At 67.6% G+C, this 56032-nt stretch carries 54 protein-coding genes and 4 tRNA genes (2 of these 58 running past the window's edge); 34 read left to right on the top strand and 24 right to left on the bottom strand.

Annotated elements, in window-relative coordinates:
* Positions 1 to 44, top strand: partial view of an inositol monophosphatase family protein gene (locus ACFXNW_RS10075; protein ID WP_379417261.1) — the final stretch only. Its footprint begins 889 nt before the window's first position; only the last 44 of its 933 coding nucleotides appear in the window; its start codon lies beyond the left edge, outside the window; it ends in the stop codon at positions 42 to 44.
* 11 nt (positions 45 to 55) lie between these two features.
* Here the strand turns inward: ACFXNW_RS10075 and cei are convergent, their stop codons facing one another.
* Complete coding sequence (gene cei / locus ACFXNW_RS10070) at positions 56 to 733, bottom strand: envelope integrity protein Cei (protein ID WP_379417260.1); 678 nt, start codon at positions 731 to 733, stop codon at positions 56 to 58.
* Between cei and ACFXNW_RS10065 the strand changes: the two genes are divergently transcribed.
* Together ACFXNW_RS10065 and ACFXNW_RS10060 are read left to right on the top strand one after the other, a co-directional pair.
* On the top strand, positions 717 to 995 hold the full coding sequence (locus tag ACFXNW_RS10065; protein ID WP_379417259.1) for a hypothetical protein: 279 nt from the start codon (positions 717 to 719) through the stop codon (positions 993 to 995). The genes cei and ACFXNW_RS10065 overlap by 17 nt on opposite strands.
* A 111-nt stretch (positions 996 to 1106) precedes the next feature.
* A complete protein-coding gene (locus tag ACFXNW_RS10060) occupies positions 1107 to 1409 on the top strand; it encodes a DUF4193 domain-containing protein (protein ID WP_067475623.1) in 303 nt (100 codons plus the stop codon).
* A gap of 87 nt (positions 1410 to 1496) precedes the next feature.
* Here the strand turns inward: ACFXNW_RS10060 and ACFXNW_RS10055 are convergent, their stop codons facing one another.
* Positions 1497 to 2012: a DUF3093 domain-containing protein gene (locus ACFXNW_RS10055; RefSeq protein WP_379417258.1), complete on the bottom strand. Its 516-nt coding sequence runs from the start codon at positions 2010 to 2012 to the stop codon at positions 1497 to 1499.
* Between the two features lie 74 nt (positions 2013 to 2086).
* Here ACFXNW_RS10055 and dut point away from each other — a divergent pair, with 74 nt between their 5' ends.
* Both dut and ACFXNW_RS10045 read left to right on the top strand, forming a co-directional pair.
* A complete protein-coding gene (dut, locus tag ACFXNW_RS10050) occupies positions 2087 to 2587 on the top strand; it encodes a dUTP diphosphatase (protein ID WP_379417257.1) in 501 nt (166 codons plus the stop codon).
* Between the two features lie 4 nt (positions 2588 to 2591).
* Positions 2592 to 3584: a DUF3710 domain-containing protein gene (locus ACFXNW_RS10045; protein WP_379417256.1), complete on the top strand. Its 993-nt coding sequence runs from the start codon at positions 2592 to 2594 to the stop codon at positions 3582 to 3584.
* A 44-nt stretch (positions 3585 to 3628) separates the two neighbouring features.
* On the opposite strand, the gene ACFXNW_RS10040 is transcribed toward ACFXNW_RS10045, so the two are convergent.
* Positions 3629 to 4324 (bottom strand): alpha/beta fold hydrolase, encoded by a 696-nt coding sequence (locus ACFXNW_RS10040; RefSeq protein WP_379417255.1) that lies wholly within the window; start codon positions 4322 to 4324, stop codon positions 3629 to 3631.
* A 123-nt stretch (positions 4325 to 4447) separates the two neighbouring features.
* Between ACFXNW_RS10040 and ACFXNW_RS10035 the strand changes: the two genes are divergently transcribed.
* From ACFXNW_RS10035 to ACFXNW_RS10025, 3 genes are all read left to right on the top strand, one after another.
* Positions 4448 to 4852 carry an OB-fold nucleic acid binding domain-containing protein gene (locus ACFXNW_RS10035; protein WP_163823135.1) on the top strand — a complete coding sequence of 135 codons (405 nt, stop codon included), beginning with the start codon at positions 4448 to 4450 and terminating at the stop codon, positions 4850 to 4852.
* 3 nt (positions 4853 to 4855) lie between these two features.
* Positions 4856 to 5587 carry a DUF3159 domain-containing protein gene (locus ACFXNW_RS10030; RefSeq protein WP_379417254.1) on the top strand — a complete coding sequence of 244 codons (732 nt, stop codon included), beginning with the start codon at positions 4856 to 4858 and terminating at the stop codon, positions 5585 to 5587.
* A 98-nt stretch (positions 5588 to 5685) separates the two neighbouring features.
* A complete protein-coding gene (locus ACFXNW_RS10025) occupies positions 5686 to 6321 on the top strand; it encodes a sigma-70 family RNA polymerase sigma factor (protein ID WP_379417253.1) in 636 nt (211 codons plus the stop codon).
* Between the two features lie 9 nt (positions 6322 to 6330).
* On the opposite strand, the gene ACFXNW_RS10020 is transcribed toward ACFXNW_RS10025, so the two are convergent.
* Positions 6331 to 7002 carry a potassium channel family protein gene (locus tag ACFXNW_RS10020; RefSeq protein ID WP_379417252.1) on the bottom strand — a complete coding sequence of 224 codons (672 nt, stop codon included), beginning with the start codon at positions 7000 to 7002 and terminating at the stop codon, positions 6331 to 6333.
* Between the two features lie 3 nt (positions 7003 to 7005).
* Positions 7006 to 7671: a potassium channel family protein gene (locus ACFXNW_RS10015; protein ID WP_379417251.1), complete on the bottom strand. Its 666-nt coding sequence runs from the start codon at positions 7669 to 7671 to the stop codon at positions 7006 to 7008.
* A 193-nt stretch (positions 7672 to 7864) separates the two neighbouring features.
* On the opposite strand from ACFXNW_RS10015, the gene ACFXNW_RS10010 reads away from it, so the two are divergent.
* Both ACFXNW_RS10010 and ACFXNW_RS10005 read left to right on the top strand, forming a co-directional pair.
* The gene (locus ACFXNW_RS10010) at positions 7865 to 9853 is read left to right on the top strand and encodes an APC family permease (RefSeq protein ID WP_379417250.1); all 1989 of its coding nucleotides are present in this window, start codon (positions 7865 to 7867) and stop codon (positions 9851 to 9853) included.
* A 28-nt stretch (positions 9854 to 9881) separates the two neighbouring features.
* On the top strand, positions 9882 to 11276 hold the full coding sequence (locus ACFXNW_RS10005; protein WP_379417372.1) for a class I SAM-dependent RNA methyltransferase: 1395 nt from the start codon (positions 9882 to 9884) through the stop codon (positions 11274 to 11276).
* 36 nt (positions 11277 to 11312) lie between these two features.
* Here ACFXNW_RS10005 and ACFXNW_RS10000 read toward each other — a convergent pair whose 3' ends face one another.
* Together ACFXNW_RS10000 and glsA are read right to left on the bottom strand one after the other, a co-directional pair.
* A complete protein-coding gene (locus ACFXNW_RS10000; protein WP_379417249.1) occupies positions 11313 to 11990 on the bottom strand; it encodes an SIMPL domain-containing protein in 678 nt (225 codons plus the stop codon).
* Between the two features lie 60 nt (positions 11991 to 12050).
* The gene (gene glsA / locus ACFXNW_RS09995) at positions 12051 to 13916 is read right to left on the bottom strand and encodes a glutaminase A (protein ID WP_379417248.1); all 1866 of its coding nucleotides are present in this window, start codon (positions 13914 to 13916) and stop codon (positions 12051 to 12053) included.
* 152 nt (positions 13917 to 14068) lie between these two features.
* On the opposite strand from glsA, the gene dxs reads away from it, so the two are divergent.
* Entirely contained in the window at positions 14069 to 15958 is a 1890-nt protein-coding gene (gene dxs / locus ACFXNW_RS09990) for a 1-deoxy-D-xylulose-5-phosphate synthase (protein ID WP_379417371.1), read from the top strand.
* A 14-nt stretch (positions 15959 to 15972) separates the two neighbouring features.
* On the opposite strand, the gene ACFXNW_RS09985 is transcribed toward dxs, so the two are convergent.
* Entirely contained in the window at positions 15973 to 19323 is a 3351-nt protein-coding gene (locus tag ACFXNW_RS09985; RefSeq protein ID WP_379417247.1) for a hypothetical protein, read from the bottom strand.
* 227 nt (positions 19324 to 19550) lie between these two features.
* Between ACFXNW_RS09985 and ACFXNW_RS09980 the strand changes: the two genes are divergently transcribed.
* From ACFXNW_RS09980 to ACFXNW_RS09965, 4 genes are all read left to right on the top strand, one after another.
* Complete coding sequence (locus tag ACFXNW_RS09980) at positions 19551 to 20192, top strand: hypothetical protein (protein ID WP_379417246.1); 642 nt, start codon at positions 19551 to 19553, stop codon at positions 20190 to 20192.
* Positions 20182 to 20838: a hypothetical protein gene (locus ACFXNW_RS09975; RefSeq protein WP_379417245.1), complete on the top strand. Its 657-nt coding sequence runs from the start codon at positions 20182 to 20184 to the stop codon at positions 20836 to 20838. The genes ACFXNW_RS09980 and ACFXNW_RS09975 overlap by 11 nt, the downstream gene beginning before the upstream one ends.
* Before the next feature lie 106 nt (positions 20839 to 20944).
* Positions 20945 to 21436 (top strand): phospholipase A2, encoded by a 492-nt coding sequence (locus ACFXNW_RS09970; protein ID WP_379417244.1) that lies wholly within the window; start codon positions 20945 to 20947, stop codon positions 21434 to 21436.
* Between the two features lie 184 nt (positions 21437 to 21620).
* The gene (locus tag ACFXNW_RS09965; protein ID WP_379417243.1) at positions 21621 to 21878 is read left to right on the top strand and encodes a hypothetical protein; all 258 of its coding nucleotides are present in this window, start codon (positions 21621 to 21623) and stop codon (positions 21876 to 21878) included.
* 85 nt (positions 21879 to 21963) lie between these two features.
* Here the strand turns inward: ACFXNW_RS09965 and ACFXNW_RS09960 are convergent, their stop codons facing one another.
* The 3 genes from ACFXNW_RS09960 to ACFXNW_RS09950 are packed head-to-tail and all read right to left on the bottom strand — an operon-like array spanning position 21964 to position 24112.
* A complete protein-coding gene (locus ACFXNW_RS09960; protein WP_379417242.1) occupies positions 21964 to 22173 on the bottom strand; it encodes a hypothetical protein in 210 nt (69 codons plus the stop codon).
* An 18-nt stretch (positions 22174 to 22191) separates the two neighbouring features.
* Complete coding sequence (locus ACFXNW_RS09955; RefSeq protein ID WP_379417241.1) at positions 22192 to 23538, bottom strand: HRDC domain-containing protein; 1347 nt, start codon at positions 23536 to 23538, stop codon at positions 22192 to 22194.
* A gap of 22 nt (positions 23539 to 23560) precedes the next feature.
* A complete protein-coding gene (locus ACFXNW_RS09950; protein WP_379417370.1) occupies positions 23561 to 24112 on the bottom strand; it encodes a DUF3000 domain-containing protein in 552 nt (183 codons plus the stop codon).
* Positions 24113 to 24273: 161 nt separating this feature from the next.
* Here ACFXNW_RS09950 and hemE point away from each other — a divergent pair, with 161 nt between their 5' ends.
* From hemE to ACFXNW_RS09935, 3 genes are all read left to right on the top strand, one after another.
* A complete protein-coding gene (gene hemE, locus ACFXNW_RS09945) occupies positions 24274 to 25338 on the top strand; it encodes a uroporphyrinogen decarboxylase (RefSeq protein WP_379417240.1) in 1065 nt (354 codons plus the stop codon).
* Positions 25339 to 25554: 216 nt separating this feature from the next.
* Positions 25555 to 26028 (top strand): RrF2 family transcriptional regulator, encoded by a 474-nt coding sequence (locus ACFXNW_RS09940; protein ID WP_379417239.1) that lies wholly within the window; start codon positions 25555 to 25557, stop codon positions 26026 to 26028.
* Complete coding sequence (locus ACFXNW_RS09935) at positions 26025 to 27266, top strand: globin domain-containing protein (RefSeq protein WP_379417238.1); 1242 nt, start codon at positions 26025 to 26027, stop codon at positions 27264 to 27266. Before ACFXNW_RS09940 ends, ACFXNW_RS09935 begins: the two co-directional genes overlap by 4 nt.
* A 74-nt stretch (positions 27267 to 27340) precedes the next feature.
* Here ACFXNW_RS09935 and ACFXNW_RS09930 read toward each other — a convergent pair whose 3' ends face one another.
* Entirely contained in the window at positions 27341 to 27547 is a 207-nt protein-coding gene (locus tag ACFXNW_RS09930) for a DUF397 domain-containing protein (RefSeq protein ID WP_379417237.1), read from the bottom strand.
* Positions 27537 to 28418 (bottom strand): helix-turn-helix domain-containing protein, encoded by an 882-nt coding sequence (locus ACFXNW_RS09925; protein WP_379417236.1) that lies wholly within the window; start codon positions 28416 to 28418, stop codon positions 27537 to 27539. The genes ACFXNW_RS09930 and ACFXNW_RS09925 overlap by 11 nt, the downstream gene beginning before the upstream one ends.
* A gap of 378 nt (positions 28419 to 28796) precedes the next feature.
* Here ACFXNW_RS09925 and ACFXNW_RS09920 point away from each other — a divergent pair, with 378 nt between their 5' ends.
* Positions 28797 to 28997, top strand: coding sequence for a hypothetical protein (locus ACFXNW_RS09920; protein WP_379417235.1), 201 nt, complete (start codon positions 28797 to 28799; stop codon positions 28995 to 28997).
* Positions 28998 to 29574: 577 nt separating this feature from the next.
* Positions 29575 to 30918 (top strand): protoporphyrinogen oxidase, encoded by a 1344-nt coding sequence (locus ACFXNW_RS09915; RefSeq protein ID WP_379417234.1) that lies wholly within the window; start codon positions 29575 to 29577, stop codon positions 30916 to 30918.
* Between the two features lie 165 nt (positions 30919 to 31083).
* Here the strand turns inward: ACFXNW_RS09915 and ACFXNW_RS09910 are convergent, their stop codons facing one another.
* Together ACFXNW_RS09910 and ACFXNW_RS09905 are read right to left on the bottom strand one after the other, a co-directional pair.
* Positions 31084 to 31659, bottom strand: a complete 576-nt coding sequence (locus ACFXNW_RS09910; RefSeq protein ID WP_379417233.1) for a TetR/AcrR family transcriptional regulator — start codon at positions 31657 to 31659, stop codon at positions 31084 to 31086.
* A 93-nt stretch (positions 31660 to 31752) separates the two neighbouring features.
* Positions 31753 to 32880, bottom strand: a complete 1128-nt coding sequence (locus ACFXNW_RS09905; protein ID WP_379417232.1) for an agmatine/peptidylarginine deiminase — start codon at positions 32878 to 32880, stop codon at positions 31753 to 31755.
* A gap of 259 nt (positions 32881 to 33139) precedes the next feature.
* Between ACFXNW_RS09905 and hemQ the strand changes: the two genes are divergently transcribed.
* Positions 33140 to 33835 (top strand): hydrogen peroxide-dependent heme synthase, encoded by a 696-nt coding sequence (hemQ, locus tag ACFXNW_RS09900; protein ID WP_379417231.1) that lies wholly within the window; start codon positions 33140 to 33142, stop codon positions 33833 to 33835.
* An 83-nt stretch (positions 33836 to 33918) separates the two neighbouring features.
* Here the strand turns inward: hemQ and msrB are convergent, their stop codons facing one another.
* The 4 genes from msrB to ACFXNW_RS09880 form a co-directional block, all read right to left on the bottom strand.
* The gene (gene msrB, locus ACFXNW_RS09895) at positions 33919 to 34365 is read right to left on the bottom strand and encodes a peptide-methionine (R)-S-oxide reductase MsrB (RefSeq protein ID WP_379417230.1); all 447 of its coding nucleotides are present in this window, start codon (positions 34363 to 34365) and stop codon (positions 33919 to 33921) included.
* Positions 34365 to 35723: a glycosyltransferase family 87 protein gene (locus ACFXNW_RS09890; protein ID WP_379417229.1), complete on the bottom strand. Its 1359-nt coding sequence runs from the start codon at positions 35721 to 35723 to the stop codon at positions 34365 to 34367. The genes msrB and ACFXNW_RS09890 overlap by 1 nt, the downstream gene beginning before the upstream one ends.
* Positions 35724 to 35843: 120 nt before the next feature.
* A complete protein-coding gene (locus ACFXNW_RS09885; protein WP_379417228.1) occupies positions 35844 to 37397 on the bottom strand; it encodes an alpha/beta hydrolase in 1554 nt (517 codons plus the stop codon).
* 44 nt (positions 37398 to 37441) lie between these two features.
* Positions 37442 to 38221 carry a pyrimidine reductase family protein gene (locus ACFXNW_RS09880; RefSeq protein WP_379417369.1) on the bottom strand — a complete coding sequence of 260 codons (780 nt, stop codon included), beginning with the start codon at positions 38219 to 38221 and terminating at the stop codon, positions 37442 to 37444.
* A gap of 35 nt (positions 38222 to 38256) precedes the next feature.
* Between ACFXNW_RS09880 and zapE the strand changes: the two genes are divergently transcribed.
* Together zapE and ACFXNW_RS09870 are read left to right on the top strand one after the other, a co-directional pair.
* Positions 38257 to 39273, top strand: a complete 1017-nt coding sequence (zapE, locus tag ACFXNW_RS09875) for a cell division protein ZapE (RefSeq protein ID WP_379417227.1) — start codon at positions 38257 to 38259, stop codon at positions 39271 to 39273.
* A gap of 121 nt (positions 39274 to 39394) precedes the next feature.
* Positions 39395 to 40222 (top strand): tyrosine-protein phosphatase, encoded by an 828-nt coding sequence (locus tag ACFXNW_RS09870; RefSeq protein WP_379417226.1) that lies wholly within the window; start codon positions 39395 to 39397, stop codon positions 40220 to 40222.
* 9 nt (positions 40223 to 40231) lie between these two features.
* On the opposite strand, the gene ACFXNW_RS09865 is transcribed toward ACFXNW_RS09870, so the two are convergent.
* Positions 40232 to 40771 carry a GNAT family N-acetyltransferase gene (locus tag ACFXNW_RS09865; protein WP_379417225.1) on the bottom strand — a complete coding sequence of 180 codons (540 nt, stop codon included), beginning with the start codon at positions 40769 to 40771 and terminating at the stop codon, positions 40232 to 40234.
* A gap of 135 nt (positions 40772 to 40906) precedes the next feature.
* On the opposite strand from ACFXNW_RS09865, the gene ACFXNW_RS09860 reads away from it, so the two are divergent.
* The 5 genes from ACFXNW_RS09860 to ACFXNW_RS09840 all read left to right on the top strand — a co-directional run bounded on the left by ACFXNW_RS09860 (position 40907) and on the right by ACFXNW_RS09840 (position 46827).
* Positions 40907 to 41833, top strand: coding sequence for a LysR family transcriptional regulator (locus ACFXNW_RS09860; protein ID WP_379417224.1), 927 nt, complete (start codon positions 40907 to 40909; stop codon positions 41831 to 41833).
* A gap of 211 nt (positions 41834 to 42044) precedes the next feature.
* Positions 42045 to 42740: a type 1 glutamine amidotransferase domain-containing protein gene (locus tag ACFXNW_RS09855; protein ID WP_379417223.1), complete on the top strand. Its 696-nt coding sequence runs from the start codon at positions 42045 to 42047 to the stop codon at positions 42738 to 42740.
* Between the two features lie 384 nt (positions 42741 to 43124).
* Positions 43125 to 44654 carry a flavin-containing monooxygenase gene (locus tag ACFXNW_RS09850; RefSeq protein ID WP_379417222.1) on the top strand — a complete coding sequence of 510 codons (1530 nt, stop codon included), beginning with the start codon at positions 43125 to 43127 and terminating at the stop codon, positions 44652 to 44654.
* 136 nt (positions 44655 to 44790) lie between these two features.
* A complete protein-coding gene (locus ACFXNW_RS09845) occupies positions 44791 to 45765 on the top strand; it encodes a LysR family transcriptional regulator (RefSeq protein ID WP_379417221.1) in 975 nt (324 codons plus the stop codon).
* 105 nt (positions 45766 to 45870) lie between these two features.
* Positions 45871 to 46827, top strand: a complete 957-nt coding sequence (locus ACFXNW_RS09840; RefSeq protein WP_379417220.1) for a DUF4239 domain-containing protein — start codon at positions 45871 to 45873, stop codon at positions 46825 to 46827.
* On the opposite strand, the gene ACFXNW_RS09835 is transcribed toward ACFXNW_RS09840, so the two are convergent.
* The 4 genes from ACFXNW_RS09835 to ACFXNW_RS09820 all read right to left on the bottom strand — a co-directional run bounded on the left by ACFXNW_RS09835 (position 46799) and on the right by ACFXNW_RS09820 (position 48442).
* On the bottom strand, positions 46799 to 48043 hold the full coding sequence (locus tag ACFXNW_RS09835) for a sigma factor-like helix-turn-helix DNA-binding protein (RefSeq protein WP_379417219.1): 1245 nt from the start codon (positions 48041 to 48043) through the stop codon (positions 46799 to 46801). The two genes, ACFXNW_RS09840 and ACFXNW_RS09835, sit on opposite strands and share 29 nt — an antisense overlap.
* Positions 48044 to 48176: 133 nt before the next feature.
* A tRNA-Val gene (locus tag ACFXNW_RS09830) sits at positions 48177 to 48251 on the bottom strand.
* 1 nt (position 48252) lies between these two features.
* A tRNA-Cys gene (locus tag ACFXNW_RS09825) sits at positions 48253 to 48323 on the bottom strand.
* 46 nt (positions 48324 to 48369) lie between these two features.
* A tRNA-Gly gene (locus ACFXNW_RS09820) sits at positions 48370 to 48442 on the bottom strand.
* A 531-nt stretch (positions 48443 to 48973) separates the two neighbouring features.
* On the opposite strand from ACFXNW_RS09820, the gene ACFXNW_RS09815 reads away from it, so the two are divergent.
* The 6 genes from ACFXNW_RS09815 to ACFXNW_RS09790 all read left to right on the top strand — a co-directional run.
* Positions 48974 to 49045 (top strand) — tRNA-Val (locus ACFXNW_RS09815).
* An 841-nt stretch (positions 49046 to 49886) separates the two neighbouring features.
* On the top strand, positions 49887 to 52154 hold the full coding sequence (locus tag ACFXNW_RS09810) for a SulP family inorganic anion transporter (RefSeq protein ID WP_379417218.1): 2268 nt from the start codon (positions 49887 to 49889) through the stop codon (positions 52152 to 52154).
* Between the two features lie 253 nt (positions 52155 to 52407).
* A complete protein-coding gene (locus ACFXNW_RS09805) occupies positions 52408 to 52839 on the top strand; it encodes a TIGR02611 family protein (RefSeq protein WP_379417217.1) in 432 nt (143 codons plus the stop codon).
* Positions 52836 to 53516 (top strand): (2Fe-2S)-binding protein, encoded by a 681-nt coding sequence (locus ACFXNW_RS09800; protein ID WP_379417216.1) that lies wholly within the window; start codon positions 52836 to 52838, stop codon positions 53514 to 53516. Before ACFXNW_RS09805 ends, ACFXNW_RS09800 begins: the two co-directional genes overlap by 4 nt.
* Before the next feature lie 241 nt (positions 53517 to 53757).
* Complete coding sequence (gene thrS / locus ACFXNW_RS09795) at positions 53758 to 55827, top strand: threonine--tRNA ligase (RefSeq protein WP_379417215.1); 2070 nt, start codon at positions 53758 to 53760, stop codon at positions 55825 to 55827.
* Positions 55824 to 56032 carry the start of an HIT family protein gene (locus tag ACFXNW_RS09790; RefSeq protein WP_379417214.1) on the top strand. 373 nt of this gene lie beyond the right edge of the window, so 209 of the gene's 582 nt are visible here — the first part of the coding sequence; it begins with the start codon at positions 55824 to 55826; its stop codon lies beyond the right edge, outside the window. The genes thrS and ACFXNW_RS09790 overlap by 4 nt, the downstream gene beginning before the upstream one ends.

Raw genomic sequence — 56032 nt, 5'->3', positions numbered from 1 at the left:
TGCTGGACGAGCTCGGGGTGAGCGCACCCATCCCCGAGCCCTGAGGCGGGCCCGTTCAGCAGCGGGCGTGCCTGGCCGCGTCGAGGAGGTCGATATCGAGCGCCGGGGTCGCGCCGGAGGCCGGGTTCTTCAGCGAACGCAGCACCTCCTCGGCGTCGTTGGACGGCTGGATATCGCGGAACAGTGAGCCGAGCACCAGGTCGACGGTGTCGTCGGCACGCTTGTCTTCGATCAGTTCGGCACACGGGACGGCCAGCTGTACCGCCGCGGCGGCCCGGCGGCCGTCCACTCCGAAGCGGATCTGGCCCATGCATTCCAGGTCGCCATTGACGTATATCGAATCGTTGCCATAAGGCTCGCCCGAGACGCTTCCGAAACCAAGGTCCCCGAGCTGGGCCGCGGCATGAGCGGCCTGTCCGCGCTGGTTGTTGGCGTTGAGTACGCGCACCTTGGTATCGGCCAGCGCGGCCGGTTCCACGTCTTCGAGCCGACTCGGGCCCACGCGCTGGCCCAGCGGGGGCTGCGGTTCGGCATCCGGACCGGTGGCCGGGCTCGGCGAGTTGCACGCCATCGCCGTGTAGTCGGTGTCCTCGGTGGTCAGCGCCTTGATCCACACAATCGTGCAGATCAGGGCCAGTACCGCGACCAGGACGAGCCAGGGCTGCAGGCGCCGTCGGATGAAGGGTCGACCCCGTGAATCCGATGCGCTGCCTTCGGTGATCAGTGAAACCACCAGCACACTCTACGAAAATGTCCGGCCGAACCTTGCAGCCGCCGTGCGGTTGGTCTCGATCCGTGGCATCGATGGTGTCGATTCCCTGACGGTTTCGACTCGGCTGTGTTTTGATTGCGACTTTTCTCTGATCGTCCGCTATTGTCTGGCGGCCCAGATCGAAACACCGGCCCGAAAATCGGTGGTTGGTCGCGGGAACAAGCAGGGCATGTTCAGCGTTGTCCGACTGCTATCCGGTGTAGGTCTTCAGGATCTGCCCTGATAGGGGACCGGTACACGTGTGATGTGTGCCACCGGCGGGGCGGTGTGGACAGCCGAAAGGAATGTCCGCGCCGATCCGGGATATACGGAGTAAGGACGAGGGGAAGACGACATGGCAACCGACTATGACGCACCGAGGCGCACCGAATCCGACGAGGTGTCGGAGGATTCGCTGGAGGAGCTGAAGGCTCGTCGCAACGAGGCTCAGTCCGCCGTCGTGGATATCGACGAATCCGATACCGCGGAGTCGTTCGAGCTTCCCGGCGCGGACTTGTCCGAGGAAGTGCTGACGGTCCGGGTGATTCCGAAACAGGCCGACGAGTTCACCTGTTCGAGCTGTTTCCTGGTTCATCACCGCAGCCGACTGGCCAGCGAAAAGGGCGGCCAGATGATCTGCATGGACTGCGCGGCCTGAGCGCGCGCCCGATATCGCTACGGCCCCGCGAACCGGGATCTCGCATCCCCTCGCCGGGTCGGCGGACCGCGCCGTCGGGCGAGGACCTCAGTCCGCGCTCGGCAGCCCCAGCGCGGCCAGGACCCGTTCGGGCCGACGCGTACTGATCAACCAGTACGGAGTCGGGTCGTCCGGGTCGTCCAGCACCAACAACACCATCGACCCGATCCACGGGCGATGCTGCACATAGGCGGCGGGGTCGAGCTGACGACCCAGCGCCGCGCTCTTCGCGCTCGCGGGCACCTCGGCCGCGCGGGCGATGAATTCCACCGGCAGATGCGCACGATCCACGCGCAGCTCCGGTGATCCGTTCGCATCGGTGGCCACCGCCACCCGATGCCTGCTCATCCACAACAGCACCCACACCGGCACCGGGAACAGCAGCACGTAGGGCAGCCATGCTCGCACTCCCGGCGCACCCATATGGATCTCGGCGGCCAGCAGACCGGCAATGGCGAAAGCCACCGGCCACCACCACAGCGGCACCCACAGGCGCTCTCGGTAGACGGGCGAACCCGGCCGGGTCGTGCGCTGGGTATCGGCTGGTACGGGCTGGTCGGACACAACTCAAGAGTAAGCCAGCGGCTCGCCGGTCCTACGCACAGGTACAGCCGGGAAAACGCGTAGGCTCGTGCTACGTGAGCGCACTTTCACCGATACCTCTGCTGCGGCTCGATCCCGGCATCCCCGTGCCCACGCGTGCCCATCCCGGCGACGCGGGCGTGGACCTGTGCACCACCGAGGACGTCATCCTGGAACCAGGGGAGCGGGTGCTGGTCGGCACCGGAATCGCGGTCGCCCTCCCGGTGGGCACCGTCGGCCTCATCCATCCTCGGTCGGGGCTGGCCGCCAAGACCGGACTGTCGGTGGTGAATACCCCCGGCACGGTCGATGCGGGGTATCGCGGCGAGATCAAGGTGTGCCTGATCAACCACGATCCGCGCACCCGCATCGAGCTGCGTCGCGGCGACCGGATCGCCCAGCTGCTGGTGCAACGCGTGGAACTGGTGGATTTCGCCGAGGTCGACCAGCTCGATGACACCACACGCGGTGCCGGCGGCTACGGCTCCAGCGGTGGTCACGCGAGCCTGAGCGCATCCGCCGACGCGGCGCCGTCGGCGACCGGCAAGGAGGACTGACGCGATGTTCGGAAAGAAGAAAACCACCCGCCGGGACAGACCCACAGACGACGACCGCTACGACGAATCCGGCGAGTACACCGACTTCGACGGTGACGAATACGACACCGACGAATACCCCGAGTATTCCGATGATTTCGCGGCGGCGATCGCGGACGACGAGGACCACGCCGACGAGGGCTACGACGAGGACTACGCCGACGAGGACTACGACGACGATTCCGACTATCGCCGCGCCGAACACGCGGCGCCCGATGACGACGGCGAAGCGCGCACCGGCCCCTACGACTTCGAGGAAGTCTCCGAGCTGCTCGAGGCCGTGGTCGAACAGCGGCTCGACCTCGGCTCGGTGATCTTGCCGGTGCCGCCGGGTGGTCAGCTCCAGGTGGAGATGACCCCGGAAGGCACCCCGCAGGCGGTGCATCTGGCCACCGAGCACGGCCGGATCACCGTCGCCGCCTACGCGGCGCCGAAGTCGCCCGGCCAGTGGCGCACCGTCGCCTCGGATCTGGCCGATTCGCTGCGCAAAGACGGAGCGAAGGTCGCCATCGAGACCGGCCCGTGGGGCCGGGAGCTGTTCGCCGTGACCGAGGGCGCGGATCTACGCTTCATCGGTGTGGACGGCTACCGCTGGATGGTCCGGCTGGTCGCCGCGGGCCCGTCGGGTGCCGCGGACGCCGACAGTCCGCTGGTGACCGCGGCCCGGACGATCCTCGGTGAGACGGTGATCCGCCGCGGCACCGATCCGCTGCCGGTGCGCGAACCCCTTCCGGTGGTGCTGCCGCAGGAACTGGCCGATCAGCTGGCCGCCGCGCATCAGCAGCAGGTGCAGGCCCAGCAGCAGGCGGTCGCGGCCCAGCAGCAGGCGATGGCCGCGCAGCAGGGCACGCCGGGTGTGGTGCCGGGCATCGCGCCGGGCGCGGGCAGGCCGGTCGTGCCCGACCAGCCGCGGCGCGGGGCCGACGGGTCGGCGATGCAGCAGCTCGGCCGCAACTGAGCACGAACACTGGTGGCGAGGCTCGGCGGGTATGACCGCCGGGCTCAGCCGAAGGCGGCCAGTCCGAGCCGTCCCAGGATGGCCGGATCGGCGCCCAGTTCGTCGAGGGTGAGTTCTTCCAGCACGGACTCGGGCAGCAGCCGGGACCACTCCTCGGCGACCGGCCAGGGGTGCACCGGATCGTCGAGCGCGCCGACCACCACCACCGGAGTGGACAGCCGCTCGAGGCGTAGCGGCTCGGGCCATTTGTAGGCCGCCGCCTCCTCCAGCGCCTCGGGCAGATACGGCCATTGGGAGCGCCACGACCGGTCCAAGGCATCACCGAGCCATGCGGGGCTGCCCGCTCGCATGCGGGCCACGACCTCCTCCAGGCCGTCGGCACGCAATGCCGCGGCGGTGCTCGCCGCGCTGGCGGCCGCCGGGCAGCCACCGCTGTCCGGCCCGGTCCATGCGGGTAGTGCGGCCACAACGCCTGCCGCGGCATCCGGTCGCGCGCTCGCCCATTCGATGGCGACGGCCGCGCCGAGCGAGATGCCCGCCACCAATACCGGACCGCGCCGCGCCGCCGCGTCGAGGGCGGCGAGATAGCTCTCGACCACCGCACGCGGGTCGGGTTCGACGGCGATCAGCTCGAGTCCGCGCTCGGCACACGCCGGGCCGAACGCGCGGTGCGCGAAGTGGGCATCGGACCCGGTACCGGGGAGCCCGACAACGACGGCGGGCGTGGGTGAGTCGAACATCGGACCGAGCGTAGCGGTGTGCTGAATGCCCATCTACAGTGGCGGTGTACGGCCGCAGACGGTCGGACGAACAACGAGATGGTCGTGTGACCCACGTCCATCAGCTCTACAGGAGACCGAGCAATGTCTTCCTTCGGAGGAAGAAGGGCGGCTTCGAACCCCGCCTCGGGATATTTTCGCAGGCTCGGGCGCAGACTGACCGAGGACATCGATCAGCTCGACGCCGAGGAGCTGGCCGAAACGGCCGACGCCTCGGGAGCCTGCCGGGCATCGGAGTGTCGCCGCGGCGACGAAGCGACGATGCTGGGGCGCCTCCGTAGTGTCGAGGCGTGCCCACAGTCCGCCGGCGCGAGCGTGCAGGCGGAGTTCTACGACGGCACCGACGCCATCACCCTGGTATGGATCGGGCGCAAGCGCATCCCCGGCATCGAGTCCGGGCGGCGGATCATGGTCCGCGGTCGTGTGGGCGACCGGGACGGCCGCAAGGTCATGTACAACCCCTACTACGAACTGCGCGGGAACAACTGACGTATGCCATCGAGCGACGAGAACGCACCGACGCCCGCCGATTTCACCGCCACCGCGCCGGGGCCTGCTCCCGACGGCACCGCCGGTGAGGAGGTAGAGGCGGAGGTTGCCCGCCAGCAGACGCTGCTCGAACAGCTCGGTGGTTTCAGCGGCCTGATCTATTCGACCCTTCCGGTGCTGGTTTTCGTCCCGGTGAACACCCTTGCCGGGCTGACCGCCGCGATCTGGGGCTCACTCGGCGTTGCCGCCGCGATCCTGATCTGGCGTCTGGTGCAGCGGGATCCGGTGCAGCCGGCGATCTCCGGGTTCATCGGCGTCGGCATCTGCGCCTTCATCGCCTACCGGATGGGGGAGGCCAAGGGGTTCTTCCTGTTCGGCATCTACACCAGCCTCATCTACGGCGGCGTGTTCCTCGCCTCGATTCTGCTGCGCTGGCCTTTGGTCGGCGTCATCTGGGGCGTGCTCAACGGCCACGGCACCGACTGGCGGGCCGACCGCCGTGTGGTCCGGCTCTACGACGTCGCCACGCTGGCCTGGGTATTGGTATTCGGTTCCCGGTACCTGGTGCAGTCGCATTTCTACGACACCGACCACACCGGGTGGCTCGCGATCGCGCGCATCGCGATGGGCTGGCCGCTGACGGCGGTCGCATTGGCGGTGACGGTGTGGGCGGTGCGACGGGCCGGGCATCTGCCCGTCGGGCGCGAGGCGAAGGCCGACACCGACTCGCCGTGAAGGTGAGGTGGTACCCACCCTGGGGTGCCTGGCCGCGGGTTCTGATTCGTCAGACGATCGTTTCATCACCACGAACGATCGCTGAGAGGACTGGCGAATTGGCTACCCAGCGCACCACCGCCACCACCCGCACCGGCCGCAGATCGGACAATCCGGCCCTGTCGGAGAGCCGCCGGGTCTCGGCCGAGCTGAACACGCTGATCGGTCCCGCCGCCTCGGGCGACGGTCGTGCGGTCACCGACATCCTGCGCCTGATCCACCCGCTGGTGCATCGCTACTGCCGGTCCCGGCTCGGCAATACCGCGCATCTGCAGGTCACCGCCGACGACGTCGTGCAGGAGATCCTGCTTGCCACGGTGCACGCCATTCCGCGCTACCGGGACCAGGGCAAATCGTTTCTGGCCTTCGTCTACGGGATCGCGGCCAACAAGGTCGCCGACGCCTTTCGTCGCTCGCAGACCCACCCGACCTACCCCACCGACGAGCTGCCCGAGACCGCATCGCAGGCCGCCGGTCCGGAGGAATGGGCGCTCGCCTCCGAGCGTCAGCGCGAGACCCGTCAGCTGATGGAGGTGCTCGCACCCGTGCATCGGGAGGTGCTGGTGATGCGGATCATCCTCGGCTGGACCGCGGCCGAGACCGCCGACGCCATCGGGACCAGTCCGGGCGTGGTGCGGGTGATGCAGCATCGGGCGCTGAACAAACTGCGTGCCGAGCTGAAGGTGCCCGCCTGAAAGGCTTCTTCAGGCGTTGGCGCCGTGTGAGGCCAGCGTCGCCCGCAACTCGTCCTCTCCCTCGGGTGAGGTGACGAACAGCAATTCGTCCTCACCTTCGAAGGGATCGTCGGACTGGGGCACGATGACCCGCCCGCCGCGCAGGATCGTCACCAGCGCGGTATCGCGCGGCAGCTTCAAGGTGCGCACGGGTTTTCCGGCGAGCGAGGTGTCCGGCGGCAGCGTCAGCTCGACGAGGTTCGCCTGGCCCTGACGCAGCGTCATCAGCCGCACCAGATCGCCGACCGAGACCGCCTCCTCCACCAGCGAGGCCAGCAGCCGTGGCGTCGACACCGCGACGTCCACACCCCAGGACCCGTCGAAAAGCCATTCGTTGCGCGGATCGTTGACCCGGGCCACCACCCGGCGCACCCCGAACTCGGTCTTGGCGAGCAGGCTGTGCACCAGATTGGCTTTGTCGTCGCCGGTGGCGGCGATGACGACCTCATAGGTTTCGAGTCCGGCATCCTCGAGCAACGCGAGCTCGCACGCGTCGGCGTGCACCCAGATCCCGTCTGGGATGGCCGCGGGATCGATGTGGTCGAGCTGGCGTTCGAGCAGCATCACCTGATGCCCGTTGCGTAGCAGCTCCCTGGCGATGGATCGGCCGACGGCACCGGCCCCGGCAATGGCGACCTTCATATCTCAGTCCTCGTTCGCTGGGGGCTTACCGGCGAGGGCGACGGCTTCGCCGACCGACCCGGATGTGGCGGCCACATAGACGATGTCCTCCGCCTGCACCACGGTCTTGTTCTCCGGCAGTACGCCCTGGCCGAAGCGGATGATGAACGCCACCCGGGCGCCGACCGTACGTTCCAGATCGCGCACCGTGCGTCCGTACCAGTCCTCGTGCAGGGTCAGCTGGGCGACGGCCACCGTGCCGGTGGGGTCGCGCCAGGTGGTGGTGCCCGCGTCGCCGATCAGCGTGTGCAGGAACCGATCGGTGGTCCACGGCACCGTGGCGATGGTTGGGATGCCGAGCCGCTCGTAGACGGCGGCGCGTTTGGCGTCGTAGATCCGCGCGACCACGCGTTCGACACCGAACATCTCCCTGGCCACGCGTGCGGAGATGATGTTGGAGTTATCGCCGGAGGACACTGCGGCGAAGGCACCGGCTCGCTCGATTCCGGCCCGGGTCAGCACGTCTCGGTCGAAACCGACGCCGAGCACCCGCTCGCCGGGAAAGTCCGCGCCGAGGCGCCGGAACGCGCTCGGATCACGATCGATCACGGCGACCTCGTGACCTATCCGGACCAGGGCGCGCGCGAGCGACGAACCGACGCGTCCGCACCCCATGATCACTACGTACACCGTGCAACCTCGTTCCTGGAAACCGTGGCGTCCGGTCTGTTCGTCCGTCCGGGATCGAACCGTACTCGCCACGCGTCCCCAGACCCACGTTCCCCCCGCCAGGTCACATCAAACATGTCAGCACCGCATCGAACAGGGGAACTACCGTGACGTCCCGGGGCGGACCGGATCGGCGGGGCCTATGCTCGCTCCAGTGTCCAAGTTGACGACAGCGGCGAAGCGAATGCTGCTGGGCAGGCCGTTCCGCAGCGATTCGCTCGGTCATACTTTGCTGCCGAAGCGAATCGCCCTGCCTATTTTCGCCTCCGATGCCATGTCGTCGGTCGCCTATGCACCCGAGGAGATCTTCCTCGTCCTATCCGCGGCCGGTATTTCCGCGTTCGTGTACGCGCCGTGGGTCGGTATCGCGGTGGCGGTGGTGATGGCGGTGGTGGTCGCCAGCTATCGGCAGAATGTGCACGCCTATCCGTCGGGTGGTGGTGACTACGAAGTCGCCACCACCAACCTCGGTCCCAACGCCGGCTTGACGGTCGGCAGTGCGCTGCTGGTGGATTACGTGCTGACAGTCGCGGTCTCGATCTCGTCGGCGGCGTCCAATATCGGCTCCGCCGTTCCGTTCGTCGCCGAGCACAAGGTGCTGTTCGCGGTGGTGGCGATCGCGCTGCTCACCGCGATCAATCTGCGCGGTGTCCGGGAGTCGGGCAAGACGTTCGCGATCCCGACCTACGCGTTCATCGTCGGCATGTTCTTCATGCTCGGGTGGGGTCTGCTGCGCATCTACGTCTTCGGCGAGGAACTGACCGCTGAATCGGCGGGCTTCGGCCTGGACGCCGAGGACGAGCATCTGTACGGCATCGCCTTCGCGTTCCTGATCGCGCGCGCGTTCTCCTCCGGCTGCGCCGCACTGACCGGTGTCGAGGCGATCAGCAACGGTGTGCCCGCCTTCCGGAAACCGAAGTCGCGCAATGCCGCGACCACCCTGCTGCTGCTCGGCACCATCTCGATCGTGTTGCTGATGGGCATCATCATGCTGGCGCAGAAGATCGGGATCGTCTACGCGCACAACCCGGACAATCTGGTGGGGGCGCCGGCCGACTACCACCAGAAGACGCTGATCGCCCAGCTCGCGGAGACCGTGTTCGAAGGCTTCCCGATCGGCTTCTTCTTCCTGACCGTGGTGACGGCACTGATCCTGGTGCTGGCCGCGAACACGGCGTTCAACGGTTTCCCAGTGCTCGGTTCGGTACTGGCCCAGGACCGCTACCTGCCGCGTCAGCTGCATACCCGAGGCGACCGGCTGGCCTTCAGCAACGGCATCCTGTTCCTGTCCGGCGCCGCCATCGCCTTCGTCGTCCTGTTCGGCGCCGAGGTGACCAAGCTGATCCAGCTCTACATCGTCGGTGTGTTCGTCTCGTTCGTGTTGAGCCAGACGGGCATGCTGCGGCATTGGACCCGGCTGCTGCGCACCGAAACCGATGACGCGCAGCGCTCCAGGATGAAGCGGTCGCGGGTGATCAACGCCATCGGCCTGACGCTGACGGGCACAGTGCTGGTGATCGTGGTCATCACCAAGTTCTTCGCCGGCGCCTATATCGCCATCGCGGTGATGGTCGCCATCTTCGCGGTGATGAGGATGATTCGGCGGCACTACGATTCGGTGGCCCGCGAACTGGACGAACACGAATGGGACGGTGTGCTGCCGAGCCGGTCGCATTCGATCGTGCTGGTCTCGCGGCTGCACCTGCCGACCCGCCGGGCGCTGGCCTACGCACGCGCCACCAGGCCCGACACCCTGGAGGCGATCACCGTCAACGTCGACGATCCCGATACCAGGGCGTTGGTGCGCGAATGGGAGCGCAGCGATATCAACGTGCCGCTCAAGGTGATCGAATCGCCGTACCGCGAGATCACCAAGCCGGTGCTGGACTACGTCAAGCGGGTGCGCAAGGACGCGCCGCGCGATGTCGTCACCGTGTTCATTCCGGAGTACGTCGTCGGCCACTGGTGGGAGCAGGTGCTGCACAACCAGAGTGCGCTGCGGCTCAAGGGCCGGTTGCTGTTCGAACCGGGTGTGATGGTGACGAGCGTGCCGTGGCAGCTGAGTTCCTCGGCCAAGGCCAGGGCGGCCGGTGTGACCAATGCGCCCGGTGCGGTGCGGCGTGGTTACGAGGATCGGACGTGAGCATGAGGCACGAGCCCGGATGGCAACGATGAGCGACTGGCGCGGCAACACCTTCGAGGTGCGGCTGGGGCCCCCGGGCCACGGTGGCTTCTGTGTCGGGCGCCATGAGGGCCGGGTGGTGTTCGTCCGGCACGGCCTGCCAGGAGAGCTGGTGCGGGCGCGGGTCACCGAAGACGCGGGGGGCTCGTTCTGCCGGGCGGACGCGATCGAGATCCTGGAGGCCTCGCCGGACCGGGTGCCCGCCACCTGCCTGGTGTCCGGCCCTGGCGGGGCCGGGTGCTGCGATTTCTCGCATGCCACCCCTGCCGCGCAGCGGGGACTCAAAGCGTCGGTGGTGGCCGAACAATTGCGCCGGATCACGGGGATCGACCGCGATATCGTCGTCGAGCCGCTCGACACCGGCACCGCTACCGGTGGCTGGCGCACCCGCGTCCGGCTGCCGGTCGACGCCGCGGGCCGGGCGGGCGCGCATCGGTATCGCAGTACCGAGGTGATCGCCGACCTGCGCTGCCCGCAACCGGTGCCGCATGCGCTGGACGGGATCGCGGACCGATTGTGGACGCCGGGAGCGGACCTGGTGATTGCCGTCGACGGTGACGGCAACCGGCACATCGTGGAATTGGCGCCACCGATCGAGGCCGACACCGGCCGGGGTCGTGACCGACGTGGCGACACCGGTGACAGCGACCGCGAGGGCCCGGGACGTGGGCGTGCGGGGGACAGGCCGCGTCACGGTAAGCGCGGCGGGCCCCGGGGGCGTCGTGGTGAGGCACGCCCGGGCAACGCGGAGCGGCAACGCGCGGCCGCGCATCGTGCCGCGGCGCACGCGGTGCGCGATGAGTGGCTGATCGAAGGCAGCGGGCGGGCCGTCGAATACGTGGCGGGCCGGGCCTGGGAGCTGTCGGCGACCGGTTTCTGGCAGGCGCATCGCGATGCCGCGCAATGCTATTCGGATGTGGTCGCGCAGTGGTCTGCCCTCGATCCCGGTGCCGCGGCCTGGGATCTCTACAGTGGCGTCGGCGTGTTCGCGGCCCGGCTGGCCGAACAGGTGGGTCCGACCGGTTCGGTGCGCGCGGTCGAATCCGCCCGCCCCGCCGTCGCCGACGGCACCGCTGCTCTGGCCGACTTGCCGCAGCTACAGCTGCACGGTGGCCGCGTCGAACGCTGGGTCGCCGAGCACACCGGCAGCGCACCGGAGGTCGTCGTCTTGGATCCGCCGCGGGCCGGCGCGGGCAAAGCGGTCATCGCGGCGGTGACCACCGCCGCCCCCGACCGGATCGTCCACATCGGCTGCGATCCCGCCTCCTTCGCCCGCGACCTCGGTCTCTACCGCGCGGCGGGCTACGAACTCACCGAACTGCGTGCATTCGACGCCTTCCCTGCGACCCATCACGTGGAATGTCTCGCACTCCTGGAGCGCTGAGCGGGCCCCTATCCGGGCGACCAGATCAGACCAGGCTCAGTCGAGTTGCCAGGTGACGCGCAGGTCGGCGCCGATCTCGGATTCGCCGAGTTCCACCGCGACGGGAGCGGCGGCATAGGCGATTTCGGTGGCCCCGCGGGCCCGGGGACGGTGGACCGGAACGGGGGCGGAGGTGTTCTCGGTGATCTCCACGACCGCACCGAGGACGCGGTCGGCGCGGTCGGCGTATTGCTGCGCCTTGGCTTTCGCGTCGTCCCATGCCGCGTCACGCGCGGTGGCGAGCAGGGTGTCCTGGTCGGCGAAGGTGAGTTCGAGCCCGCCGAGGCGGACATCGTCACCGCCGGCGTCGACGCAGTGCGCGATGATGGTGGCGGGGCCGGGATCGGCGTTCTCACCGATATCACGGAGCGTGACCGTCAGCGATGTGGTGGCCAAATAGCCGGTGATCTTGTTGCCGCCGCCCTCCACCCACACCGTCTCGGTGCGCACCGACAGTCCACTGGTGGCGATGTCGGTGCTCGCGACGCGGTACGAACGCAGCGAGTCGGTCACCGCGGCGACCCGTTCACCGGCGCGTCCGTAGGCCAACGCGACCTTGCTCGCCCGGCTCTCCACTGTGATGGTCACGCGCATCAGATCGGGTGTGGCGCGTGCGGTGCCGTGACCGAAGGTGGTGACCGTGCCCGCTGCCGCCGAAGACTTCTTCTTGCTCACGCGTTCTCCTGACTGTCGCCGAATGCCGTAGGGAACTCCGCGCTCGCGGAGCCACCGCCCTCAATAGTCCCCGCCGCGTACCGCGACCGCCCGCACCGCGGCGTCCATCTGCCCGTACGCACCCGCTGCGAGCCGCTCGAGCAGCGCGAGCTTGAGGTGCGGCGCACGCTCGGTGAGCTGATCGAAGCGTTGCGGGCTCAGCACACCGACCCGCACCCCCGTCTCCGCCCGCATCTCGTTGACGAACGGCGAGCCGATGAGCATCGGGATCTCCCCGAACGACATGCCCGGCGACAGCGTCGCCAGCCGATGCGAACGCTGATCACTTCCGTCGAAGGTGATCCGCACCCGGCCCTCGAGAATCAAGTACAGCCCCGACCGGTCGCTGCCGCGCCGTGCGATCACCTCCCCACGCGCGAAGGTCCTGGTCTCGAATTCCTCGGCCAACCGGGCACGATCGGCCGGGTCGAGTGCCGCCAGCGCCGGATGTTGCGACACGGTCACCGATACGCATTGCCGTTGGGCAGGGGATAGGTGTCTGTCGAGCACGATGTCCTCGCACCATTCGGTGGCGGTGTCCCGGTCGAGGAACACCCGCCCACGTGGGTCGGCGGGGTCCAGGCTCGATACGAGATGCCCGAGTTTGCTCTCGGGGTCGACGATGGCGACCCGGCAGCCCGCGGCGGCGAGTTCGGCCTGCAGCTCGTCGAGCATGCGCACCGCGATCGCACTCACCTCGCCCACCCGCCGCAGGTCGATCACCAGTGCGGTGAGGGCACCGGCCTGCGCCTCGATCGCGCGCACCGCGCTTTCGGCGCCGGCGAAGAGCAGGTCGCCGTGGAGTTCGTAGATTCTGGCCTGCTGCCCGAACTCGGCGAGCGCCGCCGTCTCTTCGGTACTGCGCCGCAGTCGCGAGGGCACCTCCGCCACCGAGTACGCCTCCCGGATCGCGGTCCGCGCCGACCGGCTCACGTGCAGAAAGTGCAGTTCCAGCCGCCGCGACAGCTCCCGGCACACCGCGACCCCGCGCACGCTGTTGCCGTGCGCGTCCAGTCGAGGGGAGTAGACGGCGATGCCGATCTGGCCGGGCAGCACCGCGAGGATGCCACCACCGACACCGCTCTTGGCGGGCAGCCCGACGGTGGCGACCCAGTCGCCCGCCGCGTTGTACATCCCGCAGGTCGTCATCACGCTGAGCACCCGCTCGGTCAGCGCCGCCGACAGCGCCCGCTCCCCGGTGATCGGATTGCGTCCGTTGTTGGCCAGGGTCGCGGCCATGAGCGCGAGGTCACGGCAGGTCACATCGACCGAGCAATGACGGAAATAGCGGTCGACCGCCTCGTCCGGATCGCTGTCGATGATGCCGAAGGAGCGCAGCATGTAGCCGATGGCGCGGTTGCGGAACCCGGTGCGCGCCTCGGAGGCGTAGACGGCCTGGTTCATGCGCAGCTCTCGTCCGGCGAACCGGGAGTAGCAGCGGCGCACCCGCTCGAACCGGTCGGCGGAGTCGGTGCCGGTGATGAGGGAGGCGGCGGTGATGGCGCCGGCGTTGATCATCGGATTGCGCGGGCGCTCGGTCACCGGATCGAGGCTGATCTCGTTGAACGGCTCGCCAGAGGGCTCCACGTCGATCCGGCTGTCGACCAGTTCCGCGCCCCGGTCTGCCAGGGCGAGCGCATAGGTGAAGGGCTTGGAAATAGATTGGATGGTGAAGGGCGCGTCCACGTCACCCACGCCGTAGCGCAGACCGTCGGCGGTGGCCAGGCACAGCCCGAACGAATCCGGCTGTACCGCGGCCAGTTCGGGGATGTAGTCGGCCGGTGCACCGGAGTCTTCGTCGCGATACTGCCGGTAGACCTCGTCGAGGATGCGGGCGACTACACCCGGGGCGGACACCGCTGTGCTCTGCTGTTCGCGCACGGTCACAGGCCCACTCTAAGCTGGTCAGCGTATGTCGAGTCTCACATTCACCGGCCATGTCCGCTGGTGGGGATCCGTCGTCGTGCAAGGCACTCACAGCGGCTCCGTAGACTGATCGGATCAGATGCGCTATCCGGAGGGAGCGAGTTCAGGTGGGAATGCTTTCCCGGGTCGACACGCCCGAAGATCTGCGGCAGCTGTCGACGCCGCAGCTGCGCGAGCTGGCGGCGGATATCCGTGAGTTCCTGGTCCGCAAGGTCGCGGTCACCGGCGGTCACCTCGGCCCCAACCTCGGCGTGGTCGAGCTGACCATCGCGCTGCACCGGGTCTTCGACTCGCCCGCCGACCCGCTGATCTTCGACACCGGCCACCAGGCCTACGTGCACAAGATCCTCACCGGCCGCAAGGACCAGTTCGACACCCTGCGCAAACAGGGCGGACTGTCGGGCTACCCGAGCCGTTCGGAGAGCGCGCACGACTGGGTGGAGTCCTCCCACGCCTCCGCCTCACTGTCCTACGCCGACGGCTTGGCCAAGGCGTTCGCGTTGACCGGCCAGGACCGCCACGTGGTCGCGGTCGTCGGTGACGGCGCGCTGACCGGCGGCATGTGCTGGGAGGCCCTGAACAATATCGCCGCCGCACCCGACCGTCCGGTGGTCATCGTCGTCAACGACAACGGCCGCTCCTACGCCCCCACCATCGGCGGCCTGGCTCAGCGGCTCACCGCCCTGCGCACCCAGCCCGCCTACGAGCACGCACTCGACGCGGGCAGGCGGTTGCTCAAGAGCATCCCCCGGGTCGGTGACTCGGCGTACTCGATGATGCATGCGGTGAAAGCGGGCATCAAGGACGCGGTCAGCCCGCAGGAACTGTTCAGCGATCTCGGGCTCAAATACGTCGGCCCGGTGGACGGGCACGATATCGCCGCGCTCGAGGGCGCGCTGCGGCATGCGAAGGACTTCGGCGGTCCGGTCGTGGTGCACGCGGTCACCCAGAAGGGCCGCGGCTACGAGCCGGCCGAGAACCACGAGGCCGACCAGATGCATGCCTGCGGGCCGATCGACCCGCTCACCGGTGAGCCGGTGAGCAGCAGCGAAGCGCAGGAGTGGACCTCGGTGTTCTCGGCGGAGCTCATCGAGCACGCCCAGCGCCGCGACGATATCGTCGCCATCACCGCCGCCATGCCAGGGCCGACGGGTCTGGCCGCCTTCGGTGAGCGTTTCCCGGAGCGGATGTTCGATGTCGGTATCGCCGAACAGCACGCCATGGCGTCGGCAGCCGGCCTCGCGCTCGGCGGCATGCATCCGGTGGTCGCCATCTACTCGACCTTCCTCAACCGCGCCTTCGACCAGCTGCTGATGGATGTCGCGCTGTTGAAGCAGCCGGTGACCGTGGTGCTCGACCGCGCGGGCATCACCGGCGCCGACGGCGCGAGCCATAACGGCATGTGGGATCTTTCGGTGCTCGGCATCGTGCCCGGCATGCGGGTCGCCGCACCGCGTGACGCCGTCACCCTGCGTGAGGAACTGTCCGAGGCATTGGCCGTCACCGACGGGCCCACCGCGCTGCGGTTCCCCAAAGGCACTGTGATCGAAGAGATTCCGGCGGTCGAACGCCTCGACGGTGTGGATGTGCTTCGTCTGCCCGATGGCGAAGGCACCGCGCGCACCCAGCACGGCGACGTGCTGCTGCTCGCGGTGGGTTCCTTCGCGAGCGTGGCCGTCGAGGTCGCGGAACTGCTGGCGCCGGAAGGTATTTCGGTCACCGTCATCGACCCGCGCTGGGTGCTTCCGGTCTCCGACACCATCGTCAAGCTGGCCGAGAACTACCGCATGGTTGTCACCGTCGAGGACAGCGGCCTGCACGGCGGCATCGGATCCACCGTCTCCGCCCGTCTGCGCACCGCAGGGCTGGACGTGCCGACCCGTGATCTCGGTGTGCCGCAACAGTTCCTGGACCACGCCAGCATCGCCCAGGTCCGCCAGGAACTCGGCCTCACCGCCCCCGATATCGCCCGCCGCATCGCAGGCTGGGTCGACGCGGGCTGAGTCCGGCGACGCTGTTACGGCGTCGAGCAGTTGTCGGTGTCGAGCAGTTCGGTCAGACGTGCGCGCCACTCTTCGTTGATCACCGGTGCTCGTCCCGCAGCTGCGCACGCCCGCGCCGCGACCACCTGCGGGTCGAGGTTCCAGCGTCGGATTCGCCCGTCCCGCCCTGCCGACAGCAGCCGGTTTCCGTCTGTGGGGTCGAAGGCCAGCCGGAACACGCCGCCGGGATGGCTGTTGATGACGACGTGCAGGTGCCGAGGCTGCGCGTTCGTGACACGCCAGACGAGGATCGCGCCTTCGTCGCCCGCCGCGGCGAGCCGCGACCCGTCGTTGCTGAACACCAGATCGCGGACAGGGCGGGGAGCCAAGTTGTTGTGCATGACAACGTTTCCCGGGGGCGGTAGGACTGTGGCCTCGGTCCGCGTCGTGGTGTCGGCGGTGCGCCCGTCGGATGTGGTGCGGTAGGTGAAGACATTGCCTTCGCCATTGGCGTAGGCGAGCAGCGTTCCGTCTGGGCTGAAGGTGACCGCGCGGACCGTGCTGCCCGAGCGCAGCGATTGAATCAGCGGCGCACGCGTCTGCGCACCGGCGGCGGCAAGAGTGCGGATATCCCAGAGATGGATCCTGTTGTGGTAATCGCCCACGGCGAGTGTGGTGCCGCCGGGGTTGAAGGCGAGTGCCTCGACATGACCGGTGGGATGGCCGATCTCGGCGACCGGTTCCCAGGTTCCGGTGCGCCAGAATCTGATCCGTTTGCCGATGGCGGCCGCCAGTAGCTTCCCGTCCGAGGACAGGGCCAGATTCATCGATACCCCGGGGTCGAGCGTCGTCCATCGTCTGGTGGCCAGATCGAGCACTGCGACACCTGCGCTGTCACCCGCGGAGACCACGAAACGGTTGTCGCGGGTGAACGACAGCGCTTTCGTATGCGACGGGCCGGGCAGGACGGCGGTCTCCTGCCCGGTCTCCGCATCCCACAGGTGCAGGTATCCGTCGCCACCGGCACTGGCGATGGTGGCTCCGTCGCTGGTGTAGGCGACGGCGTCGGCCGATTCTCCTGGTAGGTGCATCAGCGTCGAGTCGGCGCTGGAGTTCCACAGTGCGACAGTGCCGTCGCTGCCTGCCGCCGCGAGCGTGCGCCCGTCGGGGCTGAACGCGATGCGGTGCACGGAGTTCGGGTGCAGCAGCATCGTGAGCTGCCTTTGCTTCTCGGTATCGAACAGTCGCACGGAGTGGTCGTCGTCGCCGACGGCCAAGAGCTTGCCGTTCGGACTGAAATCGACGCCCCAGACGGCTTGGCCGTCGGTGCCTGAGGTGTGGGTCGTGCCGGTGTCGAGATCCCACCACGTGACATCGCCGACGGCGCTGGCGGCCGCGATCCGGCGCCCGTCGGCGGACACGGCCAGGGTCATGACCTCCCGGGCCGCCCAGCTCCGGTCGAGCAGCAGCGGTGACGCAGCCGGATCGAGCCACACCTGCACCGGGCCCGAGCCCGCCGCAGCGATGGTCGATCCCGCGGTGTTCGTCGCGACCGCGTTGGCGCGTCCCTGCCGACCGGGCAGAGCGGGGAGTTCGGCCATCGTCGCGGGATCCCACCGACGGACCTGCCGGTCAACGGCGCCGATGGTGAGCAGGGTGCGACCGTGCTCGGCGAAGGCGAGATTGCTCATCCCGCCTGCCTGCCCGTCGAGGCTCGCACCTTCGCTGCCCGTGCGCTGGTCGAAGACCCGCACCCGGCCGCCTGCCGAACTCACGACCCACCCGTTCGCGCCGAAAGCGACGGCATCGGAGGTGGATGTGCCGAGCCAGTGGGTGACGATCTCCTTACGGGTGGCGGCATCCCAGACGCGCAGCCGCCCGTCATAACCCGACGTTGCGATCCGGGCACCGTCGGGGGAGTAGGCGACGCCGTACAGCGGCCCGGTCCCACCGGTCAGACGTCCGGCGAACAGGTCCGATTGCGTGCTGAGGATCGCGCTGCGGGTGAGCAGGCTGTCATGGGTCAGAAAGGCCTGTGCCGCCAGCAGTGCCCCGGTTTCGGGCTGGCGCGGCCGGACCGCATAGGAGGCGTTGGCCTGGGCCTCGGCGTGGGTGATCCGGTTCTGCTCTGCGACCCGCTGCCAGGCGTTGCGGACCTGTGTGGTCGCAACCGCTCCCAGAACAGCGACGATCAGCATCACGGACACAGCGGTGAAGTAGAAGCGGGAGTTTATCCGGGTGCGGGCCTCCCGGATGGCGTCGGAGACGGTGTCGGCGCCGGTGACACTGTCCACACCATCCGCGCGTGTCGCAGCGATCGCATGCGGCAGACCCTTTTCGGCGACGATGACACGCAGGCCTGCGGTTCGGGCGGCCTCGATCTTCGCGTCGTAGCCGTCGACCCGGACCAGGTGGTGCCCGTCGAGGTCGGCGGTGATCGCGCAACGAGGGTCGAGCCGCCGCACCCGGATCCGTCGCGACCGGCGCTGTGGGGTCAGATCGTCGAGTCCGACCGCGAACGCCGCGGCGAGCGATCCGCCGCTGACCGCGTTGACCGGGCGTGCGTCGGTCCCGATGAGCGACCACACCACGCAGGCGGAGGTTGCGTCCAGCCCGGCGACCGCCCACGCTGCGCCGATCGCATCGACGAACGCGTCGTCGGCCTGGAGGAAATGCATATGACGGGGATCGGGGTGCAGTCCGCTCGGCCCGTCGGCGAGCAGGGTCAGCCGGAGCGTGCCCACCTCGCCACGCGCGGACGCCGAGGCGTGGCGGGCGAAGAGCACCCGCATCGTCGTGGATCGCCGTTCCAGTGGCATACCGCGCGCGAGGTCGAGCGCCGCGAGCATCGCATAGCCGCGGGACCGGCTCGTGCCACGTCCGACGAGATGGACGATCAGCTCGCGCAGCCGATCGTCCGGGGTGGCCGGCACTGCGTCGAGGGTGGGGATCTGCGGTCCGGCCGAATGCAGTCCTGCCCGATCGCAGTGCCGCAGCACGGTATCGACGGTGTCGGCGATATCGCAGGCCCCGGTGAGGCAGCGGGCGAGCGCGGCGCCCGCTTCGGCTGCCGACAGGTCAGGTGGCCGATCGTCGGTGGCCAGGTCGTCGAGCAGCTCGTCGTCGGATCGGCTGTCGTCGCCGTGCGGTTCTGCGGTGTCGGCTGCCCGCTTCCATTGGGCGGTGGACAGGCTCTCGAATACGCGGTGCGGTTGTGATCCCGGCGCCAGCAGATCGACCGCCGCGGCGGCGCCCTCGTCGACGGCTCGACGGCACAGTTCGAGCCAGGATCGGCCGGAGCCGGTCAAGGTGTGCAGCAGAGTGTGGTCGGCGACCGCGTCGACGTTTCCGATCCGGTGTGCTGCCTCGATCTGCGGATCGGTCATGCCCGTGCTCCCCCTGGAAACCAACGCCTCGGCGGCTTCCCAATCTAGCCGACACGATCGCTGCTGAACCGGTTCGATGGTGAAACGCATCTACCCATATGAGGGGTTCGCCCGGGTGCTGCCCCGACATATGGACGGAAGGAACGGGATGCCGAGCGTTTCATCGGAAAACGGTGGTCACCGGCGCAGGACCGACTGGTGCCCCGGATCGGTATGCGGGGCGGCCGATGGGTGAGCACACCGAAGCGCACCCCTACGCCCGATGGCTGGGCAGGTATCTTGCGGAGGTCCCGGTCAAAGACCACTCCGGCGTGTTCGCCTGGGTATACGGGGTGAGTTTGACCGATGCCTGTGTCTTCGCCGAGCACTGTGCGTGGCGAAACCTGAGCAGCGGTTTGCGCTACATGTCCGACGACATCGCCTCACGGGTGATGGGCGATCTGGTCTTGAATCCTTTACCGGACAGCCCGGTTCGCAACTGGCGGGCCTACATCGAACGCAATGTCGTCGACTGGAAGGTCAAAGAGCTACTGCGCCGGGAGCAAGCTCTCAAACGCGACGCGGGGATGCGCATCGACGACCCCGACGCGGTCTCCGCAGTGGCGGCCGACTGCGCCACCGACGAGCTGGCGCTGCTGCACGAGCGTGAGTACTGCGCCTACCTCGTGGCCCGGATGCCACTGCGGTATCGGCCGGTGTTCGAAGCGATCTTCCACATCTCGGCCGATGGGATCGTCCGGCGCACGATTCGCGAAGCGGCGCAATTGTTGCAGATGCCCGACGGCACCGTGCGCAGACTGAGCGCGGAAGGTATGCCGTTGTTCCACAAGATCGTCGAAGAGGAGAAGAGGAAAGCCAGTGCCCGCTGAAGACCACGCTCGACGTCACGGCCGGCTGAACCAGCTGGCCACCCAACTAGCGCAGTTCGGCACCGAGCTCGAAGCACTCGACCGCGTCGCCGCGGAGCCTGAGCCGACGCCCGTAGCGGCAGGCATCCTCGACCGAGTGCTCGCGCAACTGTCCGAACAACGCGCGACACTGATCCGTCCGGTGCCGACGGCCCGCGTGCGGGAATGGGTCAGCAGTGACCTCGCGGCCAGCACCGGATCCGGTGCCGTCCAGCGCACGCCGCTGCCCGAGCTCGGCGTGGAGATCGTCCGCAGCTGCGTAGACGGGGCGACGACATTCGTGATCTACGCGGATCCCGCTGTACGGCGCGAGGGTGAGGTGGTGCTGATCGATCCGGGTGCCGATGCCACCGCGGTGCTGGTGGTTCTGCACACCTACGCCGAGGCTCTGCTCGGCGGGGTCGTCGTCCCGGACGCCGTCACCGCATCATTCGACGTCGCGGTATTCGACGCCGACAGCGATCACCTCGACCGCCATGCCGAGACCGTCACCGAATCGGTGCGCTGTGCCACCGGCGCGGGCAAATCGGTATGGAAGCGCATCGCTCGTGCGCGTGCGGCCACCGACCCGGTGCGGGTGGCGGTGCTCGCCGGCCTGAAAGGCTGACCCGAATTACCGGAAAAAGAAGACGAAATAGTTGAACCGAAGCCGAACCGAACCGCATCTCATGAGTAGGAGCATGAAGCTCACTCGAATAGGGAAGTGGGACAATATGATTCGGTGCAACAAATGGTCCACGGTTCTCGTCGCCGCGGCAGCCGCCATTGTGGTCGGCACCAATACGGCTGCCGCGGGACCTCTCGATCGAGACCAGATGGCCGCCTACACCGATTGGGCATTGTTCGATATCGACCTCGACCGTTTCACCGAAGAGCGAAACGCGCGCCGTCACGGCACCGAGATCGACTGGAGCAGCGACGGATGCACCGGTGTGACGAACAAGCCGCTGGGACGCTACGACTTCACCCATGCCTGCGAACGGCACGATTTCGCCTACCAGAACTTCCGGCGTCAGGGCCGTTACAACCAGCCCGGCCTGAAACAGCGATTCGACAACAGATTCCACGACGACATGCTCAGCGTCTGTGCCGGTTTCGACTTCGTGGACCGCAAGACCTGTCAGACGAGCGCGGATACCTATTGGGAGTTCGTCACCGGCCGCTTCGGTCCTGCCGAGCCACCCGCAGGAAACGCCGGTAACTGACCCGCGTTCCCTCCCGAATTCAGCCGATCTGGTTCCGGACCCGTCCGGGCAGTGAATCGGCGATGACCCCGTGCCCGCGGGAAACGTCCTGCCGGGCCGAGGAAATGGCTCGGCTGCATCGATAACGATCCGCTGAGCCGACACAGTCAGGAGCGATGGTAATCGCCCGATGAAAGGAAATCCGATGACCACCAACACCTTCCGCAAGATCATCGCATCGGTCGCGACCTCGCTGGCGGCGATCGGCATCACTGTCGCGGCGGCCGGTGCCGCACACGCCGAACAGTGGGAGAACATCGACTACTTCGGTTCGATGGACGAATGCCTGGTTGCCCTCGACCAGCACCGGCAGGTTTCCGGTGCCTACGCCCGTTACCGGTGCGAATACACCGGGGAAGCGAACCCCTGGGCGGACATCCACTTGCAGGGTTCCAATTCGTAGACCGGTCCTCTGGTAGCCGTCGCGCGCGGGGTGCGACGGCTACCGTCGGTCATCGGATGGGCTCGCGAGGAAATAGGGACGGCGACTAGACCAACTCGACCTCGTCGAAGTCGACGGTCAGGCTGTGCCTGCGCTCCCGCAATACGCCACCCTCGCGGTGGACGGTTCCCTCGCTGAAGTCGATACGCATCCGGGCGCGGCGGGCGTCGACCATTCGCACGACTCCACAGACACCGCTGAATGGTCCCTCCGGAAAATAGACGACATCACCTGGCGCGTATTCGGTAAAACCCACGCCGCCACGGTAATCCACTCAGCGCCCGTCCGCCGTGTCCTGATCCGGTGCGTCGGTGACGGTGAGCGCGACGGTGAGGCGGGGCACCGACAGCTCGCGCTGCCACGGACGTGCACCCGCCTCGTCGAGGAACTCGTCGATCTGCTTGGCAAGTTCGGTTCCGGCCTCCGGGCCGAAGTCGTAGGTGGGCAGGCCGTCCCAGCACAGGCGGCGCACCAGCTCCGGGGTCAGCAGATTCTCCACCGGCACTCCGACCTCGGTCGACAGTTCGCCCATCGCGGCGCGAGCACGGGTCAGCCGGGCGGCGGCCACCGGGTCGCGACGTTCCCAACGGTTGACCGGCGGCGGCCCCTCATAGGGCTGCGACAGCGGCGGCAACTCGGTATCGGGCAGCGTCCGCGCACGTTCGACGGCGCCGAGCCATTCGCGCGAATACCGGCGCTGACGCGGCCCCCCGAACACCGGCAGCTCCCGCAACTGGGCGATGGTGCGTGGCTCCCCGTTCGCGGCGGCGATGATGGCGGAATCGGGCAGGATGCGCGAGGGCGCGATATCGCGGTGACGGGCCAGCTCGTCGCGGGTCGTCCACAATTCCCGGACCGTGGCCAGTTGCCGCGCCCGGCGCAGGGTATGGATGCCCGACGTTCGCCGCCAGCGATCGGCTTTGGGTGCCGGTGGCTCGGTACACCGGACATGCTCGAATTCCTGTGCCGCCCACTCGGTCTTGCCCTGCTGATGCAAGGCGACGGCCACCGATTCACGCAGCTCCAGCAGCAGCTCCACATCGAGGGCTGCGTAGTTGAGCCAGGCGTCGGGCAGCGGCCGGGTCGACCAGTCCGCGGCGCCGTGCCCCTTGCGCAGTTCCCGCCCGAGCAGGCGTTCGACCATGGCCGCGAGCCCCACCCGCTCGAATCCGGCCAGGCGGCCACCGAGCTCGGTGTCGAACAACCGCGCCGGGCGCAGCCCGAGCTCGGCGAGCCCGGGCAGGTCCTGATCGGCGGAATGCAACACCCATTCGAGATCGTTGATCGCCTCGGCCAGCGGCGAGAGATCCCCGGCCACCGGAATCGGATCGATGAGGAAGCTGCCTGCCCCCGCGCGCCGCAGTTGCACCAGATAGGCGCGGGCGGAGTAGCGGAAACCGGACGCACGCTCGGCGTCGACGGCCAGCGGGCCGGTGCCCGCGGCCAGCCGGGCGGCGGCCTCGGCGACCTCGGCGGCGGTGCTGAGCACCGGCGGGACGCCGTCGGCCGGGACGAGCAGCGGTACTGCGGGCTCCGTATCGGTGTCGACCGAGACCTGCGCTGTACTGCTGTCCGTATCGCCGCTCCCCGAGGCGCGGCCGGGCCCATCTGCTTCCGGCATAGAGGTGAACTCTACGTGGCGCTCAGCTGGGATCGTTGTTGGTGTACGACTGTGGCCGCAAATCGGTGATTCCGGCCGGTGGCAGCCCGGCGGCGAAAGCGAGAACCTCGCCGAAGGCCTCCACATGGGGGCGCATCTCGGTGGTCATGGCGGTCCACGAGGCGCGCAACTCCAACTGATGCGCGCGCGGCGGGCCCGCGATATCGCCGTAACGCACCGAGCTGGTCGAGGTGACGGTGCCGCCGAGCGCGGTGAACGGCTCCCCACGCGACTCGAGCGCGTCCACCAGCCAGCTCCACGCCACTTCGGGCAGCAGCGGGTCGGTGGCCAGCGCGGCATCGATATCGGCCTGGATATAGGCGACCAGCCGGAAGGTGCCGTGCCAGGCCTCGTCGCCGTCGGGATCGTGCAGCAGGATCAGCCTGCCGAAGGCGTCGCCCTCGGAGTCGATCGGCACCACCCCGGACTCGGGGTGTTTGACCTCGGCGCCGAGGGCGTAGGAATAGGGAGCCAGCCGTTGCGGCGGACGGATCGGGGCCAGCTCGATACGGGGATGCACTGATGCGGTGCCCATCGCCTCGACCGCGGCACGAAAGGAAGCTGGTTCGCCGTCGGAGCCCTCGGTCGATGCGGCGCCGTCGCGGTAGTCGAGCGGTGTCACGAGAGGTGACGGTAGACCTACCGCCCCCGGCGCAGTCGGAGGCGCGCCGCTGAGGGTCCGGTGACGCGCCTACGATGACGATGGTGAGCACACAGACGCGCCGCCGGTTGACCGATGCCCCCTTCCTGGCCGCCGCCACCGGCGCCGAGCCGAGTCGGCGGCCGGTGTGGTTCATGCGCCAGGCCGGCCGGTCGCTGCCGGAGTACCGGGAGCTGCGTGCGGGTATCGGCATGCTGGAGTCCTGCTTCGACCCGGAACTGGTCTGTGAGATCACCATGCAGCCGATCCGGCGCCACGGCGTGGATGCGGCAATCCTGTTCTCCGACATCGTCGTTCCGCTCAAGGCTGCGGGTATCGACCTCGATATCGTGCCGGGTGTCGGCCCGGTTGTCGCCTCGCCGGTGCGCACCACCGCCGACGTGCGTGCCCTGCCGCGACTGCGCCCGGAGGAGGTCGGGGCCGTCACCGACGGGGTGGGGCTGCTGCTGGACGCGCTGGGCGACACACCGCTGATCGGGTTCGCCGGCGCACCGTTCACGCTGGCGTCGTACCTGGTCGAGGGCGGTCCGAGCAAGCATCACGAGCGCACCAAGGCGATGATGCACGCCGATCCGCAGACCTGGCACGAGCTGCTCGGTGTGCTCACCGACATCACCATCGCCTTCCTGCAAGCCCAGCTCGTCGCGGGGGTGGACGCGGTGCAGGTATTCGACTCGTGGGCCGGTGCGCTGTCGCTGGCCGACTACCGCACGTTCGTGCTGCCGCATTCGGAGCGGGTCTTCGCCGAGGTCGCCGACGCCGGTGTGCCGCGCATCCACTTCGGTGTCGGGACCGGTGAGCTGCTCGGCGCGATGGGGGAGGCGGGCGCCGACGTCGTCGGTGTCGACTGGCGGGTGCCGCTGACCGAGGCCGTGCGCCGCGTCGGTCCCGGAAAAGCGTTGCAGGGCAATCTGGATCCGGCGATCCTGTTCGCGGGGTGGGACGCCGTGGAGTCGGAGGCCCGGCGTATCGCGAGTGAAGCCGATGAGGCGATCACTTTGGGGGCGAGCGGTCATATCTTCAACCTCGGGCACGGTGTCATGCCCGACACCGATCCGGGTGTGATCACCGCGCTGGTCGAACTCGTCCACCAATTGTGATGTCGGCCGCATCCGCACTCGGTGATCACCTCGCGCGGCGGATGTGGAATGTGGTTTCGCGGCACCGATTCCACGGTGTAGCAGCATTTCCCGAATCGTTTCCCGAGGACGCTGCATGTCCTTTGTCGCCGCCGGAAAATCTGCACGAAACCGCGTAATTAAGAACACCCGCCCGGAATTGGTTGACCGGGTCGTCGGCTCGGTAGCTTCGATGCCATGCAGCTCACTCGCTTCACCGATATCGGCCTGCGGGCTCTTATGCGGCTGGCAGTGAGTGACGAGGCCGACAATCGGGTGACCACCCGGCTGATCGCCCGGCAGGTCAACGCGTCCGAACGCCATGTATCGAAGGCAGTGACGCAGCTGGTCGACCTGGGTTTGGTGGAGGCGCAGCGGGGCCGCTCCGGTGGGCTGTTCATCACCGAGGCCGGTCGTAAAGCGTCGGTCGGCGGGCTGGTTCGTGCGCTGGAAAACGATCGCGAGGTCGTTGTCTGCGAGGGCGACCATCCCTGTCCGCTCGCCGGTTCCTGCCGGTTGCGCCGAATTCTGGCCGACGCCAAGGACGCGTTCTATCGGGAATTGGACCGATATACCGTGACCGATCTCGTCACCGGGCCGGCTGTCGAATTGCTGCATCTGCTCACCATTTCCTCGGTGCGCAGTAGTTCCGATGTGGAGGAAAGCCAGTGAACACCGACAGCGTCGTCCGTGCCCAACCCGAGCTCGAAGCCGAGCATGCCGAAACGATCCGCGCCACACTGCCCTTAGTCGGCGCCCATATCGACGAGATCACCACGGCCTTCTACCGGCGGTTGTTCGGCAATCATCCCGAATTGATCCGTGACCTGTTCAATCGCGGTAACCAGGCGCAGGGTTCCCAGCAGCGCGCTCTCGCCGCCTCGGTCGCGGCCTATGCCACCTACCTGGTCGACCCGCAGCTGCCACACCCCGCGGCGATGCTGTCGCGGATCGGGCACAAGCACGCCTCCCTCGGCATCACCGCCGATCAGTACCAGGTGGTGCACGACAATCTGTTCGCCGCGATCGTCGAGGTCCTCGGCGCCGACGTGGTCACCGAACCGGTGGCGGCTGCCTGGGATCGCGTCTACTGGCTGATGGCCGACTCGTTGATCGATCTGGAGAAGCAGTTGTATGTCTCCGCCGGTGTCGAGCCCGGTGACGTCTTCCGGGACGCGGTGGTCGTGGAACGTGCGGACGACCCGGCCGGTGCCGCGATCTTCGCCGTCGAATCGGCCGACTCCGCCGCACCCTTCCCGGAATTCCTGCCGGGACAGTATGTTTCAGTCGGCGTGCGACTGCCCGACGGTGCGCGTCAGCTGCGTCAGTACAGCCTGGTCAACAATCCCGGGGATGGGAAACTCGCATTCGCCGTCAAACGCGTGGAACCCATCGCAGGCTGCCCCGCCGGTGAGGTGTCGAGCTGGTTGCACGACAACCTCGCCGCCGGTGACCACCTCGAGATCACCCTGCCCTTCGGCGACCTGACCGTCGACACCACCACGACCACCCCGCTGGTCCTGATCTCCGCAGGCATCGGCATCACCCCGATGCTCAGCGCCCTCGAATACCTGGCCGCCCACGATTCGTCCCGGACGATCCTGGTCCTGCACGCCGACCGCACCCCGCACACCCACCCGCTACTGGACCGCATGCGCGCCCTCGTCGGTCGGCTCGATTCGGCGACCCTCGAACTCTGGTACCAGGACGAGGCCGGCCAGGCCCGTCAAGGCTTGCTCGACCTGTCCGCGGTCGACCTCCCCGCCGACGCCGACTTCTACGTCTGCGGAGCTGACGGATTCCTCGACGCGGTCCGGGTTCAGCTCAGCGCCGCCGGCGTATCGGGTGAGCGGGTGCACATCGAACAGTTCACCCCGACCGACTGGAGGGCGGGCGCCTGCCCGGTATGAGCTGGCCGGACGTCCACCCATCCACGACGAAGCCCCTGACTCCCGTCATTTCTGGAGGTCAGGGGCTTCGCTGGTCAGCGCCGGTCGAACGTGCCGTCTCGGGTGCCGGACAGGAACGAATCCCATTCGGCCGGGGAGAAGATGAGCGCGGGGCCGTAGGTGTTCTTGGAGTCTCGGACGCCTACCTTGCCCCCATCGAGATAAGCGACTTCCACGCATTCGTTGCCGCCGCTGCTGTAGCTGGACTTGAACCACTCGATGTGGGACAGATCAACGTCCACCGTCGTGCTCCCTTGCTAGATCTCGTAGGAATCGCTTGCTATCAGCGGGTGAGAGCGAGGCGCACTGAAGCTCTCGCGCCGCCCGACGATACTGCTCCACGGCCGCTGGCAAGTCGTAGTACATGTTCCCCCGGTAGCCCTCGACGAACACGGTGGGTGGCTCGGATACTGCGTCGTCGAAGTCGAGCACTACGAATGGTCCACATACGCCGCCGAGCGGGTATCCCCGCGAAAACGGGAGGACCTGGACAGTGACGTTCGGCGGCAGGTCGGCCAGGTAGCGAAGCTGCTTCGCCATGACTCGGCGATCACCGACCACGCGCCGAAGTACTCCCTCGTCCACGATGAGCAAAACCTCGACCGGGTTCCGCTTGCGAGTGAAGATTCGCTGACGATTCACCCTGATGCGTACGGTCCTGTCCAGGTCTTCATCCGTGTAATCGGGGTTGAAGTCGGATTCGAGAACGCGGGTGTAGGCAGGAATCTGCAGGAGCCCCGGGATGATGTCGGGGCGGTAGATGGTCAACTTTCTCGCAGCGGTTTCCAGACTCAAGTACAGGTGGAAGTCCATGCGAATCTCGAGTCCGAACTCGTCCCACCACAGTCCGTTTTCGCCGTCTGGGCCCGCGGCCACCTGTGCGAGTTCGAGCAATCCGTCTAATTTCTCCGGCGCATCGAACAGTTCACATAGTGCTTTGACATCCAGCAGACGTATCCGAGGTGTCTCGCCCTTCTCCAATCGTTGGAGCGTCCCCGCCCCTCGCTCGATGTGGCGCGCGGCGTCCACGATGGACATTCCAGCCTGTAGCCGCAGCTCGCGAAGCTGGCGGCCGAGCTGCCTGCGCGGGATAGTGGTCGGCGCCTTACCCATTTTTCCCCCTGTCTGGTGGGTGGCTCGCGAACGGCTGGTGGGTGGCGTGAGCGATTGCCGTGGATCGGAACGTCGCGCTAACTGATCACGCATCGTGTCGTGTTCTCCGAGTGTTCGCTGGGAAAACGGGTCGATCCGGGTGGATCACCCGTCAACGCATACGCCGAGGCCGGACCTCGGTGTTGGCTACTGATGCATCCGGTAGCCGGAAACCTCGAAGGGACAACGAGACAGCTCGGAAACCCCTCGCCCTTCGGGAACACCTGGGAACACGTTGGAGTCGTCGCCCCGGGTGGCCGGCCGCCCCTGCCATGGCCCGGCTACCGGATGCTCCCACAGTTCGACCCACGCCACGCGGAGAACGAACGGATGATTCCGATGAACGATTATGGCCTGCAACTGGAACCGTGGATCGGGCACGCGCCCTTGCCCGTAATGGATACTCACACCGCGCATCTGGTGATGCAGAAGCACATTCGCTGCCTGATCACCAACTGCCGGATCAAGAATCAAGCGCGGTTGCGTTTGATCGAAGCGGGCAAGCTCGTGCCCGCCGACTTCCCGCATGTCGGGAGCTGAGTGCAACTGGGTGCGAGCCACGCGCAGTGGGGACATATCGGCGGCACTGCCTGGCCGCGCCTCGTCTCGTGGAGTCCGTGACCGGTGGTTCGGCGGTAGTCCGAATCTGTCGGTGTCTTGCCATAAAATCGCAGCATGAGAGGGATTTTTGGTTGGGGCGCAAAGAAATCCGACTCGACAGCGGGGGAGCAGGGTGGAGCCGGCGATTCCGGCGGCGGACGTGGGTCACGTGACGCGGCAACGGCTGCTCGGGCAGCTCGTGTGTCGCGGGAACTGCGTGGTGTCCGCAGGTACTGGCGGCGCAATCGGCCTGTCGAACGTTCACCGTATTCGAACAATCCGTCCATGCCCGGATAAGCCTGCCGCTGAGGGGCGCGCTGCGAGCGGTTGGATTGACCGGGCGCGTCGTCCACGGCGCATCTCCCTGCCCGCCGACCGCGTTGCCATGGGCCGCGTTGCCCGCCGGTCCCAGTGGCGTCGATGGATTGTGTGACTCTCGCCGCGCCGCCATCAGGATGACCAGCTGTTTCGCCGACCACCGCGACGGCGGGCAGTGCGAGGGGATTACCGTCGAGGTATGAGAATCGCGGTCGTCGGCGGTGGAATCAGCGGACTGGTCTCGGCGTATCGGCTGCGCGGACTGCTCGGCCGGGATGCCGAGATCGTCGTGGTCGAGCGGGGGGAGCGGCTGGGGGGAATTCTCTATACCGGCGAGATCAACGGGGATCCGGTCGATCTGGGGGCGGAGGCGTTCGTCGGGCGGCGCCCCGAGGTCATCGAACTGCTGTCGGAGCTCGGGCTCGATGATCAGCTGGTGCGGCCTGCGGGGCTGCGTCCGCTGATCTGGTCGGAGGGACGGACGCATGCGATGCCGGCCCGGACGTTGATGGGAATTCCCTCCGATGCCGAGTCGCTGCGCGGGCTGGTCTCGGAGGAGACGCTCGAACGAGTCGCCGCCGAACCGGACCAGCTCTTCAGCTGGCGGCCGGGCTCGGACATCGACGTCTACAGCCTGGTCGCCGACCGGTTCGGTGCCGAGGTCGCCGATCGCAGCGTCGACCCACTGCTGGGTGGCGTATATGCGGGAAGCTCCCGATCCATCGGCGTGCGGGCCGCTCTGCCAGCCCTCGCCGCCGCTTTGGACAAGGGTGCGCCCAACCTCACGCACGCGGTCGGCGCGGCGCTTCCCCCGCCGTCCGACGCCCCGGTGTTCGGCGGCATCCGCGACGGATATCGGGTACTGCTCGAGGCGCTTGCCCAACGATCCGGCGCGCAGTTCATCACTGGCGAGGCGACCGACCTCACCAGAACCGCGACGGGTTGGCGGCTCGCCCCGCTGGGTGAAGTGGACGCCGTCATCCTCGCCACTCCCGCCCCTGCGACGGCCCGCCTACTCGAGGACGAGGCGCCCGCAGCCGCATCGCTGCTCGCCGGCATCGAGCTGTCCTCGTCGGCCGTCGTCGCCCTCGCCCTCCCACGCGAGACGCCGCTGCCGCAGAACTCCGGTATCCTCGTCGCCACCAGAGAACCATTGAGCGCCAAGGCCTTCACTCTGTCCAGCCGCAAATGGCCGCACCTCGCCGAGCGTGAGATCGCTCTGGTCCGCGCTTCCTTCGGCAAATTCGGCGACGACGCAGTCCTCGCCTGGCCGGACGGCGAACTCGTCGCCGCCGCAGTCGCCGACCTCGCCACCGTCACCGCCGTCCCCATCTCCCCACTGTCGGCCACCGTCCAACGCTGGCCCGGCGCCCTCGCCCAATACGCCCCCGGCCACACCACCCGCGTCGCCGAGATCGAATCCGCCACAGCTGAATTCGACAACCTGGGGATCACCGGTGCCTACCTGCACGGCGTCGGCGTCCCCGCCTGTGTAGCCTCCGCCACCGCCACCGCCCAGCGCATTGCAGCCGCTCTGACCTGACCGGGTGTCGGTTATCGCAGCGCTACTCAGGCTGCTTCCGGGCGAAGCAGCGCGGCGAGATCCGGTGTGTGGGAACGGCCGGTACTGCCGGCGTTCGCCCAGCGCTTCGCCCCCGAGTGCTCGTGCGATCCGGCGCGTCATGAGGTGTCAGGGGTTGGCGTCGGGTCAGGGAGTGCGGTCGAGTTCGAGACCGATTGCCTCGGTGAGGAGTTCGTGGGCGCGGTCGAAGGTGATCGATCCGCTGTGCCAGCGTTCGCTGAGTCCTTCGACGAGCGCGGTGAGGCGTTCGGCGGCGGCGGCCGGGTCGATGCCGGGGTGGATCGCGCCGGTATCCTGGGCTTGGCGAATCAGGGTCTCGACATCGGTGTTCCAGGCGCGCGTGGTGGCGTGCAAGGGCTCGCGCAGATCCGGGTTGAAGACCGCGCTGGCGCGCAGTTCGCCCCAGGCGACGCTGGTTTCGCGGACCTCGTCGGTGTTCTGCAATTCCAGCAGTAGCATGTGCTCGACCTGCGCACGCGGGTCGCTGTCGGCGAAGGCCTGGTCGGTGTAGGTTTGGGCGCGGTGGTTGATGTGTTCGAGCGCGGCGTGCAGTACACCCCCGCGATCTTTGAAGTGGTAGTAGATCAATGCGGTGGACACGCCCGCTTCCGCGGCGAGTTTTTCGATACGTAGTCCGCGCACGCCGTCCTGGGCGATGACGCGGACGGCGGCCTCGAGGATCTGGGTTCGACGCGGTGACACGAGTCCTCACAGTAGGGCGGGGTGCCGCCGATCCGAAAGGGTGGTGCCTCGGACCGGCGGCGCGGGTTGGCGAGCCGCGGCTTCGCGGATGGGTCAGGCGGCGGGTTCCTGCTGGGTGGTGCAGTGGATGCCCCCACCACCCGCGGCGATGCCATCGATGTTGATCTGGACGATTTCGCGGTCGGGGAACAGTCGTTGCAGGGTGTCGCGGGTGGCCGGATCGGTATCGGGATCACCGAATTCGGGGGCGATGACCGCCCCGTTGCAGACGTAGAAGTTGATATAGCCTGCGGCGAAGTCGTCGTCGGCGAAGGTTTCCCGCACCGTCGACGGGCCCTCGAGCACCTCGACTCGGAGCGGGCGGTCGTGCACGTCGGTGGCCTGCTGCAGGATCTCGAGGTGACGGCGGGTGACGTCGTAGTCGAAGGAGTCCGGATCGTTGTCCAGACCTGCCACCACCACGCCGGGGCTCGCGAAACGGGCGTAGAAATCGGTGTGGCCGTCGGTGATGTCCTCGCCCGCGATGCCGGGTAGCCAGATCACCTTCTCGATGCCGAGCAGATACGCCAATTCCTCCTCGACGTCGGCCTTCTTCCAGCCCGGGTTGCGATTGTTGTTGAGCACGCAGCTCTCGGTGATGAGCGCGGTGCCCTCGCCGTCGACCTCGATACCGCCGCCCTCGAGCACCAGATCGGTCTCCAGCCGTTCCACCCCGGCCCGCTCGGTGACCAACCGGGCGACCTCGGCGTCGCGCCGATGCTCTTGTTTGTCGCCCCAGCCGTTGAAATTGAAGTCGACGCCTGCGCGCCCGCCGCTGCCGTTCACGAACACCGGGCCGGTGTCACGCATCCACAGATCGTCGATCTCGGCGGGAATCAGTTCGACGTTCGCGCCGCCCATCATGCTCTGCGCCAGCCCCATCTCGCCGGGCCGCACCAGCATCGACACCGGTTCGAACCGGCCGATCGTGGCGGCGATGGTGGCCAGGTTGCGCTGCACCTCGGGCAGCAGTTCCCGGCCCCAGATCCGCTCACTGGCGCCGAAAGCCATCCAGGTCCGCGCGTGCGGCTGCCCTTCGTCGGGCATCACCCACTGTCTCCCGTCGTCGTAGGCGCTACTGGATCCACTACCGCTGAAGGGCAGCTTCTCGTCAGTGCAACCGGCCAGCAGGAATCCGCCGATCGCAGCCATCGAGGTCTGTACAAATGTGCGCCGCCGCATCTGGTCTGCTCTCTTGTCGGGGCTGATCCGCGACGAGCCGAGCGCGGCTCACTGGATCTATGCAGCCTCGTGTGGTCTAGGTCGCGTCGCTGATGAATGGGCGACCCTGTCGGCCCCCACTCTAGACTTTGACTGAAAATTTAGTCAAGGATGTCGGCCTTTGCTTCCTCCGAACGCCTGCCCGCGTCCTGCCGGTCAACCGTCGCAATGTGGTGGGGATGACGGCGGCGGGCGGACGGCCGAGTGGCACGATGGGGGTATGGCGCGACTCGACTACCAGGCTCTCAATTCGACCATCCGGTACCTGATGTTCTCGGTGTTCCAGGTGCAACCCGGTGCGCTGGGCGACGATCGGGAAGCGGCGATCAAGGAGGCCCGAGCCTTCTTCGATGGACTGGAAGACCGCGGGGTAGTGCTGCGCGGTATCTACGACGTTGCGGGCCTGCGCGCCGACGCCGACTTCATGCTGTGGACGCACGCCGAACGGATCGAGGACCTGCAGGCGGTATACGCCGACTTCCGTCGCACCACCGCGCTCGGCAAGGCCAGCGCCCCGGTGTGGAGCAATGTGGCCATCCACCGCCCCGCAGAATTCAACAAGAGCCATATCCCGGCGTTCCTGGCCGGTGAGGATCCGGGCAACTACATCTGCGTCTACCCGTTCGTGCGGTCCTACGAGTGGTACCTGCTGCCCGATGAGGAGCGTCGCAAGATGCTCGCCGACCACGGCAAGCAAGCACGCGGCTACCCGGATGTGCGGGCCAATACGGTCAGCTCGTTCGCCCTCGGCGACTACGAGTGGATTCTCGCCTTCGAGGCGCCGGAGCTGCACCGCATCGTCGACCTGATGCGCGATCTGCGCGCCACCGAGGCGCGTCTGCACGTGCGCGAGGAAGTGCCGTTCTTCACCGGCCCGCGGGTCGAGGTGGAGCAGCTGATCACCGCGCTGCCCTGAGATTCTGAGCGCGCATGCCCCGAACTTTCGGGGCATGCGCCATCGGGCCTGGCTGCGTACCGTTTGCGCACGGCGCGTCGGGTTTACTGAGACGTTGCGGTGTCCGAGGGGTGCAGCCGCAGCGCGATGGAATTGATGCAGTAACGCTGGTCGGTGGGTGTCTGGTACCCCTCGCCTTCGAAGACGTGCCCGAGGTGGCTGTGGCAGTTCGCGCACAGCACCTCGACCCGGCGCATGCCGAGCGAATCATCGGCTCGCAGGATCACCGCGTCGGAGTCGGCCGGATCGAAGAACGACGGCCAGCCGCAGTGTGAGTCGAACTTTTCCGTGCTGCGGAACAGTTCGGCGCCACATGCACGGCAGGCGTATATGCCCTCGGTCTTGGTGTCGGTGTATTCGCCGACGAAGGGCCGCTCGGTGGCGGCTTCGCGCAGCACCGCGAACTCTTCGGGATTCAACTTCGACCGCCACTGCTGGGGTGTCAGCTGGATGCGCGGGGCGGGCATGGAGGTGTCCGATTCGGAGCTCATCACTCCACGGTAATGCGCTTGTCCTCCGCCGTCGGCGAACTATTGCGCGGTTGCGTAGTGCGCAGGGTCGTTGACGTCGCCTCATCGCCGTCGTCGGCGATGTCGGTCACAGTCACCGGCTCAGCAGGACCGCGCGGGTCCGGTGCCGTCGCCATCCACGCGGGATCGATACCGAACTTCAGTCGGCCCTCCCGGCGCGCGGCCAGATACCGTTCACCGAGCACACAGAACACCACGATCAACAGCAGGCTCCAGCCGAAGGTGATGCGCAGGTATTCGAGGTTGCGGCCCAGGCTCTGCCAGCGGTCCGACAGCCACTTGTCGTAACTCATGAATCCGAAGATCGCCAACCAGGCCGGCCAGTTGCGCAGCACCGAATTGCGCAGCACCACCGTCATGAGGAACGGGAACAGCATCATCGAGTAGTACATCTGGCCCAGCGACGACAGGGCGAACGTGGCCGTCAGCAGGACGCCTGAGCTGGTGCAGACAAAGAACAGTTCGTCGTGGCGGTAGTAGCGGTACAGCAGCCAGAGCGTGATCGCGACGATCACACCGAGGCCGAGCCGCATGGTCCAGGTGAGCCACGGCGGCAGGCCGTAGTACTCGGCATTGCCTGCAATTGCGCTGTTGAAGTAGTCGCGGGTCTCCATGATGTAGGGCCCTGTTCGACGCAGGAAGTCGCCTGGGTCCTTCATCAACGGCCAGGCGATCGCGTTGAGCACGAATGGCACGCCCAGTGCGGTGATGAATACCTTCCACTGGCCCCGCGCGGCCGCTATCAGCAGTAGTGGCGCCAGTGTCGGTTTGACCGCGATCGTCAAGCCGAGTATCGCTCCCGACCACAAGTCCCGCCGTTTCAGCAGCAGCATGATGAACAAGAGCTCCGCCGCCAGCAGACATCCGTTGACGTTGGTGAAGACCAGAGTGTTGATCACCGTCTCGGACATGAACATCGCCAGCAGCAGGGCAGGAGCGGCGATCGACTTCAGCGTGTAGTTGAACAGACGAAGCAGCAGGTACCAGGCGATCAGAATGGCTACCGCGTTCAGCAGGATGAACAGCCACCGCGACTTCTCGTAGTCGATAAAGGCGATCGGCGCGAAGATCAGGGTGCCACTAGGCGGATACAGGTAGTGCGGGTCGACCGAATCGAAATTGGCCGTGTAGACCGCACGTCCGTTGAGAAAGTCCAGCGAAGCCTGGTAGACGGGCCTGTAATCGTCTGTGACGAAACCGTTGACAGCCTTGATGAAGACCCGGTTCAGCACGGTCATGACCGCAAGGGGCCACAGTGCGAACTTGATCACCTCGGCGGTGGTGCGAGCTGTTCGGGGCTCGAGCTGTCGAAGTAACACTGGGGCACGGTACACCGGATCGTGCCCAGATGGTTGCCCGGACCCGCCCCGGCGCGCCCAGGACACGGTGTCCGACGACGCCGAGAACCCGGGCGCTGCGGGGCCGCCCGGGGCTCTCGATCAGGCCGGGCAGGCGGTGCCGTCGGCGGGCAGCTTCGCGTCCTTCAGATACTCCACCACTGCCCGCTGGGCGCAGCCGGAGTGATTCGACACCGGATGGCCGTAACCCTGCCAGGTGAGCGTGGCATTGCGGGCACCCGCGCGACCGAGCGCACCGGTGACCGAGGCCTGCCCGCTACCACTGACTGGATCGGCGACACCGGCGAGCACCAGCACCGGCAGATCGAGCTTCTCCGGCGGCGCCGGCGGGGTGAGTACGGGCCAGGCCGAGCAGGTCAGCAGGGAGATCGCCGCGGACCGTCCGAACACCGGGTACTTGGCGCCCCAGTCCTCCGACAGCTCGGTGACCTTGCCCGCCGTTGGTGGCTGTTGGGTGTCGGTGCAGCCGTTGACGAACTGTCCGTCATCGGCGGTGGCGGAGGTGGCGCGCTGGATCTGAGTCCGCAGTGGCCCCAGGTCGCCGCGGTCGGCCGCCGACAGCGCGTCGGCGAGTTCGGCCACTCGGCTGGTCTGGTCGCTGCGCGGACTGCCGAGGAAACCGGTGATCGCGGTCAGCAAGGCGTTTGCCGAAATGTCGCCGAGGTCCCCGGCGGCGGCCTTGCCGACGAGCGAGGTGATGGTCGCCCGTGGATCGGGGCCGAGCGAGCATCCGACGCCGACACAGCGCTGCGCGAAGGCGGTCAGCGCCGCCTCGGCACCCTGCACCTGCTGTTCGCTTCCGGTCACCGCGTCGACGCCGACCGCATGCGGCGAATCGAGCACCAGCCGGGCGAGATGATCACCGAACTTGCGGGCATAGGCCATGCCGACCAGCGCACCGTTGCCGGTGCCGAGCAGCGAAATGTGCTCGACCTGCCATTGTTTGCGCAGCTGCTCGATATCGTCGGCGGCGTGCGCGGCGTCGAAGGTGCCGTCGTAGGGCTGTAGGAAGTCGCGGCAGGCGATGGTGGCGTCCTGGCTCAGTTCGGCCATGGTGTCGACCTGGGCGGCGTCACCTGGTGCGAATTGGGCGTTGTCGTGCATGCCGGTGCGGATCTCGGGTGGCAGGCAGTCGATCGGCTGCGAGCTGCCGATGCCGCGCCGATCCACCGCGACGATCGGGCGCTGCGCCAGGATCGCATTCGCGGGCCCGACCGCGAGCCCGGCGAGGGTTGCAGTGGAGGAGCGGTCCGTGCCCGAGGTCAACACCAGCGGCGCCGCGTCGGCCGGAGTCTGCGGCAGGCGAGCACGGATGGCGCCGTTGCGGAAGGAGCCGAGAATGGCCCCCGAGGCATCGATCGGGGTCGAATACTCGGCGCATTCCAGCAGCAGACCCTCCGGTGCGGGTCCGAGACCGAGCAGATCGAGGGTCGGCGCGGTGCATTCGCGCCAATTCAGATCCGTCTTCGGTACTTCGGCCTCGGGTGGCGGCTCGGCCGCGGCCGAGGTGGTGGCCTCGCCCGCGACCGGCGGACGTTCGATGGCCACGCCGGGGCGATCCGAGGGTCCGGCCCCGCATCCGGCGATCATGATCGAAAGTGTCGAGGCCAGCACCGCGGCCCGAGTCCAGCGCATGCGTTACACCCTGCCAGGTCTCGTGCCGTGTTTCACATAGGCCCTCAGGACCGCACCCACCGAGTGAGCATCGTGCCGTCGTCTGCGAGCACGATGTGGGCAGGCGTCATCGAGGTGCGGAACTCCTCGTGTGACAGCGAGATTCGCCGCGCGGTGCCCCCTATCAGCACCGGCGAGGTGGTCAGGCACAGCTCGTCGACGCACCCGGCTTCCAGCAGGTCACCGAACAGGTGCGGTCCGCCCTCGCACAACACCCGCAGCAGGCCGCGGTCGGCAAGCACTGCCAGCGCATCGTGCGGGGCCACCGCGACGTCGCCTGCTTCGATCACCTCCGCCCCCGCCTCGGCGAGCAGTCGCTTGCGGTCGGCCGGTGCCGCCGCAGTCGTGATGATCAGCGGGGCGCGGGTCGCTGCGCCGGTGTCGCCGGCCTCGGTGAACAGTCGCCCTGCCGCGTCCAACGCGGCGCTGGCGGTGACGACGGCGATGGGCGGCGGCGCGCCCTCGCGGTTTCCGCCGATCCCGAGATCGTGCAGGTGGCGGCGCAGAGCTGGATCGGTCTTGGCCGGCCCGTAGTTTTCCGCCCGCACGGTGCCCGCCCCGATCAGCACGACATCGGCCAATTCCCGCAGCATCGCGAAAACCTGGTGGTCGGCGTCGGTACCCAGACCACCCGACACGCCGTCGCTGGTGGCGGCACCGTCGATACTGGAGACGAAATTGGCTCGCACCCAGGGACGGTCGAGCCCGCTGGGATAGCCGTAGAGCTGGGCGAGGTCGTCGTCGGTCAGTCCTGTGAGCTGGATCGCATTGTGGATACGCTGCATGAACACACATCACACCACGTCATTAGGCTTCGTCCATGCAAGAACGCCTCGTCGATCGCCATCCTGAGGTTCCGGCGGATCAACTCGTCGCCCAGATGGTTCCTCCACCCATGTTCGACGAGGTCAGCTTCGCCTCCTACATCCCCGATCCGAACGAACCGAGCCAAGCCGCCGCGGTGAGCAAGGCCGAGGAGTTCTCCGGGCAGGTCGCCAAAATCCACAAGGCCTCCCTGAAGAAGGGCCTGTTCGGTAAGAAGAAGCAGGTCGACGGCGCCGGGCTCTACCTCGACGGCGGATTCGGCGTCGGCAAGACCCACCTGTTGGCCTCGATCTTCCACAGCGCGCCCGCGCCCAAATCGTTCGGCACCTTCGGCGAGCTGACCAACCTGGTCGGCGCGCTCGGATTCACCAACGCCGTCGAGCGGCTCAGCGCCAACAGCGTGCTGTGCATCGACGAATTCGAGCTCGACGATCCGGGCGACACCATGCTGGTCTCGCGCCTGCTGACCGAGCTGTCGGCCAGCGGAGTGTCCATCGCGGCGACGTCCAACACACTGCCCGGCCAACTCGGTGAGGGTCGGTTCGCCGCACAGGACTTCATGCGCGAGATCAAGAAGCTCGGCGCGATCTTCCAGCCTGTGCGCGTCGACGGCCCCGACTACCGGCACCGTGATCTTCCGCCCGCACCCGAGCCCACGTCCCGGGAGGAACTCGCCGAACGCGCCGCCGCCACCCCCGGCTCGACGCTGGATGAATACGACCAGCTGCTGAAACATCTGAGCACCCTGCACCCGTCCAAGTACGGCGCGCTGATCTCCGGAGTCTCGGCGGTCTACATCGACAACGTGCACCCGGTGACCGATCAGGCCGTGGCGCTGCGGATCGTCGTGCTGGCCGACCGCCTCTACGACGCCAGCATCCCCGTCACCGTCTCCGGTGCGAAGCTGGACGAGATCTTCTCCCAGGAGATGCTCGATGGTGGCTACCGCAAGAAGTATTTGCGCGCCATTTCCCGTCTGCTGGCGTTGTCGCGGTTCGAAGTAACCGCCTGAACGGCGACGACTCGCCGAAACGGGTTGACCGCACGGTATCCGGCTTGGTTTGCTGGGCGGGAATTGCCGTGGGTGCCGCGCGTCGTGGCGGGTACCGCGAGCCGATGAGGGGAGCTTCGCGATGGACAACCGTTCCACCATGGCCGGTCACCGACTGCGTGTCCCGGTCGCGCTGGTCGCCGGCGCGGCCATCGCGTTCGGCCCCGCGGCCGGTATCGCGCCCGCCGATCCGCCGGTCGCGTCGAGCACCGTCGGCTTCGACCGCTCCCTGCACCTCGAGGGCGCGCGTAACGCGCGTGATCTCGGCGGCTACCGCACCGTCGACGGCCGGACGGTGCGCACCGGGCTGGTGTTCCGCACCGATCAGCTCGACCATCTCACCCCCGCGGACCTGGCCGAACTGACCAGGCGCAACGTCCGCGACGTCGACGATCTACGCACCGTCTACGAGCGTGCGCTCGCCCCGGACCGGGTCCCGGCCGGTGCGCAGGCGAACTGGTACGACGTGATCGGCGGCGCGCCCCTGCCGGATCTGGTCTCCAGCCTGGCCGGCGGTGGCGACATGTACCGCGCGTTCATCACCGCGCCCGGCGCCAACGCGGCCTTCGCCTCGGTGGTGCGGGACGTGGTCGAGAACGGGCAGGCCGAAGACGGTGGTGCCGTGGTGTTCCACTGCACGGCGGGCAAGGATCGCACCGGCTGGACGGCGGCGGTGCTGCTCACCATCCTCGGTGTCGACCGCGCCACCGTGACCGAGGACTACCTGCTGTCCAACGAATACCGCGGCGCCGCACCGGGCGATCTGCTCAACGGTGTCGAGGCATCCTGGCTCGACGCGGCCTTCGACCAGGCCATCGCCGAATACGGCAGCTTCGACAACTACGTCCGCACCGGCCTCGGCATCACCGACGCCGAGGTCGCCACTCTGAAGGCGCGCCTGCTGGCCTGACGGCGGGTCTCAGAACACCAGGCGCATCACGTAGTCGTGATGCACCTGGTTGCCGACGGTGAAGGTCTTGGTGCCGACCCGTTCGAAACCGTGCTTGGCGTAGAAACTCTGCGCGCGGGTGTTCTCCTGATTGACCCCGAGCCACATCCCCGGGTAGCCCTCCTCGCGAGCGTGGTCGAGCGCCGCCATCATCAATGCCGTGGACACACCGGTCCCGTGATGGCCGGGCAGCACATACATCTTGCTGATCTCGACCACCGGATGCAGATCGACCACCTCCGCGACCTCCGGATCGACCGGCTCACCACCGAACAACATCGCATAGCCGACGATTTCGCCGCCCGAAACCGCCTTGAGCACCGTGCGCGCCGGGTCGGACAGGTATTCGCCGAACCGCTCCCCGGACAACACCTCGGCGAGGAAGATCTCGATATCGTCGGCAGTCGCGTCCGGGGGACAGGCGAGCGGGAACGTCGCCGCGGCGACGTCACTGAGCGCTTCGGCATCCCACAGCCCGGCGCGATCGACGGTGACCGGTGTGTTGTTCATGTGTCCATAAGAGTCGGTGCATTGCCGCAGATACGCGACGCCAATCTCCTCATGCGGGGAAACTGTACCGTTTGTCGCCGCTTGTTCCCAGGACGTGTCAGGCAATACCGATTGGTTCACCGATAGATTGATCAGATGGTCGATAGATCTGCTGATGCCCCGGTCGATCTGACTCAGCTGCGGACGTTCCTGGCGGTGTACCGGGCGGGGTCGATGACCGCGGGTGCGCGGCAGGCCGGATATTCCCAACCCGCTGTGACGCAGCAATTGCAGGGGCTCGAACGTCATCTGGGACGTCCGCTGTTCGAACGTCTGCCCAGGGGCGTTGCTCCGACAGCTGCGGCGCACGATCTCGCGGCCAGGGTTTCGGGCCCGCTCGACGACCTGAGCGCGGTTGTCGACACCGGCCGCCCGAATGTGCCGCGCGCGCCGGAACCGCCGGTACTGCTGGGCGGTCCGGCCGACTTCCTTGCGGCGAAGGGGATTCCGGCGTTGGCTCCACTGATCGCCGACGGGGTTCGGTTGGATGTGCGCACGGGCCTCACTGACGACCTGCTCGGTGACTTGCGTGCGGGCAAGCTCGACCTGGTCGTGTCGACGGTGCGCCCTCGTGGGCGGACGTTGATTGCCGAGGCTCTCTGCGATGAAACGTTCGGCTTGGTCGCGGCGCCGGAGATCGCCGAGCGAGTCGATCGGTCCAGGCTGGTCGCTGAGGGACCCGCTGCGCTGTCGGGCCTGGCGCTGCTCAGCTATGCAGCCGATCTGCCGATCCTGCGGCGTTACTGGCGCCACGTCTTCGGTATCCGTCTCGACGCCCGAGCGGCGTTGGTCGTCGACGACCTGCGTGCAGTGCTTGCGGCGGTGTGCGCCGGTGCGGGCATCAGTGTCCTGCCGAGCTATCTATACGAAGCCGAGCTTGCGGCCGGCCTCATCGTCGAGCTGATCGACACCGAAGACCCGCCGATCAATACCGCCTTCCTGGCGCGCAGGCACGGTTCCACGGGCGGAGGTCATGTCGATCTGGTCGCGCGACATCTGCTGGATGAGGCCCGGCGATGGTGACCGAGAGGAAGCCTCCGGCCGGTTCGGAGCGGAGATATTGAAATGCCGATATCAGATATCGCCAGTTCTATTGGCATACGAGGGTTCGACGGGCCTACTTTCGAGATGCCGCCGCTGACGGTCCGTACGCAGAGTGTCAGTCCGTGCACCCGGCGGACTCGGTGCGGCGTGAAGCGTCAATCCCCTTCGTATCCGAATCTGGAGGCACAACATGTCGAAGGTCTTGTTCGTGATGACCGGTGTCGACTACTGGACCCTGGCCGATGGAACCCGTCACCCCACCGGCTACTGGGCCGAGGAGTTCGTCGTTCCGTTCGAGACGCTGAAGGCGGGCGGGCACGAGATCGTCGTGGCGACCCCAGGCGGTGTCGTGCCCGCGGTGGACCAGGCCAGCCTCGCGCCCGAAGTCAACGGGGGCCAGGGCACGGCCGACCGCAGGGCGGGCGTCATCGCCGCCAGCACAGAATTGAACAATCCCATCAAGTTGGAACTCGCCCAGCTCGCCGACTACGACGCCGTGTTCTACCCCGGTGGTCACGGTCCGATGGAAGATCTCGCAGTCGACGCCACCTCGGGCGCGCTGCTGGTCGCGACCCTGGAATCGGGTAAGCCGCTCGGTGTGGTCTGCCACGCCCCGGCTGCCCTGCTGGCCGCGACAAGGAGCGACGGCACGAATGCCTTCGCCGGCTATCGTCTCACCGGATTCACCGATGCCGAGGAGACGCAGGCCGGTTTGGCCGACAAGGCGAAGTGGTTGCTGCAGCAGCGTCTGGTCGCGTTCGGCGCCGATTTCGTCGAAGCCGCGGCGTGGACGCCGAACGTAGTGGTCGACCGTAACCTGGTCACCGGCCAGAATCCGGCCTCGTCCGCGGGAGTGGCCGAGGAGCTGCTGAAGAAGCTGGCCTGATCGTGGGTCTGGAATCGGCCCCTGAGCCCCGGCGATTGTTCGCGCCGTCGGTGACTGCACTGCTGACCGGTCTGCTGACGGCACACGACGCCCGGTAATCGATACTCCTCGGCCGGACGGACGGGACCACACCTTCGGCTACACACATTCCTGCGTCGCCTACCCGGTCACCGATGTGGAGATCGAATTCTGAGCACGCAGCAGCGGTGGTGCCAGGGGTTTGCCGGGCTCGTCACGGGATCGGCTCCCAGCGCATCGCCAGGTTCCGGATCACCGCGAGCGGCGGCGCCGGGTCCGCCCGAAACGGCTTATCGGCCGCGCTGCCAGACCCCGTGACCGGGGCTCCGCTTTGCTGGCGGGCCGCGGCGACGTAGTCTCCTGCCCATGAGGAGCGGGAACCGTATCGGAATCGTCGGTGCGGGTATCGCAGGTTTGGCCTGCGCGAAAGTGCTGAGTCGGGCGGGCTTTTCGGTCGAGGTATTCGACCGCACCCCGGACGTCGGCGGGGTGTGGAGCGCGACCAGGCATTATCCAGGCCTGCGTGCGCAGACGAGCAAGAACACCTACCACTTCTCCGACCATCCGATGCCCGCCGAATGGCCACGCGTGCCCGACGGGCAGCAGATGCAGGAGTATCTGGCCGGATACGTGCACCGGTTCGGCTTCGAGAACGCACTGCGACTGCGGACCGAGGTCGTGGCCGCCGATCCGGTGGACGGTGGCTGGTTGCTCGAGATTCGCGACGGCGACGGCATTCACCGCACGTCCTGCGATCACCTGGTGATCGCCAACGGCGTGTCCAGCGAGCCCGCGATGCCGTACTTCCGTGGTGAGGACGCCTATCAGGCCGGCGGCGGCGCGCTCGGGCACGCCTCGCAGTTCGTCGACGTGGAGGCGGTGCGTGATCAGAACGTCGTGATCGTCGGCTACGGCCGCTCGGCCTGCGATCTGGCCGAGGCCGTCAGCCATGTCGCGGCCTCGACCACGGTCGTGGCGCGCCGGTTGACCTGGAAGGTGCCACGCAAGCCGGCCAAGGGCATCGACGCCGAGCAGCTCATGCTGACCAGGACCGGTGCGGCCCACTTCCGTCATCAGGAACCCGGGCGCTTCGAACGCTTCCTGCACGGTCCCGGCCGCTCGTTCCGGGAGAGCAACCTGGATCTGGTCCAGGCACTGGCCGCAAAACGCTTGCGGCTCGACGAACTCGGGCTGATGCCGCAGGGCCGGATCGAGGAGATCGCCGACCAGTCGGTCAGCGTGGCCACCGAGGGCTTCTACGAGCAGGTCGCCGAGGGGCGGATCAGTGTTCGCCGCGAGTCGACGATCGCCGAACTGCACGTCGGGCAGTCCGGCCCGACGGCGATCTTGTCCGATGGGGAGCGGATCGCCGCCGATATCGTCGTCTGCGCCACCGGTTTCCAGCAGCGGGTGCCGTTCCTGACCCCCTACATCCAGCGGCAGCTGACCGACGACAACGGCAACTTCCGCCTGTACCGCCACATCCTTCCGCTCGGTGTGCCGCACCTGACCTTCGCCGGCTACAACTCGTCGCTGATCAGTGCGCTGGGCGCCGAAGTGGGCGCACACTGGACCGCCGCATTGCTGACCGGTGATCTGGCCCTGCCCGGCCTCGAGGCGATGGCCGAACACACCGACCACCGCCTGGCCTGGCTGGAGGAGCGCACTCGAGGCAAACACGCCCACGGCACCGCCATCGAACCGTTCGCGATCCAGAACCTCGACGACATGATGGCCGACATGGGCGTGAAGCTGCCACGGGGTGCCCGTGCCGCGCAATGGGTGCGTCCGATCCGCCCCGCCGCCTACCAAGTGCTCGGCAACCGTCGGTCCGCTGCGCCGGTCCCACCACAAGGCGCACCGGTGGCCGAGGGCGCCTACGCGGGCGACGCCTGACGGGCCATACCGCGCTTTCGCTTCGGCACGCCGATACCGACTGTCGAGGTCCTCGGGGCTGCGCGACCGGGCAAGGCTGAGCCGGTTCGGTCGAGCAAGTTTGGTGACTCCTGGTTGCACTGGTGATAATCCGCCGGTGGAGTCGTTGGATATGAATCTGCTGGTGGCGCTGGACGCGTTGCTGGAGACCAACAGCGTGACGCTGGCCGCCGAACGGCTGCATACCTCCGCGCCCGCGATGAGCCGCACGCTGGCGCGCCTACGCCGGGTGCTGGCGGATCCGCTGCTGGTTCGGGCCGGACGCAACCTGGTGCCGACGCCACGGGCGCTGGAACTGCGCTACGAGGTGAGCCGGCTGGTCGAACAGGGACGCACGCTGCTCACCCCGCGCGCCGCCCTCGACCCCGCGACGCTCAAACGTGGGTTCACGATCCGGGCCGGTGACGGCGTTCTCGCCGAACTGGCGGGACCACTGCTGGCTGCCGTCCGCACCGAGGCACCCGGCGTCACCGTCCATTTCCTGCCCGACACCCTCGATGGCGCAGGCACCCTGCGGGAGGGACGCGCCGATATCGAGGTGGGCGTCATCGAGCAGACCGATCCTGAGACCGTGGTTCAGCACATCCTGGTCGATCGGTGGATCGGGGTGGCGGCACCGGAGCACCCGCTGATCACCGACCGGGTCACCGTCGCGGCCTACGCGGGGGCGGCGCACCTGAGCATTTCCCGGGTCGGCCGCGCCCGCGGGCCGATCGACGACCGGCTGGCCCTGCACGGGCGCACCCGCCGCGTCGTCGCCACCGTTCCCGACCTCGCCACCGCACTGCTCGCGGTCCGGGCGGGCACGCTGGTCTGTCCGGCCCCGGCCCGCCTCAGCGCGACCCTGCTGCCGCCATTGGACCTGTGCGCCTTCGACATTCCCCTGCCGCTGCCGGATATTTCTCTCGGCATGGCGTGGCATCCACGCAACACCGCCGACACCGGACATCTATGGTTGCGTGAGCTGATCCGCTCGATCCTGAGGCGTGACCCGGCCGCGCAGTCCGACGCGGACGCGGTCGACATCACACCGTGGCGGCAGGCGAGCGGCGGGCGAGTCGCATCTGGATAACGCCTGACGGTGAAAGGGTGGCGGGGACCGGCCGGTTGCCGCACCCTGGAAAGTGCCGGTCTGTGCCGGGCAGGTCGCTATGGGATGGGTTAGGTGGGTGGTCGCGTGCAGACGAAGCAGCGGACAGACAGCGCGTGCGGGCGCCGGGCAATCCTTGCCGACCTGGGGATATCGGACGGACCTGGGAAAACGCGCCAGGCCCGTGAGTCACCGGCCGGGTACGGCTGCGGATGCGCGCGGTGTGTAGCCGCGCAATGGGATGTTCAGCGACTCAAGTTCTGGCTCGCCGCCAGGATGCTCGCTTTCGGCGCCGACGAGGCCGTGGTCGACTGCCGCATCGGCTCGATGACCGTCGACGTCTACTGGCGTAAAGGTGACAGCCGGTACGCCATCGAGGTGCGCACCGGTCCGCTCACCCAGGAGCTGGCGCAGGCGCATACGGATCGGTTGCGCGCCATCGGATTCACCGGTGTGCTGTGGTTGTGCGCGCCCGGTTTCTGGGTGGCGCAGCTGCCCGCCCTCGGCATCGAGGACCTCGAACCCAACGCCTGCGACTACCGCACCGTGTCGGGTCTGCTGGAAACCGGATCCGGCGGTCTGGTGACCCAGCGCCAGGAGCCCTATGAGTTGCGCGAGTTCCTGCGTCAGTGGATCGATGGCGAGGTCGCGTGGGGCTATCGCGACGAGTTGAGGAAGGGATGGGCATCGGTGACCGATTGGGAGCAGCACACCAAGACGCAGGCGATGGTGATGGCCCGGCAGCGCCAGGAGCTGGTGAACCAGCGCACGGCCCTGGCCATGTCGCGGAAATCGGTGCGGGACAAGACCAAACAGATCGCCAAGCTCACCCACCGGATGGAGCGCACCGAGCACAGCGCCCAGAAGCACGCTGACACGGTGGCGGAGGTCAATCGCAAGCTCATCGACCAGCAGCGCACCGACCGGGCGCTACGCGCTGCGATCGGCAGGCTGCATCAGACCATCAATCATTGGCAGCTGATCACCATCTTCGCGATGATGCTGCTGGTGACGTTCATGACTGCGGCGCTGGTGATGCGCTGAGCCGCAGCGAGTCACGGTCCCAGGACCAGTCGTGGCGGATCACCAGGGCCGTCAGGGCCAGCGGATCGAGTCCGGTCTCCGCGCGTAGCTGCCTGATCACTTGCCATGACGCCGCGCCCCGTTCTACCAGCTCGCCGAGGCGGGTCTCGATGTCGGCGTCGACGCGAAGCTCGCGCAGTTCGGTGAGACCGACCCTGGAGCCGGTCCAGATCAGCAAGCCCCAGCCGTTGTCGTGCGCGTAAGCGCGGGCCGCGGCGGCCCGCGCTCGGTTCCCGCGGAAGGCGACCTGGCCGAGCGGGTGCACGTCGATCAGCACGCGGCGACCGTCGGTGAGCTGGGCGGCTGCGGTGGGGAAGTGGACGCCCTCGTCCCCGTCGAGGCGGTAGAGCACGGCGTCGGGGTGCTCCTGGAAGGTGCTGACCCGTTCCTCGGCATTGAGCACACCGAACAGCCGGGCTTCGAGCCCGGAATCGAAGCCGACGTCGCGGCCTACCTTGTCGAGGTAGAAGTGGCCGCGTCCGTCGTCGTCGCCGTCGAGGGTGCGCGCCGAATCGGTGGGTAGGGCGGTAGGCGAGCCCGCGCTGGGTGGCCACTCGACGCGATCGAGCCAGACGTGGTCGTGGCTCACCGGGAACGGTGTGCCCTCATGCAGTCTGGCCAGGCGGTGGTTGGTCTTCTTGCGCCAGGCCGCCAGGCGCTGGGTGACGAATCCCGCGACACGCTTGGCGTCGGCGGCGGCGTGCCCGGCCAGGCGCAGTTTCAGGTACGACAGCTCGTTGGCGACGAGATCGGTGGCGGTGACGTAGGTTTCGGTCAGCAGCGCCCGCACCAGCTGCTGGTCCTTGGCCGTCTTCGGATACCGTCGCTCGAATTCGGCCGCCGGCAGGTTGCCGGTGAGCTGGGCCTGGCGGATCAGCTCGCCGACCGCGCGGGTGTGCAGCTGCCGGATCCGGTCGCGGGAGAAGTCGAACCCGGCCCCGATTCTGGTGAGTGTTTCCGGCCGGTCCTCGCCGATGCCGAGGCGTAAGCGCAGGATCTGTGCGCCGCGCGGGCGGTCGACGGCGTAATCGTCGATCAGGCGGGCCAGGCGCTCGTCGATGTCGTCGAGTTCGAAGCTCAGGTGATCGGCGAGATCGTCGACCATATCGTCGGTCGTATCCGCGGCGGTGGCCTGCCCCGCGCTGTCCTGGTGCTGCCGAATCCGGTCTGTCGCCACCCGTATGACTCCCTGCTGGGACCGAGATGTCCCGGTCGGTTCGCCGTTGCCGGCGCCAGCCTAGCGGTGGGCACCGACTAGTCCGGAAAACACGAAAGCCCCGGCCGAAGCCGGGGCTGACCTGCTATTACGGTGGTGCGCGATACTGGGATTGAACCAGTGACCTCTTCCGTGTCAGGGAAGCGCTCTCCCGCTGAGCTAATCGCGCGAGGTGGAGACGGGAATCGAACCCGTGTGCACGGCTTTGCAGGCCGTTGCCTCACCACTCGGCCACTCCACCGCGCAAAGGGGGACGGCGAAAAATTATTGCCTGGCCCTACCTCTCGAGCGGATGACGGGATTCGAACCCGCGACCCTCACCTTGGCAAGGTGATGCGCTACCAGCTGCGCTACATCCGCATTTTGCATCCCGGTGGCGGGTTGTTCGCCTCCGTGGTGCGAGACAGAACATTAGCCGACATTCGGCGCAACCTACAAATCCGCAGGTAGAGGGGGTGGAAAACGAATTACACGTGGGTAGTTCATGCGCTGTCTGTTCTCGCGGTGTTCGCTGACCGGTCGTGCCCCCTTCTGCTGACGTGGATCGGCCTCCTGCCGGCGCTCGCAGCCTGTGTTGCGGTGCCGTGGAGCCGCATCGCGCACGGGTGCTGTCCGATTGTCCGCGGAGTCGGGTCGGCCCGTGGACGGATGGTCTGTGACCTTTGGCGCTGGGCAGCGACAGCCGTGGCGCCGGCCGATCCGGCGTGCAGCGGGATCTCCTCGGGATAGCCGCGACCCGGCGTGTGCCGAATTGCACCAGTCCGTGAATGATCATCCGGGCGTGCTGGGGGAGGGGCGATTTGGTGGTCGCCGGGGACTCCGTGCTAGGGTTCCTTCTCGTTCGGACGGCGCCCGCAGCGCGGTCCGAATGGCCGTGCATCGGCCGAAGAAGGTCCCATAGCTCAGCGGGAGAGCGTCCGCCTCACACGCGGAAGGTCGCTGGTTCGAAACCAGCTGGGACCACCCAGCAAGCCCCCGGTCGGATTTCGACCGGGGGCTTTGTCGTTGCGGTGCTGTGCGCCAACACTTCCCATGCCTGACAAGCCCGGACTGTGGCCTGTGTCACATTTTGATAGCGGTTGTCATCTTCGGGACCAAAAGCCTTTTCGGGTGCTTTGGTAAGTCTTTACTATCGAACTGTTCCGCGTTGCCCGGGCGTCACAGTCAGCACGATGAGTCCGCGCTACCGCCCCGCCCGCGCTCGATCTCGATGCCAGTGCATGTTCCACCGATGAACCGGATCGGCATTCGCCGAGCCGGCGAAGGAGAAATATGTCGACCGACACCGATCCCGCATCACGGACGTCGTCACGCCCCGGCCGCTATCTCCGGCCGCCTCGCCCCGCCTGTCGCGATGTTCCTGACCAGGCGAATTCCATCACAGCGCAGGATCTTCGGATGGCCGCCCGGGTGGCGGGTATCCGGCGTGTGCGCACTGTCCGGCTGTTGCTGAACATCGCGAGATGACTGCCGTCCGGCCCGTCCTGTCGTGCCCGGCGCGCGAGTAGCGATATGGCTCGGTGTCATCACTTATGCCCGCACGCGCGGTAGGTGCGGCGGCGCAATAAGTGGACGTGTCATGTGATGTGACTCACGCACCGGTCCGATTGTGGCGCTACGTACGAAATGTCCGCTTCTCAGGCTTTGCTAAGTCTTTACCAATATCATTGTTGCGGTTTAAATCTCGGCCCGTCGCCGTGCCGAGAGCCTCTTCACCGCGAGATGCCGGTTCGCGGTCCTTGCCCGACTGGACATGTTGATCGTCAACCGACCTCGGCGTTTGCCGAGTCGGCGAAGGAGAACAATGGCTACCAAGATCGATCCGAACCCGCCGCTGTCACCGCCAGGCGACCCGGCGCCCGGACCCACCCTGTCCGACCGTTTGTCCTCGATCCTGCGCTACGATCTGCCGTCCTCGATCGTGGTCTTTCTCGTCGCGCTGCCGCTGTCGCTCGGCATCGCGGTCGCCTGTGGCGCGCCCGTCGCCGCCGGCCTCATCGCCGCCGTGGTCGGCGGTATCGTCGCCGGTTCGCTCGGCGGCTCTGTTCTGCAGGTGAGTGGCCCCGCGGCCGGCCTCACCGTCATCGTCGCCGAATCCATCAACCAATTCGGCTGGCGCGTCACCTGCTTCATCGTCGTCGCGGCGGGCCTGTTACAGATCGTGTTCGGTTTGAGCCGGATCGCGCGCGCCGCGCTGGCCGTCGCGCCGGTGGTGGTGCACGCGATGCTCGCCGGTATCGGTGTCACCATCGCACTGCAGCAGATTCATGTGCTGCTCGGCGGTGATTCGGAGAGCTCGGCCTGGGCCAACATCACCTCCCTGCCTGCCCAGCTGACTTCGCTGCACGCCGGTGGCGCCTTCATCGGCCTCGTCGTCATCGGGGTCATGGTCGGGTGGAAATACATGCCCGCGCGCATCCGAGTGGTGCCGGGCCCGCTGGTGGCGATCCTGCTCGCCACAGTGCTGTCGCTGGTCCTGCCGCTGGACGTGCAGCGCATCAAGCTCGACGGCTCATTGTTCGACGCGATCGCGCTGCCGGAAATCCCGAGCGGCAACTGGTCCGCCGTCGCGGTCATGATCCTCACCTTCGCACTGATCGCCAGCGTGGAGAGCCTGCTGTCGGCCGTCGCGATCGACAAGATGCACACCGGCCCGCGGGCGAACTTCGACCGGGAGATGATCGGTCAGGGTTCGGCCAACGTGGTGTCCGGTCTGCTCGGCGGCCTGCCGGTCACCGGTGTCATCGTGCGCAGCTCGACCAACGTGATGGCGGGCGCGCGCAGCCGCGCCTCGGCGGTCATGCACGGCGTGTGGGTGCTGCTGTTCTCGGTCGCGCTGGCCGGGCTGGTACAGCAGATCCCGATGGCGGCGCTGGCCGGACTGCTGATCGTGATCGGCGTGCAGCTGGTCAAAATGGCGCACATCAAGCTGGCCCACCGCACCGGCGACCTCGTCGTCTACGTGGTCACCCTTGCCTCGGTGGTGTTCCTGAACCTGCTCGAAGGCGTGCTGATCGGTCTTGCACTGGCGTTCGCGCTGCTCCTGTGGCGGATCGTGCGGGTGGTGATCGACGCCAAACCCTTGGCAGGCAGCGACCGGTGGCTGGTGAGCATCGACGGATCCTGCACCTTCCTTGCGCTGCCGAAGCTGTCGACGACCTTCGCCAAGGTGCCCAGCGGTGTGGACGTCACCGTGGAGATGACCGTCGACTTCCTCGACCACGCGGCCTACGATGCCATCATCGATTGGGCCCGCCAGCACGAGGCCAATGGCGGCACGGTTGATTTCGTGGAGATCGGCTCGGCGCGGATGGAAGCCGCGACCAGCGCACCGCCCGCCCGCAGCTTCGGCCGCGTCGTCCTCGACGATGTGCTCGGCCCCTGGCGGGTGAGCGACCGCGACGAGAAGAAGGGCAGCGAGGATGTTCATGACCCGATCGTCAGCGGTATCGCCGCCTACCACCGCGGCCACGCCCATGTGGTGCGACCGCACCTGGACGAGCTGCGGGACCGGCAGGATCCGGACTCGTTCTTCCTGACCTGCTCGGACTCGCGGATCGTGCCCAACATCATCACCAACAGCGGTCCCGGCGACCTGTTCACCGTGCGCAATGTGGGCAATCTGGTGCCCGAGCACGGCGACGCCTCGGTGGAATCGGCGCTGGTGTTCGCGCTGCAGAACCTCAGCGTGCGCTCAGTGGTCGTGTGCGGACATTCCTCCTGCGGGGCGATGACCGCCCTGCACTCCGGGCAACCGTGCGGACCCGAGATCGACGGCTGGCTCGAGCACGCCCGGCCGAGCCTGGACCGGTTCCGCGACGACCACCCGGTCCGCCGGGCCGCCGAGGCCGCAGGCTTCGGCGAGGTCGACCAGCTCAGCATGGTCAATATCGCGGTGCAGCTCGAGCATCTGCACCGGCACCCGGCGGTGAGCCGTGCGGCCGCCGAACGCGGGGTGACGGTGTCGGGTCTGTTCTTCGATATCGCCAGCGCACGGGTGATCGAGGTCAGCGTCGACGGGATCGCTCATATCGACGAGTCCGGTCGTCGCGTCGCGGCGCAGCTGGTGTGACCGGCTCCGAGCAGGAGTACCCGCCCCGCCTTCGGGCGGGGTGGATGCTCGGCGGCACAGGTGGTTCTGCCGGTTCCGGCGGCATGTTCATCACGGGTGGGTAGCGGTTGCTGTGGTGTCGGTGGGCGTGTGCGGCAAGAGGATCCGGGTGTTCGGTGCGCATCCGCGTCCGGCGGCCGTGCGCGGCACCTCGTTGGCATACCTCCGCATCCGCTCCAGCCATGCGAGGTCCAGCCCCCACTAGGCTGGCATGGTGAGCATCGAGCTGGACCCGAAATCGTCGACCAAGCCGAACTCCTGGCGCGCCTTCCGGGACCGGATCTCCGCGCGCCCTACCCTGAACCTCGCCTACCGGATCGGGGTGGCGCTGGTCGGGACCGTCGTGCTCGTCATCGGGATCGTCGCGATTCCTTACCCCGGACCGGGTTGGGCGATGGTCTTCGCCGGTCTCGGCATCCTCGCCACCGAATTCTCCTGGGCGCGGCGTGCGCTCGGCTGGCTGCGGGACCGGTACCGGCAGGTCATGGCCTGGTACGGCGGGCGGGGGACCGTGTTCAAGGCGCTGGCCGCGCTGGCCACCGCCGCGCTGGTCGTGGCGACACTGTGGGTGCTGGGAACGTTCGGTTTGATCGGCGGCTGGATCGGAGTCGAGTGGCAATGGTTGCGCAGTCCCCTGATGTCGTGAACACGGTCCCGGGCCGGATGCTCACCGACCCGGACTGGCTGAGGGCACGCATCGCCGAGATGGGGCGGTCGTGGGGGACCGACACACCGCGCGTCGGCGCCACCCTGTGGTGGTGCATGGTGGCCTCGGCGCTGGTGGAGCCGCTCGCGCGGGCCTACGCCGCAGGCGAGCGCGCGCCCATCGCGCAACTGGATCGCATCGGCTGTGAAGTGCGCCCCGACGGCGGCGTCGACCGGATCGTCTTCGCGGTATCCGCCGCAAGCACCGCAGAGATCGGTAGCTCAGCTACCGGCGATCTCACCGGAGCGGCCGAGGATGTCGCCGAGCCCGGTGTCGAGCAGTCCGAGGCGGCCATCGCGCTCCTGGATACTCTCGCGGCCGCTATCGCGCAGGTGGCGGCCGTTTCCGGAGCTCGCGCACCGGCATTGTGGGCGGTGGTCGCCGATGCGATCGGCAATCGAGCGATCGATGCGGGCGTCCCGGAGGCGGGTGCGCGTCTGGCGGCCGAGATCGGCGGCAGACTGCCCGCCCCGCGATTTGTCGAGGTGGGCAACCGCACCTTCGTCCGCCGGATCTCCTGCTGCCTGGTCTACGAGGTGCCCGGCTGCCAGATGTGCACGTCGTGCCCGAAGCGCCCGAAGGCCGATCGCGAGAAACTGCTCGCCGACCTGACATAAGGCCGGGCACGCCGAGGCGGCACGGTCCACACGACGAATCCCGGCGGCCCCGCGTCAGCACGACACGGCGCGGAAAGCGGCCATCGGGCTCGCCGCCAGCGGTCCGTCGTCACGTGGGTGCCGCTATCCCGATAGCATGGTCGCGGCCGGGTTCTGCCCGGCGCGACCGACGGATCGAGCCGTCATGAACCGGAGTGAGCCGGAACGAACCCGGCTGCGAACGCCAAGGAGAGCCAGAGCCGTGACCACCACAGCGCCCCTCAGCCCAGCCGCCCTCGTCCGGGTGCCGGCCGGGACTACGGCGGGTGCCGCGGTGCGTGAGGCGGGCCTGCCGACCAAGGGGCCGGAGACCGTCGTCGTCGTCCGTGACGCCGACGGAGACCTCAAAGACCTGTCCTGGACCCCCGACGTCGACGTCGAGGTGACCGCGGTCGCCGCCAACACCGAGGCCGGCCGCAGTGTCATCCGGCATTCGGCCGCCCATGTGCTGGCCCAGGCCGTGCAGCAGGAGTTCCCCGAGGCCAAGCTCGGCATCGGCCCGCCGATCAAGGACGGCTTCTACTACGACTTCCGCGTCGACAAGCCGTTCACCCCGGAGGATCTGGCCAAGCTGGAATCCAGGATGAAGAAGATCATCAAAGGCGCGCAGCGGTTTTCGCGCCGGGTGGTCGAGGTCGAGGACGCCAGGGTCGAGCTGGCGAACGAGCCGTTCAAGCTCGAACTGATCAGCGACAAGTCCGGTATCGACGATCCCGAGGTGATGGAGGTCGGCGGTAAAGAGCTGACCATCTACGACAACCTCGACCCGCGTTCGGGTGAACGCGTGTGGGGCGATCTGTGCCGCGGCCCACACATCCCCACCACCAAGTTCATCCCGGCGTTCAAGCTCACCCGCAGCTCCGCCGCCTACTGGCGCGGCGATCAGAACCGCGAAGACCTGCAGCGCGTCTACGGCACTGCCTGGGAGTCGTCGGAGGCGCTCGACGAGCACATGCACCTGCTGGCCGAGGCCGAACGCCGCGACCACCGCAAGCTCGGCCTGGAGCTGGACCTGTTCAGCTTCCCCGACGAGCTCGGTTCCGGTCTGCCGGTGTTCCATCCCAAGGGCGGCATCATCCGTAAGGAGCTCGAGGAGTACTCGCGGCGCAGGCATGTGGCGGCGGGCTACGAGTTCGTGAACACCCCCCACATCACCAAGGGGCACCTGTTCGAGGTGTCCGGTCACCTCGACTGGTACCGCGACGGCATGTTCCCGGCCATGCATCTGGACGCGGAGTACAACGAGGACGGCACCGTCCGCAAGCCCGGCCAGGACTACTACGTCAAGCCGATGAACTGCCCGATGCACAACCTGATCTTCCGGTCCCGTGGCCGGTCGTACCGGGAGCTGCCGCTGCGGCTGTTCGAGTTCGGCTCGGTGTACCGGTACGAGAAGTCCGGTGTGGTGCACGGCCTGACCCGCGTGCGTGGCATGACCCAGGACGACGCGCACATCTACTGCACCAAAGAGCAGATGCACGCGGAGCTGACCGACACTCTTCGTTTCGTTTTGGGCCTGCTCGAGGACTACGGCCTCGACGACTTCTACCTGGAGCTGTCGACCAAGGACCCGGAGAAGTTCGTCGGCTCCGACGAGATCTGGGAGGAGGCCACCGAGACCCTGTCCAAGGTGGCCGCGGCCTCCGGCCTCGACCTGGTGCCCGATCCGGGCGGCGCCGCGTTCTACGGGCCGAAGATCTCGGTGCAGGCCAAGGACGCCCTCGGGCGGACCTGGCAGATGTCGACCATCCAGCTCGACTTCAACCTGCCCGAACGGTTCAACCTCGAATACACCGCCTCAGACGGCACCAAGCAGCGTCCGGTGATGATCCACCGCGCCCTGTTCGGTTCCATCGAGCGGTTCTTCGGTGTGCTCACCGAGCACTACGCGGGCGCGTTCCCGGCGTGGCTGTCGCCGGTGCAGGTGGTCGGCATCCCGGTCGCGGAGGCGTTCGCACCGCATCTGGACCGGGTGATCGAGTTGCTGCACGAGGCCGGGGTGCGCGCGCAAGTGGATCGCAGCGACGACCGCATGCAGAAGAAGATCTTCAACAACACCGCCCAGAAGATCCCGTTCATGCTGCTGGCCGGCGAGCGTGACGTCAACGCCGACGCGGTCAGCTTCCGGTTCCGTGACGGCACCCAGGTCAACGGCGTGCCGGTGGCCGACGCGGTGGAGACCATCGTGGACTGGATCGCCCGGCGCGACAACGCGTCCCCGACCGCGGAGGGCTTCGAGATCCGTCCCGCCGGCGGCGGTGAGCGTCGATGAGCGATACCGGCGCCGCCGCGCTTCGGGGCACTGAGAACGGCGGCGACATCGTCGATCGCGGTCCAGGGGAACCGGACCGGCTCCAGCGGTTGTGGACGCCCTACCGGATGTCCTATATCGCGGAGGCGGCCACCGCGCCGCCCAAGGACGCGACCGGCCATCCCTTCACCGATATCCCGAAGATGACCGATGAGGACGGCCTGGT

Origin of the sequence: Nocardia sp. NPDC059180 (assembly GCF_042754945.1) — a bacterium.
Lineage (GTDB): Bacteria > Actinomycetota > Actinomycetes > Mycobacteriales > Mycobacteriaceae > Nocardia.
The sequence above is the reverse complement of the archived record's forward strand: the minus strand, read 5'-3'. Positions and strand labels throughout refer to the sequence as shown.

What these genes read in the sequence shown, in the direction of transcription:
- ACFXNW_RS10060 (WP_067475623.1), top strand. Translation starts at nt 1,107, where the DNA reads ATGGCAACCGACTATGACGCACCGAGGCGCACCGAATCCGACGAGGTG.
- ACFXNW_RS10045 (WP_379417256.1), top strand. Translation starts at nt 2,592, where the DNA reads ATGTTCGGAAAGAAGAAAACCACCCGCCGGGACAGACCCACAGACGAC.
- ACFXNW_RS10040 (WP_379417255.1), bottom strand. Translation starts at nt 4,324, where the DNA reads ATGTTCGACTCACCCACGCCCGCCGTCGTTGTCGGGCTCCCCGGTACC.
- ACFXNW_RS10035 (WP_163823135.1), top strand. Translation starts at nt 4,448, where the DNA reads ATGTCTTCCTTCGGAGGAAGAAGGGCGGCTTCGAACCCCGCCTCGGGA.
- ACFXNW_RS10030 (WP_379417254.1), top strand. Translation starts at nt 4,856, where the DNA reads ATGCCATCGAGCGACGAGAACGCACCGACGCCCGCCGATTTCACCGCC.
- ACFXNW_RS10020 (WP_379417252.1), bottom strand. Translation starts at nt 7,002, where the DNA reads ATGAAGGTCGCCATTGCCGGGGCCGGTGCCGTCGGCCGATCCATCGCC.
- ACFXNW_RS10005 (WP_379417372.1), top strand. Translation starts at nt 9,882, where the DNA reads ATGAGCGACTGGCGCGGCAACACCTTCGAGGTGCGGCTGGGGCCCCCG.
- dxs (WP_379417371.1), top strand. Translation starts at nt 14,069, where the DNA reads ATGCTTTCCCGGGTCGACACGCCCGAAGATCTGCGGCAGCTGTCGACG.
- ACFXNW_RS09985 (WP_379417247.1), bottom strand. Translation starts at nt 19,323, where the DNA reads ATGACCGATCCGCAGATCGAGGCAGCACACCGGATCGGAAACGTCGAC.
- ACFXNW_RS09980 (WP_379417246.1), top strand. Translation starts at nt 19,551, where the DNA reads ATGGGTGAGCACACCGAAGCGCACCCCTACGCCCGATGGCTGGGCAGG.
- ACFXNW_RS09970 (WP_379417244.1), top strand. Translation starts at nt 20,945, where the DNA reads ATGATTCGGTGCAACAAATGGTCCACGGTTCTCGTCGCCGCGGCAGCC.
- ACFXNW_RS09965 (WP_379417243.1), top strand. Translation starts at nt 21,621, where the DNA reads ATGACCACCAACACCTTCCGCAAGATCATCGCATCGGTCGCGACCTCG.
- ACFXNW_RS09955 (WP_379417241.1), bottom strand. Translation starts at nt 23,538, where the DNA reads ATGCCGGAAGCAGATGGGCCCGGCCGCGCCTCGGGGAGCGGCGATACG.
- ACFXNW_RS09950 (WP_379417370.1), bottom strand. Translation starts at nt 24,112, where the DNA reads ATGGGCACCGCATCAGTGCATCCCCGTATCGAGCTGGCCCCGATCCGT.
- hemE (WP_379417240.1), top strand. Translation starts at nt 24,274, where the DNA reads ATGACGATGGTGAGCACACAGACGCGCCGCCGGTTGACCGATGCCCCC.
- ACFXNW_RS09940 (WP_379417239.1), top strand. Translation starts at nt 25,555, where the DNA reads ATGCAGCTCACTCGCTTCACCGATATCGGCCTGCGGGCTCTTATGCGG.
- ACFXNW_RS09925 (WP_379417236.1), bottom strand. Translation starts at nt 28,418, where the DNA reads ATGGGTAAGGCGCCGACCACTATCCCGCGCAGGCAGCTCGGCCGCCAG.
- ACFXNW_RS09920 (WP_379417235.1), top strand. Translation starts at nt 28,797, where the DNA reads ATGAACGATTATGGCCTGCAACTGGAACCGTGGATCGGGCACGCGCCC.
- ACFXNW_RS09915 (WP_379417234.1), top strand. Translation starts at nt 29,575, where the DNA reads ATGAGAATCGCGGTCGTCGGCGGTGGAATCAGCGGACTGGTCTCGGCG.
- ACFXNW_RS09905 (WP_379417232.1), bottom strand. Translation starts at nt 32,880, where the DNA reads ATGCGGCGGCGCACATTTGTACAGACCTCGATGGCTGCGATCGGCGGA.
- hemQ (WP_379417231.1), top strand. Translation starts at nt 33,140, where the DNA reads ATGGCGCGACTCGACTACCAGGCTCTCAATTCGACCATCCGGTACCTG.
- msrB (WP_379417230.1), bottom strand. Translation starts at nt 34,365, where the DNA reads ATGAGCTCCGAATCGGACACCTCCATGCCCGCCCCGCGCATCCAGCTG.
- ACFXNW_RS09885 (WP_379417228.1), bottom strand. Translation starts at nt 37,397, where the DNA reads ATGCGCTGGACTCGGGCCGCGGTGCTGGCCTCGACACTTTCGATCATG.
- ACFXNW_RS09880 (WP_379417369.1), bottom strand. Translation starts at nt 38,221, where the DNA reads ATGCAGCGTATCCACAATGCGATCCAGCTCACAGGACTGACCGACGAC.
- zapE (WP_379417227.1), top strand. Translation starts at nt 38,257, where the DNA reads ATGCAAGAACGCCTCGTCGATCGCCATCCTGAGGTTCCGGCGGATCAA.
- ACFXNW_RS09870 (WP_379417226.1), top strand. Translation starts at nt 39,395, where the DNA reads ATGGACAACCGTTCCACCATGGCCGGTCACCGACTGCGTGTCCCGGTC.
- ACFXNW_RS09865 (WP_379417225.1), bottom strand. Translation starts at nt 40,771, where the DNA reads ATGAACAACACACCGGTCACCGTCGATCGCGCCGGGCTGTGGGATGCC.
- ACFXNW_RS09860 (WP_379417224.1), top strand. Translation starts at nt 40,907, where the DNA reads ATGGTCGATAGATCTGCTGATGCCCCGGTCGATCTGACTCAGCTGCGG.
- ACFXNW_RS09855 (WP_379417223.1), top strand. Translation starts at nt 42,045, where the DNA reads ATGTCGAAGGTCTTGTTCGTGATGACCGGTGTCGACTACTGGACCCTG.
- ACFXNW_RS09850 (WP_379417222.1), top strand. Translation starts at nt 43,125, where the DNA reads ATGAGGAGCGGGAACCGTATCGGAATCGTCGGTGCGGGTATCGCAGGT.
- ACFXNW_RS09810 (WP_379417218.1), top strand. Translation starts at nt 49,887, where the DNA reads ATGGCTACCAAGATCGATCCGAACCCGCCGCTGTCACCGCCAGGCGAC.